Genomic DNA, 57,247 nt, shown 5'->3' on the forward strand with positions numbered 1-57,247 from the left:
CCGGTATCGGTCCCGGTGATGACGAAGCGCTTGCTCATGCCGCCTCCTCCGCAATCACCTCGGCAAGCTCGTCCATCATCCCTGCGATGACAGGTCTATCGACATTCAGGGTGATCGTGATGCGCAGCCTGGCCGTGCCGACGGGGACGGTCGGATGCCGGATCGCCCTGATATCATAGCCCTTCGACTGCATGCGATCGGCAACGCGCACGGTCCGGCCATTGTCGCCGATGATGACCGGCAAGATCTGCGTGCCGCTTGCCGGCCTGCCCAGACGTTCGGCAAATCTCGTGTTGGCAAAACCAATGAGGTCGTGAAGCCTGGCCCGCCTTTCCGGCTCCCGTAACAGAATGGCCAGCGCATGGCGCACGCAAGCTGCCTGCAGAGGCGAAGGCGCTGTCGAATAGATGAAGGGGCGAGCCCTGTTGACGAGAAAATCGCAAAGCACACGACTGGCGCCGACAAGAGCACCGGCAGCCCCGAGCGCCTTGCCGCACGTATGCAGGACGATGACATTGTCGCGGCCTTCGATGGCCCCGGAATAACCGACACCGCCGGCGCCGTGCACACCTGTCGCATGTGCCTCGTCGACGAAGAGAAAGCCGTTGTGGCGATCGGCTATATCCACCAGATCCGACAAGGAGCTGCGGTCGCCATCCATCGAATAGAGGCTCTCCACGACAATCCACGGAAAACCCGTCCCGCCTGCCGCACGCCAAGTGCGGATTGCATCATCGATCGCATTCGCATCATTATGCGGTAGGGAAACGACGTCGGCCCGCCCCGCTCTCATCCCTTCATGTGCGCTTGCGTGTACCAAACAGTCATGGACAATGAGATCGCCGCGCTGCGGCAGGGTCGAAAGAACGGCGAGATTTGCGGCATAACCGCTGCCGAAATAAAGCATTCGCTCGCACCGAAAGAAGGCGGCGGCCTCCTCCTCAAGGGCCTCATGCTCCGCGTGATTGCCACGAAGCAACCGCGATCCGCCGGCACCGACCGGCAGCCCACGCTCGATTGCGGCGATCAGCGCAGCACTCATGGCAGGCGATGCGGCAAGCCCCAGATAGTCGTTCGACGTGAAGTCGGCGCCGGTATCGTGGCTGAGTGCGCGCAGCCGGTTCTTCTGCCGCAGTTGCTCAAGTTTCCCATCGTAGCGGGCGAGCCGATCAGAGATCACCCGACATCTCCATGGTGACGGGTGTGAGGCCTAGCCGGCCGAGGAGCCTTGAATCGCGGTCATTGCCTGGATTGCTTGCCGTCAGCAGCGTGTCGCCGATGAAGATCGAGTTGGCGCCGGCAAAGAAGCAAAGCGCCTGCATCTCATCGCTCATTGCCGTTCGGCCGGCGGTCAGACGGACGGAGGAACTCGGCATCATCAGGCGCGCAAGGGCGATAATGCGGATGAACTCGATCGGATCGACCGGTGCGGCATTTGCCAATCTGGTGCCGGCAACGGGGATCAGCATATTGATCGGCACGCTCTCGGGCGGCGTCGGCAGATTGGCGAGCGTAACGAGCATGTCGATCCGGTCATCCTCCGTCTCGCCCATTCCCAATATTCCGCCACTGCAGACCTTGATGCCTGCCTCTCGCACATGGGCCAGCGTCTCCAGGCGATCCTCGAAGCGACGCGACGTGACGACTGCGGGGTAAAAATTTTCCGAGGTATCGATGTTGTGATTGTAATAGTCGAGCCCGGCATCCGCGAAGGTCTCCGCCTGTTCCGGCGAAAGCATGCCGAGTGTCATGCAGGTTTCGAGGCCAAGCGATTTTACCGCCTGAACCATGGCGACGATCGCTGGCTCGTCACGGGATTTTGGACTGCGCCATGCAGCACCCATGCAATAGCGCGTGGCGCCGTTTTCCTTTGCCTTGCGGGCCTCCGAAACCACGTCCTCGAGTTTCATGAGCTTGGTTGCCGTCAGGCCGGAAGCGTGGTGGGCCGATTGGCTGCAGTAGCCGCAGTCCTCCGGACAGCCACCCGTCTTGATATTCAGCAGTTTGGCAAGCTCGACGCGGTTCGGGTCGAAGTTCATTCGATGGACGGTTTGTGAGCGGAAGAGCAGCTCGTTGAACGGCAGGTCGTAGAGCGCGCGTGCCGAGGTCAGCGTCCAGGGATCTCTGATGCAGCCGTGCTCCGTTGCCGTTACCGCCTCTGTTTTCAACATGACCATTCTCCTGCACGGGCACCGACAGCAGCACGTTGGAACTCGCTTGAATTATAGATAATCTATGATTATGCTGCTCATCTAACAGGCTATCGCCCGAATTTGGCGCAATCAATCTATTTTATCATAGATTATCTATGGAATATCATGGCAGAAACAGTCGCAGAACGCATCGCTCGTGTGATCGGGGAGAGAATTGTCGCCGGAGAACTGGCTGCGGGAACGCCGCTTCGGCAGGATCATATCGCTGAGGAATTCGACGCCAGCCATGTGCCCGCTCGGGAAGCCTTTCAGCTTCTGCGCGCCCAGGGGCTGGTTGTCAGCGAACCGCGTCGCGGCATGCGTGTTGCGCCGCTGGATCAGGCTTCAATTCAGGAAACCGTCGAAATTCGCGCCGCGCTCGAGACATTGGCGCTGAGGCTGGCGGCTCCCAAGATCAATGCCGCCGCATTCGAAAGAATAGAACTGGCGCTCGCGGCCGGAGACCAGGCAAAAACCATCGAGGAATGGGAACAGGCCAACCGCAACTTTCATAAGGAATTGCTCATTCCCTGTCGGATGCCGAGACTGCTCAGCATGCTCGACGATCTTCAGCTTGCAAACTCACGCATCATATTCTCGGCCACGCGTTCGGCCGGATGGCGACCCGGGTCGAGCCATGCGCACCGACAGATCGTCGACACCCTGAAGAAGCGTGACTTCCACAGTGCGGTATCCCTGCTCGACGCCCATATCCGCGGGCTCGAGCGAGCGACGAATGACGGCAGGTCGGCTGCCGCTCAAACCAAGCCATTGCCCCGCTGATTGCCGGTGCGAAAGCACTGCTTCCACTGGGTTGCGCGCTTGGCAGGTAAACCACTCCTGCCGAGCTGATGCGCGATATTCGTGAATGGAAGCGTGACGTCTCCTTCGCCTGCAACGCGTCACGTATCGGAATGGTCTGAGCCTACCAGAGAGACGCGTGCCGATTGACGTCCTTGTAGAGCAGATAGCGGAAGCGGCCCGGTCCACCTGCGTAGCAGGCCTGCGGGCAGAATGCGCGCAACCACATGAAATCGCCGGCCTGAACTTCCACCCAATCCTCGTTGAGGCGGTAGACGGCCCGTCCTTCGAGAACATAGAGACCATGTTCCATCACATGGGTCTCCATGAAGGGGATTACAGCACCCGGTTCGAACGTGACGATGGTGACGTGCATGTCGTAACGTATGTCCGCGGGATCGATGAAGCGCGTCGTTGCCCACCGGCCATCCGTGTCGGGCATCGCGCTCGGCTGATGCTCTTCCTCATGCGTGAAGATCGCAGGCGGCCGATCCAATCCCTCGACCTCCTGGAAGGCCTTTCTTATCCAGTGAAACGTCGCCACATCAGCGCCGTCGTTCTGGAGAGTCCATGCGCTGCCGGCAGGGAGGAAGGCAAAGGATCCTGGACGAAGAGTGTAAACGCGCCCTTCGTACCCGATCGCCAAAGTCCCCGCCACAACGAAGATTGCCGTTTCAGCGCGGGGCTCCGGTTCAGGCTTCGTGCTTCCGCCGCCAGGTGCGACCTCCATGATGTATTGCGAAAAGGTCTCCGAAAAACCCGTCAAAGGCCGCGCAAGGATCCAAGCCCGCGTATTCGTCCAGTGAGGAAGGTAGCTCGTGACGATATCCGTCATTACGCCTCGGGGGATCACCGCATAGGCAGTGGTGAAGACCGCTTTGCCGGACAGGAGATCGGTTTGCGGCGGAAGCCCACCGGGAGGGGCGTAGTAGGAACGGTTTTCCATGAAGATTCTCTCAGCAGTTTGAATGTTTCGAACGCTATTCTGAATGCTGCGGCGTCTCAAGATCGATCTGCACCGGCGGCATCGACAGCCAGCCCGTCAGGTCCGTCAACGCCGGAGAGATTCACCATTGGGTGACTGTCACGCCGACATGCTATCGCCTCTACCATTCGGCGAGACTTCCATCCTCATGCCGCCACACCGGATTACGCCAACGGTGGCTCTCCCTGGCGCGGTCCCTGACATATTCCTCGTTCACCTCAATGCCGAGACCCGGGCCTTGCGGTATCGATACGAAGCCATCATCGTAATGGAAGATCTCCGTGTTTGAGATGTAGTCGAGGATGTCGTTTCCGCTGTTGTAGTGAATGCCCAGACTTTGCTCCTGAATGAAGGCATTGTAGCTGACGGCATCAATCTGCAGGCAGGCGGCAAGGGCAATCGGGCCGAGCGGGCAATGTGGTGCAAGCGCAACGTCGTAAGCCTCGGCCATCGTCGCGATCTTGCGGCATTCGGTGATGCCTCCAGCATGCGAGAGATCCGGCTGCAAGATGTCTACATAACCATCCGAGAGAACCCGCTTGAAGTCCCAGCGTGAATACAGGCGCTCGCCGAGAGCAATCGGCGTCGAGCAATGGTTGGCAATTTCCTTCAATGCTTCGCGGTGTTCGGACAGCACCGGTTCTTCGATGAAAAGCAGCTTGTAGGGTTCGAGCTCCTTGGCGAGAACTTTGGCCATTGGTCGATGAACCCGGCCGTGGAAGTCGGCGCCAATGCCTACGTGGGGGCCGACAGCCTCGCGGACTGCTGCAATGTTCGCAATGATCGCATCTATCTTGTCGTTGGTATCTACGATCTGAAGTTCTTCAGCACCGTTCATCTTGATCGCTTTGAAGCCGCGGGAAACCACGTCCTTGGCATTGCGGGCGACGTCGGAAGGGCGGTCGCCGCCGATCCAGGAATAAACCTTTATCTTGTCGCGTACCTGCCCGCCGAGCAGCGAATGGATCGGCTGACCAAGCGCTTTGCCCTTGATGTCCCAGAGCGCCTGGTCGATGCCCGAGATTGCCGACATGTGGATGGCGCCGCCGCGGTAGAAGCCGCCGCGATACATGACGGTCCAGTGATCTTCTATGAGGAAAGGATCCTTGCCAACAAGGTAATCAGCAAGTTCATGGACGGCGGCTTCGACGGTCAGCGCGCGGCCTTCGACAACAGGCTCACCCCAGCCGACGATGCCTTCATCGGTTTCGATCTTCAGAAACAGCCAGCGCGGCGGGACGATATAGGTGGTCAGTTTGGTGATCTTCATGAAATATGCCTGTTCATGCGAGGATAAGGTCTGCAGCTTTTCCCGCTGCTGCCATGACAGCGGCGTTGGTGTTGCCGCTGACGATCGCCGGCATCATCGATGCATCAACCACTCGAAGGCCTCGCGTTCCCCTTACCCGCAGGCTTAGATCCAAGACGGCTTCGTGATCTGAATCCCGTCCCATCTTGCAGGTCCCAACAGGGTGGTATCCCGTCTTCACTGTCCGTTTGCAGTGAGCCGCGACGGCATCGTCGCTGGTTACGTCCGGTCCCGGAAAGATCTCCTTTTCGATCAGGTCCCTCATAGGCGACGCGTCCAACACCGTTCTCGCGAACCGGAAACCTGCCATGGTGAGACGCAGGTCGTCCGGATGGCCAAAAATCTGCGTGTCGACAATGGGATTGTCGAAAGGGTCCTTCGATGCCAGTGTCACCGAGCCTCTTGCCTTCGGTCGCAACAGAAGTGAGTTGATCGTCACGCCGTCCCTGGGTTCGGTACCCATGACGTCACGGTCGAGATAAACCGTAGGAACACAGAACATTTGGATAGTCGGTCGGTCATCATTGCCGTCTGGATCATAGAACGCGCATGTCTCGACCCCGGTGGTAGAGACCGGCCCCGACTTGAACATCAGATACTGCAATCCGGCCTTGATCATCGGCCAACCGCGGTCTTGCCCATAATAACCAAACGAGCCCTTTGTGGTTGCGACGACCGGGCATTCATAGTGGTCCTGCAGATTCTTCCCGACACCAGGCAAGGCGACGACTGTCTTCAGGCCGTGCCTTGTCAGTTCATCCTCCGGACCAATGCCCGACAGCATGAGGAGCTTCGGCGTCTGGTAAGCGCCAGCTGCAAGTATGACCTCCTTGCCGGCGTCCGCCTGCTTCGATGTGCCGTTCTGCACGTATCGGACGCCGGTCACCTGGTCGCCGTTCATCTCCAGCGACGTCACTGTTGCTTCAGTTTCGATCGTCAGCAGCGGGTTGTTCATAACCGGGGCGAGGAAGGCGTCGACGGCGCTGGAGCGCTTGCGAGTCCTCCAATCGATCGTGTGCTGCATGAAGCCGACCCCGAACTGGCGGGCACCATTGAAGTCAGGATTATAAGGGATTTCCATGCCCTGCAGCGTCTTCACGTAGGTGCGCGTCATCGGGCTGGTATGGCCGAGATGAGAGATCTTGAGCGGCCCGCCTACCCCATGAAATTCGCCGGCAAAATGGTCGTTATCTTCCTGCTCTTTGAAATATGGCAGCAGGTCTGCGTACGACCACGCTCCATCGTTGGAGCCTTCGGACGTGGCGAGTTCGTTCCAAAGATCGAAGTCGGCAGCCTGGCCCCGCATATAGACCATCGCGTTGACCGTGCTGCCGCCACCCAGCACTTTCCCCTGTGGGACGATCGGACCGCGCCCGTTCAGTTGCGGCTGCGGCTTCGTCTGGTGCATGGACAGATAGGTGTCCTTGGCGAGGAACTTCATGTAGCCCGCCGGAAAATGCATGATGGGGTTGGCCTTGGCGGGGCCACGCTCCAGAAGCAGAACCTTGGCCCTGCCCTCTCGCACCAGTTTGGCCGCAACCACACAGGCAGAGCTTCCGCCGCCAACTATGATGTAGTCATAACGGTCGATCGCAGACATTCATAAACTCCAAAACCGTCAATTCCAGTGGCTTGAGGGGCGCAGGCGCATGCTTCCGGAGAGGATTTCGCCGGGTTGCAACACCTTCAGCTCGCCGAGATCAGGCAGGTTATGTCCATTGGCCAGATGGGTCATAGGCTCGAAGCAAAAGTAGTCGCGCTTAAAGCCTGGATCGAAGGTCGTGTCCGACACGAATACAAAGGCGTGCTTGAAGATTGCGTCAGCGGTCAGATGCAGCGATGTGTGCCACTCCGGCCACGCTATAAATGCCTCGCCGCTCCAATCCTCGAAACCGTTGTTGACCCATCGATGCGGTAGCTTCGCTGGTGAACTGAAATCAAGATCTGGCGGAATTTCGGTTTGCTCACCCGGCAGCCAACCTTCCACTTCCGTCCAGAATTTTCGGGCAGGCGCGAGCAACGTGGTGTTGGGCGTCATCGGGAAATAGGGATGCCAGCCCAGCCCGAACGGCATAGCTCGTTCGCCACGGTTTTCGACCGTCAGCGTCATCGTCAGGCTCTCCCCACTTAGAGCAAAGTGCTGATGCGCCCGATATTCGTAAGGGGTTGCACCGCCCCGATGGGTAAAGCTCATCTCGACCGAGGTGGGCGTTTGTCTTCCCAGCGACCACTCCGCTTGCCATCCTTCACCATGCAGATAATGCTTGTCCCACTCGGTATTCGGCCTGAACTGGTAGTCGTTGCCATCGAAGGAAAACCGGTTGTCCTTCACCCGATTGCCGAATGGCAGGAGCGGATAGCAGGACGATCCCAATGCATTTGCGTCGTCCGACTGGCTGGGGCGTAACAGCGGTACTTTCCCGATACCAACGTCCCGCCAAAAGCCGAGCAAAAGCCCGCCCTTCGTCGAGACGCGAAGCGAAAGCGGACCAGCTGCGAGGTTGATTACCGACATGGGCTCAACCCTTGTTGCGCGACACGCTGCGCTTGATCGCCTGAATATTGGCAAGCACCGCGATAACAATGATCAGACCACGAACGACCTGCTGGAAGAAGGGATTGATCCCCAGCAAGACGAGGCCGTTTCCAATGAGGGTAATGACCAACACGCCCAAGAGCGTACCGAGCATTGATCCCCGCCCTCCCGACAGCGAGGTACCGCCGACAACGACTGCCGCGATGACGTCGAATTCGAGGCCGGTGGCTGCGGTCGCATTGCCTGACCCAAGGCGCGACACCAGCAGAATGCCCGAGATCGCTGCCATAGCACCGGCAATCGCGAAAAGCGTAACGCGGATCTTCGATACGCTGATACCGCTCAGGAACGCAGCATGCGCATTGCCGCCAATCGCGAAGACCGACCGTCCAAACGCAGTCTTTCGGCTGATGAATGCAAAGACTGCGAACAACACCAGCATAATGATCGCCGCAGGCGGGATGCCGAGGACCGAGCGATCCAACGCGTCCAAGGTGTCGTTTCGACCAATCGAAACCGGAAGCGCGTCCGTCACAAAGAGAGCCGTCCCGCGCAATGCGCTCCAAAGGCCCAACGTCCCGACAAAAGACGGAACATCGAAATACGCCCGCAATGCTCCTGCGATAGATCCAAGCAGTGCGCCAACGACAATCGCAAGCGCAAACGCAATCGGAGTGGGAACGCCCCACTGAAGAAAAAACGCCAGGACCACGGAGATGAAAGCCACCATTGGTCCAACGCTGACATCAATCTCACCGGCAATGATGATCAGCGTTGCTGCCCATGCAGCAATACCGATTGTCGCCGCATCGCGGAGGATGTTGATCTGATTGTTGAAGGACAGAAAGCCATTCGCCGTCGATGTGAAGACGATGTAGAGTACGACAATTGCAACGAACAGGCTGAGTTCGTTCATGTGTTGAGAGAAGTTGAAGCCGGATTTGTTCGAGGTCCGGGCGGAAGTGGGCTTTGCAGCCTGGTCGAGTGACATCGCGTGTCTCCCTCAATGTCCTGCGATGCAGGCTGCCATCAAGGCGTCCTGATCGATGTTCGGTGATTTGAACTCTTCCTGCAGCGTCCCGTCACGAAGCACGAGAACCCGATCGCAGACGAGAGGCAGCTCCTCAATCTCGCTCGAGACGAAGATGATGCTGCGCCCTTCGGCGGCGAGCTGACGGATGATTGTGTAGATTTGGGCCTTGGCCTCGACGTCAACGCCACGAGTGGGCTCATCGAGAAGAAGGACGCGACTGTTGGCGTAAACCCAACGACCAATGACGACCTTCTGCTGATTGCCGCCTGATAGCGTGCCGATAGGAGTATCTGTCCGCGCCGTCTTGATATGCAGTCTCTCGATGACTTTGCGCGTGGCTTCTGCGATCAATCTGGAGGAGAGAATGCCATTCCTGCTGACACCCGAAAAATTCGTCGACAACGTGTTCTCATCGACCCCAAGGAGCGGGACGATCCCCTCTTCCTTGCGGCTTTCCGGCGTGTATCCGAAACCACGGGATATCATTTTCTTATAGTGACCGGGCGCCACCGAAACCCCGTCGACAAGCACGTTGCCGTGGTCCTGCATTTGGACACCCATAATCGCTTGCAGAAGCTCGGTACGGCCGGAACCAAGCAGACCCGCAATGCCCAGAACTTCCCCTGCCTTGAGCGAAAAGGAGATGGAGGCCAGTTTAGGGGACAGAGCAAGGTCCTTTACTTCGAGAACGGTCTGTCCCTGGCTTCTGTTTTCGAGTGCGGCCGTCTGAGACGCTTCAGACCCAAGCATAAGCCGGACAATCTCACGCGTGTCGGCACCCTTTACGTCCACCGTTTCGATAATGCGGCCATCACGCATAATCGTCGCTGAGTGCGCGATCTGGCGAATTTCGTTCATCCGATGACTGACATAGATGACCGCAATGCCGTCGGAAGCGATCCGCTTGACGGCCGCCATCACCTTCTCGGCCTCAGCTGCAGCGAGCGAGCTCGTTGGCTCGTCCAGGATAACAAGCTTGGGTTTGCCGAGCAGTACGCGGGCGATTTCCAGCAGCTGGCGTTCAGCCGGGCTTAGGCTCGCCACCAGGGAATTGGGCGGCCGGTCCAAACCAAGCCGGCCCATCGCCTCGGAAGCCTCGGCCTCCATATTGGCGTACTGGATGACACCTCCTTTTCGCGGCCAGCGCCCGAGGAAGAGGTTTTCGGCAAGCGACATTCCCGGCACCAGGCTAAACTCCTGGTAGACGACACGCACTCCCTTATCGAAAGCATCTTGAGCCCGATTTGAGCCTGAATAACGGAGTTCCTCGCCATCAACCGCGACGGTTCCGGCATCTGGCACTTCGGCTCCAGTCAGGAGCCGGATGAGGGTCGATTTGCCAGCGCCATTTTTGCCCAGAAGGGCTCTAACCTCGCCTGCCGCGACTTCAAAAGTTGCGTTGTCCAGGGCCAATACGCCCGGGTATTGGCGAGTGCATCCCTTGATTGACGCGATTGAGCGGCGAGCAGCCTCAACCGAGCGCGATATCTGTGTCATGACATTATCCACCGATGAGTAGACGCCGCCAGTTTCCTGGCGGCCTCGATTGCTTGTCTCGTCAGACGACATGCCTCACGGAATACCGTCGGCATGCGCCTTGAGCCAAGCCTTGCCGTCGTCGGACGACTTGTAGAGATCGATGTCGTAGGGAACCTTGATCCCCTCCGGCGGCTGGCCATCGATCGACTTGATCGCCTGTGCGAGCGCCAGTTTACCGAGGCCCTGGCCCGAAATGTCTACGACTGCCTTGATGACGGTGAAGTCTGCAAGTTCCTGAGCGATCTCCGTGGTCATATCGCCACCAAAGACGACAACCTTGCCAGTCTTGCCCTGACTCTTGACGGCACGAGCAGCACCAAGCGTAGCGCCGCCGGCTTCACCGAAGAACGCATCGATATCGGGGTTGGACGAAAGCATCGTGCTCGCGACGGAAACCGCCTTGTCGAGGATAGCGCCTTCCTGGTTCGCAACGATCTGAGCGCCCGGAATCTTGGCCTTCAGCGCTTCCTCGAAGCCCTTGCGGCGGGTAACGCAGACTTCGACGAATTCGCAGTTGAGAACAGCGATTTTCGGCGCGTCCTTCTTCTCGGCGATGAAGTAATCGGCAGCCGCATCACCGAGTTTATGCCCGAAATCATAGGGGTCGCCGACGGCATAGGCCGAGATGTATTCCTTCATGTCGGCGTCGTTCAAGCACGTGTTGTAGCAGACGACCGGGATACCAGCTTCATGAGCGCGGCGAATTGCTCGGTAGGAGCCGTCAGCGGAAACCGGCGAAACGATGATCGCCTGTACGCCGGACGAAATCAGCGAATCGATGAAAGAGGATTCTTTGCTCACATCCCCTTGCGCATTGGTCTCAACGATATCGAGCTTCCGACCGGCGTCGTTCGCGCCGGTTTGGATGCCTTTGCGGACACCAGCGTAGAAGCCTTGCGCATCCATGTAGATGGCACCAACTTTGAGATCTTTGTCCTGGGCATAGACCGGCGTGACAAACGCGGCGCTGAACGTGCTTAGCGCCAAGACGGCAGCTTGCTTGATGAGCTTCATCGCTCCCTCCCTATTGATTGCAGAAAATCATTGAACTCGGGCGTGCCGGGCTCATGCAGACGAGCAAACAATATTATGGGTACGATTAATGTCAATATAAATACGATTTATTTTTTTATAAGTGTGGTTTTTTCAGCTAGTTTCGTGCTAGTTGAGTATGATTAGGAACGAGCGGAAATGAACCGGCAGTCACCGTGAAAGAGTGGCGTAAAACGAGGAGTTCAGGGGAAAATGATGCGAACCGATAGAAAGTTGACTGAGAGTGGAGAGGAGATTGCCGGTCGTGGAAAACGCTCGGTCCGCGAAGCGTTGCTCACGCAACTCGTCGAGCAGATCGTCTCGGGAAAACTGCCGGAAGGTTCGACGCTTCCTAACGAAGCGGACCTGACTGAAAAGTTCGGGGTCAGTCGTACAAGCCTACGTGAGGCAATGCAGTATCTTGTGGCTCTGGGAATGACCCGCTCCCGCACGCGAGCGGGGACGACTGTCCTCCCACGCGAGAATTGGAACTATCTGGATCCGCTTGTCCTGGACGTGATGTTGTCCATGGGCGGCGATGAAGCCTTCTACACATCATTGATCGACGCACGACATCTGCTGGAGCCTGCAGCCGCGGCGCAGGCGGCCACGAACGCCACGGCCAAGCAGCTGGCACGCATCGCACAGGCCTACGAAGACATGGTCGATGCCAATGCCCGCGACAACGAAGAATGGAGCCGGGCAGATTTGGATTTTCACACCGCGATTATCAATGCCAGCGGCAACTGGGTCTACCGGCAGTTCGCGACTGCTATTCGGGCTGCTTTGCTCGCCAGTTTCCGTCTCACAAATCGTGCCAGCCAGTCTCACGAACAAGCTCTCGATAAGCATCATATCGTCCTTGATGCTATCCGGATGAGAGATCCGGACGCTGCGCGCAAAGCGATGGAGGCGCTCATCGGCGTTGCACGAGCAGAGATCACTGACGCCTTGAGATCCAGCAAGCCCGGATAAGATTATTTTCAGCTTCTGGCGTCCCCCGAAATTTGCGCTCGCCTACAGTGCGCATCCGTTTGAGATTAAACGACTTCGCCGGCACTGGTTCCTCCACCAGCAGCCTGCTGAGACCGCTGGTCAGGTTTTACCAGCGGGCGTATACTCTTCACGCGTGCAGCTTTCGGTCCCATGGCCCCGTTGTTCGCGGGTGTCCATTCTGATCGTTGCTGTCCACAGCAAGATCGGGGGGAACTGTCATGACACGTTTTATGGCGCATTTTCATGTGATCGCGGGAGGTAACGCGAACGCGGCCTACCCGAACGTGCGTCGCATCGGCGCGGCCGATGTCGTTGCGGCTCTGCGTCAGGGGCTGGCTGATTTTTGGGACAAGCCGTCGCACTACGTCTTTCTTTGCCTGGTCTACCCCGTGGCGGGTCTCGTCATCGCGCGGTGGACATCGGGCGCCAACATGCTGCCGCTGCTTTTTCCCCTGATGTCGGGCTTTGCCCTCCTCGGTCCGTTCGCCGCACTCGGTCTCTATGAAATCAGCCGCCGGCGGGAACTCGGTCTCGATACCTCCTGGCAGCATGCGCTCTCGGTCAGGCATTCTCCTGCGATGCCGGCCATTCTCGTCATCGGCGTCATGCTGGTCGCGATCTTCGTGGGGTGGCTTTTCACGGCGCAGGAGCTCTATGTCGGCCTGTTCAGGCCCGAGCGGCCGGAATCGCTGTGGAGCTTCTTCAACGAGATCTTCACCACCGAGCGAGGCTGGCGGCTGATCCTTTACGGCAATGCCGTCGGTTTCGTCTTCGCTCTTGTCGTGCTGTGCACCACGGTCATCGCCTTTCCCCTTCTTCTCGATCGCGATACGGGCGTGGCGGCGGCGATATATACGTCGATCAAGGCCGTGGCCACCAACCCTATCGAAATGGTGCTCTGGGGCCTGATCGTCGCGGTGCTTCTCGCCGCCGGTTTTGCCTTGTTCTTCGCCGGTCTCGCCATCGTCATCCCCGTGCTCGGACACACCACCTGGCATCTCTATCGCAAGGTCGTGGAACCCGCAGCAGCCTACGGGGCCACAGGCGGGCGCTAAAGCATCCGAGAAGCGAGCGGTCTACGAATTGTCCGTGGAATGCTTCTTGCCTGCAAGGCTGGTCGTTGTGCGATCCAAAAAAATAAGCACGCGAGTGGTCAGTAGAGCGGTCGCATCCGCATCATAGGACGACAGCGAGCTGTCGGCGAAGTAGTGTTGATCGCCGGGGTACAGGAAAAGCTCCGCGTCCTCGACCTTCTCTACGATCTCGCGGGCGGCGTCGATGTCCCCCTCGCCGACAAAGACCGGATCGTTGTCCATACCGTGAATCTGGACCGGCACGCCGTCCGGCCAGGGTCCGAAGGCCCACTCGCCACTGATCGGCAGGCAGGAATAGAAGAGCAGAGCTCCGCGCGTTCCGGGCCGCGTCTGCGCCAGCTTCTGTGCCGGCAGCACGCCAAATGAGAACCCGGCATAGACAAGTCCGGGAGGCAGTTCATCGGCGACGCGGACGCCGCGCTCCCTCATGGCGTCGAATCCGACCTCACCAATATAGGCGAGCCCTTCTTCGATGCTTGGAAACGTGCGTCCCTCGAAGAGATCAGGCGTGTGCACGATATGGCCGTTTGCCCTGATGGCGTCGGCGAACGCGCGCACACCCGAGGTCAGCCCCTGTGCGTGATGGAACAACAAGACCTCGGCCATACAAAACTTTCTCCCGATGATCGCTATCTACGGCGCCGCACCAAAGAAGGCGAGCCGGGTGAAGATCGTATAGTCCGCTTCCGATACCATGAGTGCCACGAAAACCAACACCAATAGCGGCGGCAGCAGGATGGCATAGACCAGCGCCAGCCGTTCCCAGGCCATGTGCATGAAGACGGCGACGATCAGGCCGGCCTTCAGCATCATGAACAGCAGGATCAGCGTCCACCTGAGATAGCCCTGGATGCCGAGATAATCGACCATATAGGAAAAGGCGCTGAGCACGAAGAGCAGACCCCAGACCAGGAGATAGAGCCGGATCGGATGCTGCTGTCCGGTATGTGCTTGAACATGTGCCAGTTGGGTTTGCGCATGCGCCGTTGTCTCGCTCATAACGACCTCACCACAAATAAAAGAACGCGAAGATGAAGACCCAGACCAGGTCGACGAAGTGCCAGTAGAGGCCCATGATCTCGACGGCCTCGTAGCGGCCTTTCCGGCTGGTGAAGAAACCGCGCCGTTCCACGTCGAAATCGCCCCGCCAGACCTTGCGGGCGATGATCAGCAGGAAGATGACACCGATAGTGACATGGGTGCCGTGAAAGCCCGTTATCATGAAGAAGGTCGATCCGAACTGTGCCGCCCCCCATGGGTTTTCCCAGGGGCGCACGCCTTCGGTGATCAGCTTCGTCCATTCGAAGGCCTGCATGCCGACGAAGGTCGCCCCGAGAAGTGCTGTCAGCAGCATCAGTATTGCTGTGGTGCGGCGTTCGCGGCGATAGCCGAAATTGACCGCCATCGCCATGGTGCCGCTGCTCGAGATCAGCACGAAGGTCATGATCGCGATCAGGATCAGCGGCACATCCTGGCCGCCGATATGGAGCGCGAAGACTTCGCTCGGATTGGGCCAGGGGACCGGCGTCGACATGCGGGCGGTCATATAGGCGATCAGGAAACAGCCGAAGACGAAAGTGTCGCTGAGCAGAAATATCCACATCATCGCCTTGCCCCAGGAGGCGGTCTTGAAGGCGCGCTGATCCGAGCTGAAATCGGCCGCGACACCGCGAAGACCTGCCAGCCTGAGGCCGGGCTCGCCATGTGTCTGGACAGGATGTGCCATCTGCAAATCTCCTAGTTCAGTAATGTGCGGCAGAGATCGACGAAATCATTCGCCCAACCGGCAAAGAGTGCAAAGAGCAGGAGCCAGACGGCGAGCATGAAATGCGAATAGATGGCCGAGAGATCGACGCTGAGCTGCAATCTCTCCAGTTGAACGTCGGCTGAAAATGCCCTTACCGTCGTGTGCGCGAGCACAGCAAGCCCGCCGAGAATATGCAGGCCGTGCAGGCCGGTCAGCATGTAGAAGAAGCTGTTGGCGGGATTGTCGGCAAGCACATAGCCTTCTGCCGTAAGCTCCCGCCATGCCTGGATCTGCCCGACGAGAAAGAAGACGGCAAGCGCAAGCCCTGTCACAAGCGCCGGCCTCAGGCTTTCCATGCGACCGTGCCGCGCTTCCCGTTTAGCCCATTGCAGCGCGGCGCTGCTCAAGGCGAGTGCCGCGGTGTTCACCCAGAGGAGGCGCGGAACCGGCATCCCCCACCAGTCGGCAGAGGCCATGCGCATGAAATAGGCGCTGACGGCGAGGCTGAAGATCGCTCCGACGACGCCGAGAAACACGAAAAGACCGATCTTCACTGCCGGCACCGGTAACCGCTGCCACTCGGCGTCGTCATGAGCCGGCAGCTGCACCGAGCCGGTTTCGAGCCAGGGCTTCGAGGTCAGCCGCTGCCCGGCCAGCCACCAGATGATGATGGCGCCGATTGCGGCCAGGAAGATCAGCATGACATTCATGCCGGAACCTCCCGTGTGACGCCGCCGCTTGCCGGTACATTCTGCGGGATGAAATCCTCGGCGGCGCCCGGCACGCTGTAGTCATAGGCCCAGCGGTAGACGACAGGCAGGTCCTTGCCCCAGTTGCCGTGTGCCGGCGGCGTCTCCGGCGTCTGCCATTCGAGCGTCGTTGCCCGCCATGGATTGCCGCCTGCCTCCCTGCCCCGGAAAAGGCTCCAGACCAAATTGAACAGAAAGACCATCTGAGCCGCCCCGACGATCAGCGCCATGACGGTGATGAAGATGTTCAGCGTATGGGCCGAAGGCGGAATGAAGGCCGTCTCTCCCATCTCGAAATAGCGGCGCGGCACACCAAGCAGGCCGAGATAATGCATCGGAAAGAAGATCGCATAGGTGCCGAGGAAGGTGATCCAGAAGTGGATATGGCCGAGCACGTCGTTCAGCATGCGTCCCGTCACCTTCGGATACCAGTGATAGATCGCCCCGAAGATGACGAGGATCGGCGCGACGCCCATGACCATGTGGAAATGCGCGACGACGAACATCGTATCCGATAGCGGCACATCGACGACGACATTGCCGAGGAACAGGCCCGTCAGGCCGCCATTGACGAAGGTGACGATGAAAGCGAGCGCAAAGAGCATCGGCAGCGTCAGGTGGATGTCGCCGCGCCAGAGCGTCAGCACCCAGTTGTAGACCTTGATCGCCGTCGGGACGGCGATGATCAGCGTCGTGGTGGCGAAGAAGAAGCCGAAAGCCGGGTTCATGCCGCTGACATACATGTGGTGCGCCCAGACGACGAAGCTGAGTGCGCCGATGATCACGATCGCCCAGACCATCATGCGATAGCCGAAGATGTTCTTGCGCGCATGCGTGCTGATCAGGTCCGAAACGATACCGAAGGCAGGCAGTGCCACGATATAGACCTCGGGATGGCCGAAGAACCAGAACAGGTGCTGGAACAGGATCGGGCTGCCGCCACCATGTTGCAGCTGCTCGCCCATCTCGATGATGGCGGGCATGAAGAAGCTGGTGCCGAGCAGGCGGTCGAACATCATCATGACGCAGGCGACGAAAAGCGCGGGAAAGGCAAGCAGCGCCATCACGGTCGCGGTGAAGATCCCCCAGACCGTGAGCGGCATGCGCATCAGCGTCATGCCGCGCGTGCGCCCCTGCAGCACGGTCACCACATAGTTCAGGCCGCCCATGGTGAAGCCGACGATGAAGACGATCAGGGAGGTGAGCATCAATAAGATGCCCCAGTCCTTGCCGCCGGGTGTGCCTGACAAAACGGCTTGCGGCGGATAAAGCGTCCAGCCGGCCCCGGTCGGGCCGCCGGGGGCAAAGAAGCCCGCGACCAGGATCAGCACCGCGACGAGATAGATCCAGTAGCTCAGCATATTCGCATAAGGGAAGACCATGTCGCGCGCGCCGACCATCAGCGGAATGAGGTAATTGCCGAAGCCGCCGAGGAACAGCGCAGTCAGGAGATAGATCACCATGATCATGCCGTGCATGGTGATGAACTGGTAATAGTGGTCGGCGTCGATGAAGGCGAAATAACCGGGAAAGGCGAGCTGAATCCGCATCAGCCAGGAGAGCACCAGCGCCACCAGGCCGATCGAGATGGCTGTCACCGAATATTGCACGGCGATGATCTTGGCATCCTGGCTGAACACATATTTCGTCCACCAGCTTCTCGGATGATAAAGCTCGACATCCTCGACTTCGGCGGAGGGGATGCTGCCGGATGGAATCTCGACCATGATCTCTCGTCCCTTTTCTTCCCAGTCTGCGGCCGTCTTTCCCGCCGGTTCAGTTTGCCGGCGGCGGCTCTCCCGATGACGCCGTCAACTGGGTGAATGTCTGCTGCTGCCCGAGCCAGGTCTGGTAGTCCGCGTCGTTGTCGACGATGACGGTTCCGCGCATCTGCGGATGGCCGACGCCGCAAAGTTCGGCGCAGAGAATCTCGAAGGTTCCCGTCCTTGTCGGCGTGAGCCAGAAATAGGTGACCATGCCGGGGATCATGTCCATCTTGGCGCGGAATTCCGGTACGTAGAAATCGTGGAGCACATCGATGGAGCGCAGCAATATGTGCACCGGCTTGCCGATCGGCAGGTGCAGTTCGCCGCCCTCAATAATGATGTCGTCGAGGCCGCTTGCGTCGTTCTTGTCGAGGCCGAGCGGGTTCTCGGCGGTAACATCACGCGTCTCCGCGCGGCCAAGCTTTCCGTCAGCACCCGGCAGGCGGAAGCTCCACAGCCATTGCTGGCTGACGACCTCCACCGATGCAGCATCGGCAGGCACCGTGATGAACTGTTTCCACACGATGAGGCCGGGCGCCAGCATGGCGGCGACACCGACCGCCGTTCCCGAGGCGAGCAGCACCTCCAGCCTGCGGTTCTCGGGCTCGTAATGCGCCCGGTTGCCCGGCTTGTGCCGGAAGCGGAACACGCAATAGGCCATGAAGGAAATCACAGCCACGAAGACGACGCCGGTGATCCAGAAGGTGATGATGAGCGTGCTGTCGATATAGCTCCAGTTGGACGCGATCGGCGTCCACCACCACGGGCTCAGCACATGAAACAGCACGGAGCCGACGACAACAAGGACGAGAACCAGCACAACAGCCATTTCCGCCCCTCCCTGGGCCGACCGACCGTAAAACCGCATTCTGCAAATATCGTGTTTATTATCGCACAGATGGAAAATATGGCAATTACGACGACTCGGAGCACTTCCGGAACGTCAGAAGTGCCTTTCGTCATAACCTGAAAACTGGACTGCGCCTGGAAGAAGCGCTGGAACGGGCGCCGTCACGCGACGCGCGACCTCTTGTTTGAACGTCTTTACGCCAGGGATCCACGTCACGCGCGCCGTCCACTGACAAGTCAGCGCTCGCCGGGCGTTCCGTTGCTCATCTCCGAGGTTTCGCATCGTTGTCGTCGGCCGATTGTTGCCGATGATCGTCAGAACATGTATCCGGTCCGCCGAAAGCCCAATCTGCAACACGCACCGCGGCCATCATTTGCCTCGTTGCCAACCAGCTGATCCGAATGACTGAGAATGCCATCATATGGAGTATTGCCGGGCTCACCGCGGCAGGCGTCGTTACCAGGCCATTCCGGTGGCCGGAGGCGATCTGGGCTGCTCTTGGGGCTCTTGTCCTGCTTGCCTTCCAGCTCATCGGGCCGGTCGATGCCTGGGCTGGGATCGCCAAGGGCATCGATGTGTATCTCTTCCTGATCGGCATGATGCTTTTGTCCGAGCTTGCCCGACGGGAAGGCCTGTTCGATTGGATAGCCGCCATTGCGACTTCGCATGCCAAGGGTTCTCCCAGGCGTCTGTTCGCGCTCGTTTATCTCGTCGGTCTCATCGTGACTGTTTTTCTCTCGAATGATGCGACGGCGGTCGTGCTCACACCTGCTGTCTATGCGGCTTGCCGAGCGGCTCGGGTCCGGGACCCAATGCCCTATCTGCTGGTATGCGCCTTCATCGCCAATGCGGCGAGCTTTCTGTTGCCGATCTCCAATCCGGCCAATCTCGTGATCTTCGCCGGCGGCGAGATGCCGCCTTTGTCACGCTGGCTGTCGACATTCCTCCTGCCGTCGATTGTTTCCATCGTCGTCACTTTCGTCTGTCTTTACTGGACGCAGCGGCGCACTCTTTCGAAAGACAGGCTTGCCGCCAGTGCGGAGCGACCGGCCCTTACCCGCAGCGCCAGCCTTGCAGGTTGGGGAATCCTGGTGACGGCGATCATCCTCGTGACGGCGTCCGCCATGCATGCCGATCTTGGTGTGCCAACCTTTCTCGCAGGAACCATCACCACGGCACTTGTCCTGATGCTGACGCGGCAGAGCCCCGTCGAGACGATAAAAGGCATAAGCTGGAGCGTCTTGCCGCTGGTGGCGGGTCTGTTCGTGATCGTAGAAGCTCTCGATCGCACGGGCGTCACAGGGCTTCTCTCCGGCCAATTGGCCTCCCTCGCCTCGGCTTCGCAAGCACAGGCAGTCGGCGTGGCCGGAGTGTTCGTCGCCATCGTCTGCAATCTCGTCAACAATCTGCCGGCCGGATTGGTCGCCGGCAGCGCAGTCCAGGCGGCGCATGTCTCAGATAAGGTGGCGGGCGCTGTCCTGATCGGCGTCGATCTCGGACCCAATCTGTCGGTCACGGGATCGCTCGCAACGATCCTATGGTTGTCGGCACTCCGCCGCGAAGGCCTCCATATCAGCAGCTGGAGATTTTTGAAGCTTGGGACTGTCGTGATGTTCCCGGCGCTCATTCTGTCGCTGGCGTCCCTTATCCTGCTCTAACGGGCCGCCCGCACCAGGTCTGCCAAGCCATCTGTCTTTACGACATCAGGGGTCGGGCCTTATCGGCTCGACCCCTGAGAAGATTCGTCAGTTGCAGGCAGGACCGGACGAAGCTCCCGATACTCAATCAGAACTCCTCCTAGCTGTCTGCCGGACGGGCACCAGCGCCTGCCGCGACCTTCAGCTTGGGAGCCGCGTTGATGGATGAGGTGTGCAAGGACGGAGGCGCCATTGCTTGCTGTCGGCAACCATGACATTTGCCTTCAGGCTTGCCAGTGCTGCCAGTTGAGCCTTGGTATTGCCGCCGATCATTCCAATCATTTCGCTCCTTTCGAAGCCGTGGCTTCGAGTTGAAATTTCGAGCGATCGACGATTCAGCTGAACTCCATTTCTCGCATGTGCAAATATTTGCACATGCCGGTTGATGGTCGCTTAACGTTAATTTTGCGTATATCCACGCACGGGAAAGGCTTCAGCCAGCCTCGTGAAGTATTGCCGTCATTTGGAATACTGTTTGAGATAGGCGATGAGGTCCGTGATTTCCTTATCGTCCTTCAGACCGACGAAGGCCATCTTCGTGCCTTTCACCTTCACTCTCGGATTGCGCAGATAGTCGCGCAACGTCGCCTCGTCCCACACGAGCCCGCCGTCGCCGGCTGCCTTCATCGAAGCCGAATAAGCGAAATCGGGATGCGTTCCGGCCTTTCTGCCGAGCACCCCGTTCAGCGACGGACCGACCTTGTTCGTATCGGAATCGACGATATGACAGGTCGCGCATTTCTTGAAAACAACGGCACCCGCCGTGGCATCGCCCTCCTGCGCCCCAGCGTTACCAGGGGAAAGGGCAATCACGGAAGTGGCGATCAGCAGTACAACACGATAGTCCACGGCAAACCTCATCCTCCTCAAGGTCGCCCAGCCACTCGCACCCTCCGCTGCCATTGCCGTGCGGAGTATGTTAGTAATGTTTGAACTTAGTCCTTCGCGGGTGCAAGTCAATCGGCTCCGCAATCCTGACGTCCGCGTGATCAAAGAACGGACCGACGTGCGTTCGCACCTGGCGGGTGCGCGCCCCGCTCCCCGATGCGCCCGGCGTACCCGGGAAGGCGGCGAGCGATCCCTTTCAATGAACTCCGTTCGCGCCAACTGCCTGCGATTTCGACAAGGATTTGCCAGTCCAGACCTCTATGATCTCAATAGGAGAGTGTTCGAGGACGCAAAACTAAACGTCAAGAATTTCGACGCCAATTCAACATATGTTGGTTTTCCCGAATTTTGCTGCATCGCACGTTTTGATGTGTTGAAGGAGGCGATGGCTTATCGGCGCATTTTAGTCTGATCAAAGCGGATAAAATCTTTTATAATCAATGTATTATAATTTTCGCTGACGCGATTTGGCAGTGCTGATTGACAATCGGATGGTAGAAGTGCTGCCTTGAATCGGCATAAGTGATTAAATTTTACAAATGCTGATTGCTGGGAGGGCAATCTTTCAAATCCGAAGTCGGCGGTCGCGGCGGCGTGCTCGGCACCTTCTTCGCGGTCATGCTGCTCCAGGTCCTGCGCAACATCTTCAACCTGCTCGGGCTCGGCTCGTTCTACCAGATGACCGTAACCGGCCTGATCATCGTCGCCGCCATCCTGCTCAATCGCTTCATCGACATTCGCCGAGGCCAGGCGTAAACCTGCCGGAAAAAATTGGACATCACAATGACAGAGCATTTTCCCCGTCCCGAAGGCACGCCCCTGACACCGGATTGGTTCGACAGATATGTCGTCAACCTCAGTGCAACCGAACGCCGGGCCGCGACGCTGCCGGCCCGTCGCACCGTCAAGAAGGAATGGCAAGCCGCCTGGCTGTTGCGCGCAATCACCTGCATCGACCTGACGACGCTCGCCGGCGACGACACCGAAGGCCGCGTCAAGCGCCTTTGCGCCAAGGCCAAGGCGCCGCTCCGCGCCGATCTCTTGGAGGGTCTCGGCATCGACAAGCTGACTGTCGGTGCGGTCTGCGTCTATCCAACCATGGTGCCTCATGCCGTCAAAGCTCTTGACGGTTCCGGCATCCCGGTCGCTTCGGTGGCCACCGGCTTCCCCGCAGGATTGATGCCGCTGCCGCTCCGCCTCGCCGAAATCCGCTATGCCGTCGAACAGGGCGCAAGCGAGATCGACATCGTCATCACCCGAGAACATGTGCTGAAAGGCGAATGGGCCGCGCTCTACGACGAGATCAAGGCAATGCGTGAAGCTTGCGGCCCAGCGCATATGAAATCGATCCTCGCGACGGGCGACCTCAAAACGCTGACCAATGTCTACCGTGCCTCGATGGTCGCCATGCAGGCGGGCTCCGACTTCATCAAGACCTCAACCGGCAAGGAAGACGTCAACGCCACGCTGCCGGTATCGCTGACGATGATCCGCGCGCTGCGCGACTATCACGATCGGACCGGCCAGATGATCGGCTTCAAGCCGGCTGGCGGGCTTAGAACCGCCAAGGACGCGATGAACTGGCTGATCCTGATGAAGGAGGAACTCGGCACGCGCTTCATGATGCCGGACCTTTTCCGCATCGGCGCCTCCTCCATGCTGGGCGATATCGAACGCCAGCTCGAACACCATCTGACCGGCCGCTACTCGGCCGCCAATCGCCACGCGCTAGCCTGAGGACTGACCATGCCTTCCATCAAGGACATTATGCAAACTATGGAATACGGCCCAGCTCCCGAAAGCAATTCCGAAGTCAAGGCCTGGCTCGAGGCCCGTGCGGCTGGCCTCGGCCATTACATCAAAGGCAGCTTCACTGCCGCCGAAGGCGAACTGATCGAGGTCGTCAACCCGGCGACCGAAGAAGTCATCGCACGCGTCGCCAAGGGCGGCGCGGCGGACGTTGACGCGGCCGTGCGCGCTGCCCGCGCTGCCTTTCCTGCCTGGTCCGGTCTCCCGGGACACGAGCGCGCCAAATATCTCTATGCGATCGCCCGCCACATCCAGAAGCGTGAGCGCTTCTTCTCCGTACTGGAGACGATGGACAACGGCAAAACGATCCGCGAAACGCGCGACATCGACATCCCGCTCGTCGCGCGCCACTTCTACCACCATGCCGGCTGGGCCGAAATCGCCGACGACGCATTCCCGAACTACGTGGCCGTCGGGGTCTGCGGACAGATCATCCCGTGGAACTTCCCGCTGCTGATGCTTGCATGGAAGATCGCTCCGGCGCTGGCAGCCGGCAATACGGTCGTCATCAAGCCCGCCGACCTCACGCCGCTGACCGCTTATGCTTTCGGCGAACTGCTGGACGAAATCGGACTCCCGCCCGGCGTGGTCAACATCGTCCACGGTGACGGCGAGACGGGCGCTGCGATCGCCGGCCATCCTGACGTCGACAAAGTGGCGTTCACCGGCTCGACCAATGTCGGCCGTATCATCCGCCGGCAGATTGCCGGCTCGGGCAAAAAGCTCAGCCTCGAACTTGGCGGGAAGTCGCCCTTCGTCGTTCTTGAAGACGCCGACCTCGATGCTGCCGTAGAAGGTGTCGTCGACGCGATCTGGTTCAACCAGGGCGAAGTTTGCTGCGCAGGATCCCGCATTCTCGTGCAGGAAGGTGTCGCGCCGACCTTCTTCGGCAAGCTGAAGAACCGCATGCAGACGCTGCGCGTCGGCGATCCGCTGGACAAGACAATGGATGTCGGCGCGATCGTCTCGGCAAAGCAGTTCGCCCGCGTTAAGGGCCTTATTGCAAAGGGCGAGGAAGAGGGCGCGACCCTCAATTTGGCGCCGGTAAACCTGCCGTCGACGGGTTTTTTCTGCGCTCCAGGCTTCTTCACCGGAACGGCGCCCGCCCACACCGTCTCGCAGGTGGAAATCTTCGGGCCGGTCGCAACGAGTTCCACCTTCAGGACACTGGACGAGGCGGTCGCACTGGCCAATGACACCCGGTACGGCCTTGCCGCATCCGTCTGGTCTGAAAATATCAACCGCGCGATCGAAGTGGCCGCACGGGTCAAGGCCGGCGTAATCTGGATCAACGCCACCAATATGTTCGACGCGGCAGCCCCCTTCGGAGGCTATCGGGAAAGCGGCTTCGGCCGCGAGGGCGGCCGCTCGGGCATGTACGAATATCTGAAGCCCGCAGGCGGAAAGGAGGGCAAGATGCGTCCGACGCCGGCGCTTCGCCCGCATGTCGCACCGCTTGGCGGCAAGGTTGAGCGCCCCGAGATCGACGTCACCGCGAAGCTCTACATCGGCGGCAAGCAGGTGCGCCCGGATGGCGGCCAGAGTTACACGGTTGTCGGCAAGGCCGGTCAGGCGATCGGCCAGGCTGGGCTCGCCAACCGCAAGGACGTCCGGAACGCAGTCGAGGCGGCGAACAAAGCGACCTCCTGGAGCGGTGTGACAGCGCACAACCGTGCCCAGGTTCTTTACTTCCTGGCCGAAAACCTCACGCAACGACGCGCCGAATTCGTCGCCGCGCTACAAGCGACCGGGGCAAGTGCCAAGCCCGAGGACGAAGTGGAGCAGACGATCTGCCGGGCCTTCTGGTATGCGGCTCAGGCCGACAAGTTCGACGGCGCCGTGACGGCAACCAAGTCCCGCCATGTGACAATGACCGTCAACGAGCCGTATGGAACGATGGGTATTGTCGCGTCCGACGAGGCGCCCCTTCTGTCGCTTCTGTCCCTCATTCTGCCGGCGATCACGCTCGGCAACCGGGTCGTCGCCATTGCGGCCCAAAGCCATCCGCTGGTGGTGGCGCGCCTCTACCAGGTATTCGAGACTTCTGACATTCCGGACGGCGTCATCAATCTCCTGACCGGCGAACGTGATGTGCTTGCCAAGACCCTTGCCGAACACGACGATGTCGCTGCTCTTTGGTATTGCGGCAGCGAAGAAGGTTCCGCCATGGTCGAGACGGCCTCAGCAGGCAACCTGAAGTACACTTGGGTCGATCGCGGCCGGCTTCGCGACTGGCGCGATCCAAAGCAGGGCCAGGGGGCGGAGTTTCTGCGCCGCGCCTGCCAGGTCAAGACGATCTGGTTACCTTACGGAGAATGAGCCAATGGGAAGGGGGGCGGCCCGCCCCCTCAACTGGTCGATTTCGACGGTGTCATTGCCAATGGTGAGGCAATCAATCAGATCTTTCTTGCCTCATCGGCCGTCAGCGCGTTCTCCCGCGTGCCGGAAACGATAATCTCCAGCACTTCATGCTCGTCGGTATTCCTGATGTAGCGATCCCCGACATATTCGCCGCGCTTGAGGACCATGACGCGATCGCCCACGGCAAAGATATCGACCAGGCGGTGTGAGATGATGATCTGGGCGACGCCCTGCCTCTTCAGTTCCAGCATGGTTTCGAGCAGCCGTTCCGTCGCCATCACGGAAAGGTTGGCGGTCGGCTCGTCGAGGATCACGACGCGCGGCTCGAACGAGATTGCGCGGGCGATCGCGACGGACTGCTGGCGGCCGCCCGACAGGCTTTCGACCTTCTGATAGACGGAATTCACGTCGACCTTGAGCCGTTTCAGCACGCTGTCGGCATCCGCATACATCTTCCGCCTGTTGACGAAAGGACCCTTGAGCGGCCAGCGGCCAAGAAAGATATTCTGGCCGACATCCATGTTGCCGCAGAGCGCGAAATCCTGGTAGATCATCTCGATACCAACGTCGCGGCTCTCGTGCGGGCTCTTGAAGCGCACCGGCTGCCCGGCAACGATGATATCGCCCGCATCGCGCTGATAAGCACCGGTCAGGATCTTCATGAGCGTCGATTTGCCGGCGGAATTGTCGCCGACAAGGCCGAGAATCTCGCCGGGATAAAGCGTGAGATCCACCTTGCGAAGCGCCTGCACGGCCCCGAAGGCTTTTTCGATGCCCCGCATTTCCACGATCGGCGCGAATGGTGTCGCCTCAGCCATGACTGCTGTCCCCTGTTGGCGCCTCTCTTCTCAGCCGGGTTAGCAGGCGCCCGAAAATATTGGCCTGGCGCACCCATATGTCGATCAGCACTGCGACGATCAGGATGACTCCGATGAAGACGTTGATCCAGTGCTGCGGCATGCTGAAGCCCTGGACGTTGAGTTGAAGCAATGCCCGCACCAGCGTGATGACGGCGGCACCCGCGAGCGAGCCGATCATCGTGCCGTAACCGCCGAAGATCGATCCGCCGCCGATGATCACCGACGCGATCGCATCGAGCTCGCGAAACTGGCCGGCGACTGGGTTGAAGCTGCGAAAATAGGCGACGTTGATGATCCCGGCCATGGTTGCGCAGAGCGCCGACAGCATGAGCGCGATGAAGCGCACACGGTTGGTATTGATGCCGGCATAGGCGGCCGCCCGCACATTACCGCCGGCCGCACAGACCTTCAGCCCGAACGGCGTATAGGCGAGCATGATGCCGGCGATCACGGCAACGAAGAACATCCAGATCGTCTGGATGCTGACGACCTCGGCCACCGCGCGGATGATGCCCGGCGGCAGAGCAAGGCCGAAATGAAGGAGAACGTCGTTCACCTTGCGCCCGAGCAGGTTATAGCCCTCGGGCCAACCGGTCAGCTGCTGTCCCGCGACGAACCAGGCGGCGAGCCCCCGGGCAATGTAGAACATGCCGAGCGTGGCGATGAAGGCTGGCAGTTTGAAGCCGACGACGACCATGGCGTTGACGGCACCGGCAGCCACACCCGCGAGCAGGCCCATCGTCACGGCTGTAAGCGGGTCGGCGCCGAGCACTTTCAGGAAATAGGCCGCTGTGCTGCCGGCAAGGGCAAGCACTGCACCGACCGAGAGATCAATATCGCCGGCTGCGATGACATAGGTGAGCCCGACCGTGATGAGGGCCAGTTCCGTGTAGTTGAGCAGGATGGCAAAGGTGTTGGGCAGGTTCCACCAATAGTCCGGCCTGAGCGCGAGGCCCGTCAGCCACAACACGACGGTCAGGATGATGGCGAGAGCATCGCGGCGGGCGAGGAACTTGCCGAGCCCGGTGGCAGACAGCGCCATGTCGGCCGCCATTGCCCCCTTGGTCTGGACGCCCTCGATCGCCACGCCGCCCGTCTCGTAGGCCGGCGGCCGCGGCCGGCCAGTGAGCCATGCCCATAGCCGGGCCGCAACCTGCCGCCTGATAAGGATGGGCTCGATCAGCACCGCGATGACAAGAAGCAGACCCAGGAAAACCAGCACGGCGCCTGCAGGCAGGGTGAATTTGGCGCCGACCGAGACGTTTTCGCCGTCGATCACGACGATGCGCGTAATCGGCCATCCCTCGCGCAGCACCTTGTCGATCAAGACGACGACCGCGGCACCCAGGCAAGACCCGATGACGCGCCCGCGCCCGCCAAGGATCGATGCTCCGCCGATGACGACGGCTGCGATGACGGTGAGTTCCCAGCTGACACCATAGAGAGGGGTGACACCCTTGTCCTGTGCGGCCGACAGGAGAGCCGCAAGGGTCGCGCAAAGCGAGGAGAGCAGATAGGCACGGATGCGTACCCAGCGCGTACGAATGCCGGCATAGACCGCCGCCTGCTCGTTGCCGCCGGTCGCGAAAGTCTCGTAGCCCCAGCGGGTCTTGGCAAGCACATAGGCCCCAACCATGGCGATGAGGAAGAAGATCGCGATCTGGTTGTTGAAGCCGAGGATATTCGTCTCTCCCAGGTGGAAGAACAGCGGATGGTCTTTCGCCTTGTCGGAATAATAGATTGCCTGACCATGCGTCAGCGCCAGCACGAAGCCGCGGCCGATGAAGAGGATCGTCAGCGTCGCGATGAAGGCCGGCACTTTCAGGACGGTGACAAGCACGCCGTTGATCAGGCCGATCACCGTGCCCAAGAGCACGCAGAGGATCACCGACTGGATCACGCCGAAATCGAGAAAACTCGGGGCAAAAAGCCTGGCGAAGACGACGGCGACCAGACCGTAGGTCGAACCGACCGACAGATCGAGATCTCTGTTGACGATGACGAAAGTCATTCCGACCGCGATGATCCCCACACGGGACGTATCGCGCAGAAGCGCGTGAAGGGCCTCCGTCGATCCGAAAAAGGCCGGATTGACGAGGGCTCCGCCGAAATAGAGCAGCGCAAGAAACATGAGGAGCCCCGCCTCCCAGCCGCCGACGAGCTGGGGCGGCGCACGGCCGAGCGATGTCGTCGTGGCGGGCTCCATGAGTTTTTACCGACCGAATGCGTTTTTACTGATCCTTGCTGCCGCGTGGCGGGAGGGTCCGCGCCCTCCCGCCACGATTTCAGGCGTCCCAAACGAAATCAGTTCTCGAAGCGCTTGCCGACCTTGGCGACGTTATCCTTCGTCACCAGCTGGGCGCGCGTGTCGAGATTGGCAGCCGAGATACCGCGATCGATCTGCAGATAGAGCTGCATGACGGGCCAGAAGCCCTGCAGGAAGGGCTGCTGGCCGAGCGAGCCGGTCAGGTTCCCCGCCGCGATGCCTTCCTGCTGTGCCGGGCCGAGATCGAAACCAAAAGCGCACAATTTGCCGGTCTTCCCCATCTGGGCAACCGCCTTGACGAGCGGCGGCGTAAAGACGTTGTTGGCTGTGAAGGCGCCGACCACGTCACCGCGGGACTCGAAGAGCGAAACAAGTGCGTTGACGGGGTCGTTCGGGTTCGTGTCGATGCCGACATTCTCCGGACCGGCGTCAACCTTGAAGGCATCGAGCTTGCCGGCATCCTTCAACGTCTTGACGATGGCATTGAAGGCGGCGGTGACACGGTTGTTCACCTCGATGTTGCCCATCGCGGTCGAGGACGGCAGCACGATCGAACCGCCGGCAGCACCACTGGCAAGCACGCAATTGGCGAGCGCCTCTCCGCCGATTGCCGCCGCCGACGCATCCTGGCCGGTGTGGCTGATCGCGCTCCGGTGCAGAATGGTGTCGTCGAACGAGTTGGTCGTGGCGATCGGGATGCCCGCCGCCTCGGCAGCCTTGACGATGTCGTTATAGGCGCCGACCTGCGGCGTCGTCATGATGATACCGTCGATCGTCGGGTCCTGAATGATCTGGTTCAGGATCTCGAGCTCGCGGGCGGGGTCGTCCACGGGCGATTCCGAACCGAGCAGCAATATTTTGGCGCCGATCATATTGCCGGCGGCGATCGCGCCGACATAGACAGGGTCAAAGAAGCCGTTGCCTGCCGTGTGCGTCACGATCGCGAAGGTCAAATGACCGTCAGCCGAATGGAAATCCTTCGTGCCGGGGGCCTCTTTTGCGGCTTCCTCGAAATTGTAGCCGCCAACCGCTTTCTCGACGCTGCCCGACTGTGCAAATGCATGCGAGACACCAAGCGACAGTATTGCGGCCGATGCCGCGTAGATCAATATCCGCCTCATGATTGGTCCTCCCTTGAAACCAAGGGAGGAAAGCCGTTCGAGCGCAATTATCGAGAGTGGGGCCGAAGGCTTATCCTCCCATTTGCTAATATTCTGCGCAATTCCGATCCAAGTAAACGGGGAAGTTGATCATGTTGACGAATTTGTTCGCCTTGGAGGCTCCGACCGGATCATCATCATGCGCAAAGGCGAGATCGTCGAACTGGACGAGGCGCAAGGTCCTCTACAATCCTCAGCACCCCTGCTCCCCGGCTCTGAAGGACGCCGTACTGACCGCCGATTTCGCTCCGACGTCTTAACGACTTGAGCGAATGCGGCGTGCCATAAGACTGGAAAATGCGAACCTACGCGTGTGTCTTACCACAATCGGCAAAACGCGGATCGCTTGTCCCGTATCGTCATTCGTCCTGGTCACGGCGACCGTGAGAAACACCTCGGCTCCGCCAGAATGCCTCTTCTTCCTGCGCCGTAATATAACCTCCGATCCCCGGGGGGCGCGGCTCCTCTTCATTGGGGTAGCCCGCGACCAGGAAGTCTTCAGCCTCGAGATAGGCCTCTGCTTCAGGGCGAAGTTCGACCTCGAGGACGTGCACGGCAACCTCTTCCGAGTACTCCCTGACCGGCTCTGCATAGGAGTAGGTCGCCCAAGGGAAGAGCTTGGTCATAACATCATGCAGATTGTCTGCCCGAAGGTGATAGTCAATCCGAATATCCGGCTCATCCCTCTCTCCTTCGCCGATATAGATCTGCAGATTGGAAAAGATCGCCGGCGTATCGCCCCACTCGTCCCACACGAAGAACGTCGTCTGATCCTGAACTTCCTCCATAAGTTCTCGATCGAGGGCAAAGGCAGAACGCATCAGCGACTCCTGATCGGAGGCAATGACCTCCTCGAAACAGAGCTTGGCGTTGGCGTCCAGTACGTTGGCGGCCGGAACAACCATCGTCCATCCCAACTCCGTTTCCGTGCAGTTTCCCTCGCCGGCTCTTTGCCATCGTATCATCCCGGTGCTGGCGTCGACGATAACGATACAGACGGGCAACAAGTGCTTCGTCCAGTAATCGAGGTGACTGTGCTCGCCATGATGGATGTACTCGCCACCGTCTTCCGCCCACGATGGTACAGATCTGATTTGAAGTGGCAGGAACTTTCCGGTTGGCCGGCCCCTATCAAGAATTTCGGCGCGGGCATCGATGCCGACCTTCGAATCCGGCAGCCGGCGAAAAGACCACTTGAAATACCGGACAAACACCTTCTCGACAGCATCAATTGCCATGCGGGTCGCGGGGTCAGCCCGACGGCCGTCCAACGCAGTATTATGCTGTCGGCGCGACGGTGGTATCGGTGGCACGATCTGGTGCCAGATGGCCGCGAGCAGCCTTGGCGTCGCCGCGATTAATGTAATGATTGCAATGACTACAGCCTGCAGAAGTCGAACCATCGAAACTGCCCGTCACGAAACGCGGCCCTCCCCGTTCACACCGTCAAGCAGCCCAAGCAGACCCTTGAGGATATCCATCGGCGAAGGGGGACATCCTGGAATATGCAGATCGACGGGCACCACCTTCGAAACTCCGCCGAGCACGGCATAGCTGCCCGCGAAACACCCTCCATCACGGCCGCAGTCGCCGAGGGCAACGACCCATTTGGGATCGGGCGTGGCAATGTAGGTCCGTTCGAGCGCCTGCGCCATGTTCCTGGTCACCGGGCCGGTAACCAGCAGCACGTCGGCATGCCGCGGCGAGGCGACGAAACGAAGACCGAAGCGCTCGATATCGTAGAAAACATTGCTCAGGGCATGCATTTCCAGCTCGCAGCCGTTGCAGGACCCGGCATCGACGGCGCGGATCGACAGGCTGCGTCCAAGCCTGCGGCGCGCGCTCCTTTCAACGGCTTCGGCGAGCTCTGCCATCGCGGCATCGGAAACCGGCGGTCTTGGCTCCGTCAGCGGCCGCCGGATGAGACTTTCGAAGAGGAGTTTTCGCATGCCACCCTGCCTTTAGAGATCATGACCGGAGTAGGAACAATTGAACGACTTGTTGCAGAGCGGGAAGTCGGCAACGATATTGCCTTCGATCGCCGCCTCCAGCAGCGGCCACTGAAACCAGGATGGATCGCGCAGATGGCAGCGTTCGACCCTGCCCTCGGGCGCAAGCCGCAGCCAGACCAATATATCTCCACGAAAGCCCTCGATGAGCGCCATACCTTCCCGACGTTCCCCGACGGAAGGGATCGCGTCGAGGATCGGTCCCACCGGAAGGCGGTTGAGGATCTGCTCGATGAGCGACAGGCTTCGTTCGACCTCGCGAATACGGATCCAGACTCGAGCGTTGACATCACCGTCGTTCAGCACCGGAACATCGAAAACCAGACTATCATAAGGCGGGTAGCGCGTGGCCTGCCGGGCGTCGAACCCGCGTCCGGAGGCTCGCCCGACATAGCCACCCGCACCGTACTCGCGCGCCAGTTCGGCGCGCAGCCTGCCTGTGCCGACCGTCCTGTCCTGCAGCGAGGTGGTGTTGTCGTAGAGTTCGACCAAGCCCGGAAATCGACGGCGGATTTCTGCAAGCAGATCTCGCAAGCCGGCCGCTCCGTCGCCATTCAGATCGCTGGTGATACCGCCGGGCACGATGCGGTCGCGCATGAGGCGATGACCGAAGGCGGCATCGGCTGCGCGCAACACACGCTCGCGCAGCATCCCGCAATGCGCCAGCATCAATGGAAACGCTGCGTCGTTGCAGATGGCGCCGATATCGCCAAGGTGGTTGGCGAGCCGTTCCAATTCCGCCATCAGCGCGCGCAGCCAGCTCGCCCGGGGTGGAACAACGAACCCTAATGCGGCCTCGACAGCCTGCGAAAAGGCATAGGCGTAGGCGACCGTGCTGTCGCCTGACACTCTCCCTGCGAGTTGCGCTCCGCGGATCAGATCCGCGCCTGCCATCAACGCCTCTGTCCCCTTATGGACATAGCCGAGCCGTTCCTCGAGGCGGACGACCGTCTCGCCGTTGGCCGTAAATCGGAAATGTCCCGGCTCGATGATGCCGGCATGCACCGGGCCGACCGGAATCTGGTGCAGGCCCTCACCTTCGGCACGCAAAAAGGCGTAAGGACTGACCTCCGGCAACGCGACCTCGCGCTCTCCAAGCGGGTAGCGCCGATCCCAACGGCCGTGATCGAGCCATGGCCGGCTGTCCGGCAGACCCTGCGGTTCGAGGCCGGTCAGGTCACGGATTGCCCGCTCCAGCCGCAACGCCGGCCGATGCAATTGCGCGACGGAAGGATAGCCGGTGGCCTCCAGCCCTTCCAGGCTGAGAACGCCGATCGCGCCGACCGCTTCATCGAGCAAGGCCATATGAACCGAGCTTTCTTCCCCCCAGAGACCGAGCAGGATCAGACGTCCTTCGGACAGCGCCCGCGTCGCCGATGTCCACAGATCCGTATCGGCGACAGCACGCGGCCACGGAACATGGTGCGGAACGGAACGGCCTTTCTCGAGGATATCACTGAGCATCGACATCTCCCCCGCATCATCGAAGAAGGTTGGCGATATGCTGGAACCAGGCCACCAGCTCTGACGGCAGATAAACGCCAGCGATAAGCACCAGCACGAGATGAGCATACATCGGCAGATAGGATGCCTGGACAGGAGCCATGCTGCCCCGCGGCTTCCCGAACACCGCACCCGTCAGACGCAACAGCAATGCGCCGAAAGCGACCAGCAGTCCGAAGACGAGCGGAATGGCAAGCAGCGGCTGCCTGGCAAAAGCCGAACTGACGATCAGGAACTCGCTCATGAAGATTCCCGCCGGAGGCAGGCCGGCGATGGCGATGACACCGGTCAGTAGGCCCCAGCCGAGCCGCGGATGTGTTTCCGTCAGGCCGCGGATCGCAGAGAGCCTTTGCGTTCCCTTAACTTGAGCAATATGGCCGACGGCGAAGAAGATTGCCGATTTGGTCAGCGAATGCATAACCATATGCAAGAGACCGGCGAAATTGGCGATCGGGCCGCCGAGGCCGAAGGCAAAGACGATGATGCCCATGTGCTCGATCGAAGAATAGGCGAACAGGCGTTTGATATCGCGGCGGCGGTAGAGCATGAAGGCCGCGAAAATCAGCGAGGCGAGCCCCATCGTCATCATCAGCGGACCAGGCGCAAGGGCTGCGGGATTGGCCGACAGCAGCATCTTGAAGCGCAAGACCGCATAGAGCGCGACATTCAGGAGCAAGCCGGACAGAACCGCCGAGATCGGCGTCGGCCCCTCGGCATGTGCGTCCGGCAGCCAGGCATGCAGCGGCGCGAGACCGACCTTGGTGCCATAGCCAAGCAGCAGAAAGACGAAAGCGACATTGAGAAGCGCCGGATCGAAGGCGGAGGCGTGATCGATCAAAATCGTCCAGACCATGGCATCATAGCCTTCACCCACGACCGGCTGCGCCGCAAGGTAGATGAGGATGGTGCCAAAGAGCGCAAAGGCGATGCCGACGCTTCCCAGAATGAAATATTTCCAGGCTGCTTCCAGCGCTTCATGCGTACGGTAGATGCCAACCATCAATACGGTGGTGAGCGTCGCAAGCTCGACGGCAACCCACATCAGCCCGATATTGTTCGACACGAATGCGAGGTTCATGCCGAACATCATGATCTGATACATGGCATGATAGAAACGAAGGTTGGCAGGCGTCAGCCGACCGATCTCCAATTCATGCGCGATGTAGCTGGCACTGAATATGCTGGTGGTAAAGCCCACGAAGCTGTTGAGGACGATGAAGACGATATTGAGATCGTCGACAAGCAGATATTGTCCCGGCGCCGGCCGCGCGGTCACGAACAGGGAGAGAGCAGCAAGCAGGGTCAGAAGGCTTGCGAGCACGTTCAGCCGCGCCGTCATTCGATAGCCGGGCAAAAGCGCCAGAAGCACGGCTGCAGCGATCGGTATCACGAGGACAGCAGTCAGCGTGTCGAAGGCCGGGACGGAGGACAACGCGTTCATTTCCGCCGCCTCCCCTTGAAATCGTCAAGCGCGCGGACATCGACCGTGTCGAAGCGCTCACGGATGCGAAACAGAAAAACGCCGATCACGATAAAGGCGATCAGGATCGAGAAGGCGACACTGATCTCGACGACCAGCGGCATGCCCTTGGCGCCGGTCGCGGCAAGCACCAGGCCATTCTCGAGCGACATGAAGCCCACGACCTGGCTCACCGCGTTGCGGCGGGTGACCATGATCAAGAGCCCCAGCAGCAGGACCGACAATGCAAAGGCGAGGTCCTCCCGTGCCAGAGGATCGGCCTCCGGCGTCACCCGAAGCATCACCACCGTCGCCAAGGCGACCAGGCCGATGCCGGCGAGCATGGTGGGGCCGATGCCGACGACGGTCTCGATCTCGCGGTGGATGCCGAGCTGGCGGATCATGCGATGGAGCACCACAGGGATGACGATGGCCTTGAAGACGAGGGCGATCGCCGCCGTGACATAGAGATGCGGGGCATCCTGGACGAAAGCCTGCCAGGCCACCGACAGGGTCAATATCAACGAGTGCAGCGCAAAGACATTGAGCAGTGCATAGAGACGATCCTGATAGAGCATCATCATGCTGACCAGGACCAGACCGCCGGCGAGCATATGGGCGATGTCGAAGACCGGGCCGTTCATCACAGGCTCCTTGAGACAAACCGCAGCAGGGTCGCGAGCAGACCGAGCATGAGTGCTGCGCCCAGGAATTCGGGCACCCGGAAGACCCGCATCTTGGCGGTCGCGGTCTCGAACAGGGCAAGGAGAGCACCGCCGACCGCAAGCTTTGCGAGATAGGCAACTATGCCCACCAGATAGGCAATCGGCCCCTCTCCCACCACGGCGAGTTGCCAAGGCACGAACATGCAGGCGATCAGGGTCATGTAGAGCAGGAGTTTCAGGCACGCAGCCAGCTCGATCATCGCGAGGTGCCGTCCGGAATATTCAAGCACCATGGCTTCGTGCACCATGGTCAACTCCAAATGGGTAGCGGGGTTATCGACCGGGATACGGGCGTTTTCGGCAATCGCGACCATCACGAGGGCGATCAGGGCGATCGCCAGTGAGACGCGCAGGCCCACCTGCGGGGAGGTCATGAAGGCGGCTATGGTCGAAAGCTGGGTCGAGCCCGCGATCAGGGCGAGCGTGAAGATGATCAGCAGCATCGATGGCTCTGCGAGCGTTGCGATCATCGCTTCCCGGCTCGATCCGATACCGCCGAAGCTGGTGCCGACGTCCATCCCGGCAAGCGCGAGAAAGAAACGCGCACTGCCAAGCAGCGCGATGATGGCGATCAGATCCGCCGTCCAACTGAAGATGAGGCCGGTCGCGAAAGTCGGGATGATGGCGGCCGCGACCCATGTGACGGCGAAAATCAGATAGGGCGTTACCCTAAACAGCCATGATGCGTTCTCGGCCAACACCACATCCTTGCGTAGGAGCCGCAGGATGTCGCGGTACGGCTGGATGACGGATGGCCCGCGCCGGCGCAGCAACCGCGCCTTGATCAGACGGATGAAACCGGTCAGCAGCGGCGCAAGCGCCACGACGAGCGCCATCTGAAAGGTCTGAATGAGAAGAGCGGAGATCACGACCATAGCGCCAGCATCAGCAACAGGAAAACAAGCGCCAGGAAAACCAGGCTCAGATAGCGACGGATCGTCAGGAATTGCAGATGGTTGAGCTTTTCGGCAGCAAAGCCAACGGCACCGATGATCGGAAGGTAAAGCCCCTCCCAGATGAGATCATGGGTCTCGACGACAAAACGCGCCGGGCGGAGATCCCCGGGCGCCGGCATATCTACCTTCTCGCGGGCGCGAAAAACCAGCGTTCCGAAAACACGCCGTACGGGCTGGGCGAAGCTGCTCGCGGTATATTGCGTTGCCGGGCTGATCTCCGGAAAGCCGCAGTCCCACGCGGGTGCCCGGCGCAAGCCTCGCGACGCGAAGCGGTGGATGAGATAGGCCGTCAGCGACGCCGAGAACAGGGTGAACAGGAATACCAGAAGACCGTTATAGGAGCTGCGGCTTTCCACGATCGGCACGATCGATAACCACGGAATATCGGTCTGTACGGGCATCCGGTCTCCGATCAGCGACAATGTCACAGGTGCAAGCCCGTCGATGACGATCCCCGGCAGGATGCCTGCCAGAAGACACAACGCGGCCAGTACAGACATCGCCGTAAGCGAAAAGCGATCGACCTCCACCGCCTGCTCGGCCGCGCTGGTACGAGGACGGCCGAGAAAGGTCACGCCGAATGTCTTGACGAAACAGGCAGCCGCGAGCGCTGCCGATAAGGCAAGTATGCCGCCTACCGCCGGCACCAGAATCTTCAAGCCCCATTGTGGTACGGCGGGGCTTTGCAGGATGGCCTGGAACGCCAGCCACTCGGAAACGAAGCCGTTGAATGGCGGCAGGGCCGAGATCGCGACGCAGCCGACGAGGAAGACGACGCTGGTGACCGGCATGCGATGGATGAGGCCACCGAGCTTGTCCACGTTCCGTTCGCCCGTCGCCGTCAGTACTGCGCCGGCGCCGAAAAAGAGCAGGCTCTTGAAGAAGGAATGATTGAGGACATGAAACAGTGCGGCAGTCAGCGCCAAGGCCGCCGCCAGTTCCATACCGTTCGCCTTGAAAGCAAGCGCCAGCCCGAGGCTGACGAAGATCACCCCGATATTTTCGATGGTGCTGTAGGCGAGCAGCCGTTTCATATCGCTCTCCATCAGCGCCTGCAGGATGCCGAGCACAGCGCTCCCGCTGCCGATGATCAGCACGACGATACCCGACCACCAGGTCGGCATGCCGAGCAGATCGAAGACCACCCGGATGAAACCATAGACCGCGACCTTGGTCATGACGCCGCTCATCAAGGCAGAGACATGGCTTGGGGCTGCGGGATGGGCCAACGGCAACCAGGCATGCAACGGCGCGAGACCAGCCTTGGAACCGGCGCCGAACAGCAGCAGGATAAGCGCGAGTCCGACCACGAACGGCGTATGGGCGGATCCCCGCATGGCCGCGAAACCATAATCGCCGGCAGATCCTGCAAGCAGGCCGAAAGCGAGCAGCAGGGCAAGCGTGCCGAAGCTTGCCATGACGATATAGACGTAGCCGGCCTTCCGATTATCGGCATCGCGATGATGGGCCATCACCAGCGCCCAGGAAGCAAGCGACATGAACTCCCAGGAAATGAGGAAGGTGAAGGCATCATCAGCCAGAACCACCAGGTTCATGCCGGCAAGGAAGGCTGGAAAGAACGGCAGCACGCGACGGGGTGCATGCTCATGCCGGCCGTATCCAAGGGCGTAGAGAGCCGAAAGCACACCGCCGAGATTGACGACCATCAGGAAGAAGGCTGCAAGCGCATCGATCCGGAAATGGCTCCCAAGCCATGGCAGACCTAAAGGGAGGACTATTGTCGGCGCCTCGGCCACGGAGAGAGCCGACGCGAGATAGGCGAGCGCAAAAACGAAAGCGACAGCGCAGAAAACCAGGCTTGCGACATAGACGACAGGCGTGGACGCGGCCGAACGACCGATCGGCACGGCAAGTACTGCCGTCCCAAGCAGCGCGGCCACACATGACAACAGGACGGAAACCGATGTCATGGGTCATCCCTCGCTGCTGGAAAGGGCTTTGACGGCTCCCCCGCTCCGCTCTCGGATGACTTGAGTTTCGCCCTGAGCCTTACGCCCCGCCCACCATTCGCGCTGACAGCCCCCTCGTTGATCACCTCGACACCGGCGCTTTCCAACGCAGCCAGCAGACGCATCAGGGAGTCGACATTGCCCCGCACCACATCGAGGCTCGCCTCCATGCGCTGAATTGTCGGAACAGAAATTCCCGCCAGTTCGGCCAGTTGGCGCTGGTCGATACCAAGAAGAGCCCGGGCGGCCCGCATCTGAGCTGCAGTGATCACGATTGAAACATCGCTTATCTTGCACAGACTCTGATAATTGATACTTATGATGTGCCTATTGATGTCCAAAATCAATATTCTGATGCATCAGCCTCGTTTTCAGATTGCCGGTTATTTGTTACTCCCGGCTGAGCTAGCCGGCTTGAGACGAAAAACGGGCGAACGCGCTGCGGCGGCGGCGCGCCTACCGCCGTCACGTCTACCGATATCGACGCAGCGCTAGAAGAAATCGAGCCCGTGCGATCCGGCGACGGCGCCGAATGCCGTGATGGCTGCAAGCAGCAGAAGCACTTCGTGCAGCCGGCTTACGCGGCGGAAGGCCGTTTGCGAATCTCGGCGCGCAGTCTCCTGGAACTTTGCATGGAGACGCGGTTCGATCACGAACAGCATGATCATGAAGATGAGCCACAGGCCGAACATCGCCGACAGCCACCAGAAATGCAGGTCGGCGAAACGATCCCAGAGCTCCATTCTGTAGGTCATCCAGAGACCGGTTATGCCTGCGAGCGGAATCGAGATGCGCACCTGCGCCGAAAAATGGCGCTCGGTGACATCGAACAGCAAATGCGCTTCTTCATTGATCCGTTGCGATCTCGCGATCGGCAATACGACCAGCGTCACGAAACTCAATCCGCCGATCCAATGAATGACGGCAAGGACGTGCAATGCGCGAGCGATCACGATGTCGTCCATCATTTACCCTCACGCGCCGACCGCCATCGCTTCGTCCGATGGCCAGGATGCCGGGCACAGACGCTCTGCAGCCGCCACCCGATCGGACGCAAAATCCGATAGCTTGATCTCTCTGGCAAATCCGGCCGCGAATTGCCGAAACGGTATCAGGTTGATTTCCGGAATTCCGATCAGAACCGGAATTGAAAGTTCCAGTGCCCTGGTCATCAGCGACCTGAAGCCCCCGCCCTCCACTTCGGTTTTTCCGAACTTGCAGAGGACAAGCAGATCGGTCCCGTCAGACAGGCCAGCTTCCACGACCTCGCAGGCATTCAGCAGCCGGTCGGTATTCAGCACGCATCCGCGAGCATGAGGACCACGATCATCGGAGATCGCGCTGATGTCACCGGCCGAAAGATCCCGCAGATAGATGTCGCATTTCGCCCGGCCGGGCCGTAGCTGGCTGTGCTGGACAAGGCCGGCCAGGCGCAGGCCTCGAGCGGCCATCACATCGGTGACCTCCTGTAGAAAAGCCTCGAAGTCCGAGCCCTTGGGATAGACGATCGCTGTGATCGGGAAGAGTGGCTGAACGGTTTGCATGGATATCTCCTCAAACAGAAGACAGGCGGAGGGGCAGGCATCGTCACAGCGTCCCCTGCTCCAGGACGGTCTTGCGCAGGATGGAGCGAACGGCAGCAAGCCCCGGATCTTCAGCGCGATTCATGACGCCGACCAGTTGGACGAAATCGTCATCCGACGCCATCTCCAGGAATGATCGGACGACCGTCGCAAGATAGTCGGGCGGGTTCATGGCTTCGGCGGCGGCCGCCTTTTCGAGCCGCTCGTCCAGGCCTTCCATGCCGAGCATGCCGATCAGCGCGGTCATGACCTCCGGATTGTCGAGTGAGGCAATGAGAGCTCCGAACATGACATCTCCTTACTGCACCAGAGGGGTTGCGGCACCATCGAGGGCGATACCGCTGATATCGGCGCGACCGATCAACAGCGAAATATACTGGGCTGTCGCCTGCCGGCGGACATGCTCCTCAAGATATTCGCCGATGCGGCCTTTGACCGCCTCGAACGGCAGGAGCGAACCGTCAATTTTCCGCACCAGCCGGATGAGGTGAACGCCGTAGCGGGTTTCAACCGGGGCCGATATTTCTCCGGGGGTGAGGCCAACCAGCGCAGCCTCGAATTCCGGTGTCGTGTCTCCGGGGCTGATCTGGCCAAGGCTGCCGCCGACCTCGCGCGAGGGGCAATCCGAACAATCCCTGGCGAGGCCTTCAAAACGCTCTGGCTCCCGCACCAGGACGGCAGCAAGAGAAGCCGCCCGGGCTTGAGCCTCGGCGAAGGCGGCGGCATCCCCCCTTCTTGCTGCAATCAGGATATGGTCCGCTTCGAAAAGCGGCGGCGTGACGAAACGCTTGCGGTTGTTCTCGTAGAAGCGACGCAGCATCTCCTCATCCGCCCTCGGGATTTTTACCTCGCATTCCAGGAGCGCGCGCAGCAACGCATCTTCGTCGGTTTCCAGCCGTCCATCCGCATCAGCCTGCGGTTCGGCGGCAATAGCGAGACGTCGTGCTTCCTCCAGCAACAGCTGGCGAATGACGAGCGCCCGTGTTGCGGCATGCCAGGCCGCACCCGGATTGGCGGCCGGAAAATTCTGTGTCTCGGCAGCGATCGCCTTGCGGGAAATCGCAACGCCATTGACGCTCACCGGCGGCATGATCACGGGCGCTGCGGATTGGATGGACGCATGCTCGTGCCGGTGATTGTGGCCCTCTTGGGTATGCGTAGTACGGTCGATGACGATGGAAACCATGGCCGTTACTCCGCCGGATGCCTGTAGGAACGGGCTGGATGCCGTTCACGCGTGAACCGGCTGCGCACGACCTGATAACCGGGACGGCCGAGATACCAGACCGGCGCGCTCCAGATATGGACCAGCCGGGTGAAGGGAAACAGCAGGAAGATCGTCATGCCGAGCAGCAGATGCATCTTGAAGATCGGATGCACGTCCGCGACATAGGCCGCCGCAGCCGGCTGCAGGGTCAGGATGCCCTGTGCCCAATTCATGAACTTCACCATCTCATGGCCGTCCATGTGGTTGAGGGACACGAAGATGGTCGAGAGGCCGAGCGTGAGCTGCAGCCAGAGAATGAGCAGGATCGCCATGTCGCCGAAGCTCGAGGTGGCGCGGATGCGCGGATCGAAGAAACGGCGATGCGCAAGAAGCGATATGCCGATGAAGCAGGCGATGCCGGCCAGACCGCCGATGACGATTGCAAGCCCCTGCTTGAAGCTGTGCGGAATGCCGAGCGCATCGAAAATGACGATCGGCGTCAGCAGGCCGCCGGCATGGCCGATGAAGATCACCAATATGCCGATGTGAAAGAGGTTCGACCCCCAGCGCAACTGGCTGCGGCGAAGCAACTGCGAGGAGCCGGTCTTCCAGGTATATTGCTCGCGATCGAAGCGGATCAGGCTGCCGAGCAGGAAAACGGTGAGGCAGAAATAGGGATACCAGCCGAAGAATACGGAATTGATCGTCTCGGACATCATCATTCCTCCTTCAAGGGGCATTGGCGCGCACGTCGCGGCGGGCGGCCCGCATACGGGTCTGAAGTCGTTCGCTGGAACAGCCGTCCATGCCGCTGTTTCCGGGACCGAAGGTGACGGCTGTTTCTTCCCATTCCGCATCGAGTGCCGCGAGATCACTGTCCGGTACCCTGGAGAGATCTTCGTCGTCGGAAACATTAAGCGAGACGCCGGCCACACCGCGAATGGCAGTCAGGACGGCAGCATAGGGAGAGCCCCGGGATGCAAGCCGCTCTTCCAGCGCCCCCAGGATATGGATGGTTTCGGAAAGAAGGTTCAGGGCTTCCTCCAACGGCTGCGTCGATAGATATTCCAGGAAAAGCGGCAGATAGTCCGGCAGTTCGTTGGCGGCGAGCACCAGCCCACCTTTCTCGTAGAGCGCGGCGAGATCGACCATGGCCTGGCCCCGATCGCGGCTTTCGCCGTGCACATGCTCGAAGAGATGCAGCGAGAGGCGCCGCGTCCTGTCGAAGAGCTCGACATAGCGCTCCTGCAGGTCGAAGAGATCGAGCGAACCGAGATCATCGAGAAGCGGCTGTAGTGCGGCTGCGGCGGCTGTCGGCAACAACCTCTCGGAGGCGATTGCGGCTTCGATCTCCGGCACTGCGGCGCAGAGCTCTTCGGACGGATAGGTCAGCAGCGCGGAAAGCGCCCGAAAGGTGAGACTCCCCTGTCTATCGGCCATCATGCGATCTCCATCGGGTTAGAGGCTTTCTTCGTCTGTTTTCCACCGAAGAGATTGGTCTCGCTCGTGCCGTCGGAGCAGCCATTACCGAAGGAGAAGCCGCAGGAGCCGCGCAGATCATAGGCATCCTCGCTCCATTCGCGGTGCGCCGTCGGGATGACGAAGCGATCCTCGTAATTGGCGATCGCCATGATCCGGTACATGTCTTCGATGTCGTCGCCGGTCAGCCCGACCTTTTCCGCGATACGCTCGTCGATGCGCCCGTCGATGGACTTGACGCGCATATAGCCACGCATGGCGAGCATGCGTTCGAGCGCCAGGGCCACCGGTTCCTCGTTGCCGGCCGTCAGCAGATTGGCGAGATATTGCAGCGGAATGCGCAGCGAGCGGACATCCGGCATGTCGCCGTCGAGACCCATCTTGCCGGCAGCAGCGGCCGACTGGATCGGCGAAAGCGGCGGCACGTACCAGACCATCGGCAGGGTGCGGTATTCCGGATGCAGCGGGAAGGCCACCTTCCAGTCCATCGCCATCTTCCAGATCGGCGATGTCTTTGCCGCCTCGATCCAGGCTTCCGGCACGCCATCGGCGCGGGCCTGGGCGATCACCTCCGGATCCTTCGGGTCGAGGAAGAGGTCGAGTTGCGCCTGATAGAGATCCTTCTCGTTCGGCACGCTCGCCGCCGCCTCGATGCGGTCGGCATCGTAAAGCAGCACGCCGAGATAGCGGATGCGCCCGACACAGGTTTCCGAGCAGACTGTCGGCTGGCCAGCCTCGATGCGCGGATAGCAGAAGATGCACTTCTCCGATTTGCCGGAAGACCAGTTGTAATAGATCTTCTTGTAGGGGCAGCCGGAAACGCACATGCGCCAGCCGCGGCACTTGTCCTGGTCGATGAGAACGATGCCGTCCTCCTCCCGCTTGTAGATGGCACCCGACGGACAGACGGCGGCGCAAGCCGGATTGAGGCAATGCTCGCAAAGCCTCGGCAGGTACATCATGAAGGTGTTTTCGAACTGGCCGTAGATTTCCTTTTCGACGCCTTCGAAATTGACATCCTTCGAGCGCTTCTCGAATTCGCCGCCGAGAATCTCCTCCCAATTCGGACCCCATTCGATCTTCTCGATGCGTTCGCCCGAGATGGCCGAGCGTGGACGCGCGGTCGGGAAGGCTTTCGACTCCTTGGCCGTGTGCAAATGCTCATAGTCGAAGGTGAAGGGCTCGTAATAGTCGTCGATTTCAGGCAGGTCCGGATTGGCGAAGATGTTAGCGAGGATGCGCCATTTCGCGCCCATTTTCGGTTCGATGCGGCCATTGCGCTTGCGCCGCCAGCCGCCGTTCCATTTCTCCTGGTTTTCCCATTCGCGGGGATAACCGACGCCGGGCTTGGTCTCGACATTGTTGAACCAGGCATATTCGACGCCTTCGCGGCTGGTCCAGACGTTCTTGCAGGTGACGGAACAGGTGTGACAGCCGATGCATTTGTCGAGGTTCAGCACCATCGCGATCTGGGCACGGATCTTCATTCTGCAGCCTCCTTGGATGCATCCGTTGAGAGCGGCTCTTCGAGCCAATCGATCCTGGACATTTTGCGAACGACGATGAATTCGTCGCGATTGGAACCCACGGTTCCGTAATAGTTGAAACCGTAGGCGAGCTGGGCGTAACCACCGATCATGTGGGTCGGCTTCAGGACCGTACGCGTCACCGAATTGTGGATGCCACCGCGATTGCCTGTTAGCTCGGAGCCCGGCGTGTTTATGATTTTCTCCTGGGCATGATACATCAGCATCATGCCCTGCTTGATGCGCTGAGAAACGACAGCACGGGCTGTCAGCGCGCCATTGGCGTTGAAGACCTCGACCCAGTCATTGTCGACGATGCCGGCAGATTTGGCGTCCACCTCCGAGATCCAGACGACCGGACCGCCGCGATTGAGGGTCAGCATCAAAAGATTATCGCTATAGGTGGAGTGGATGCCCCATTTCTGATGCGGCGTCAGGAAATTAAGGACGATTTCCTTGTTGCCGTTCGGCCGGCGATCCTTGACGACGCCGATCGTCTTCAGGTCGACAGGCGGCTTCCAGGTGACGAAGCCCTCGCCGAAGGCCCGCATCCAGAGATGATCCTGATAGAGCTGCTGGCGGCCGGTAAGAGTGCGCCATGGGATCAGCTCGTGTACGTTCGTATAACCAGCATTGTAGCAGACCTTCTCGCTCTCGATGCCCGACCAGGTGGGCGAGGAGATGATCTTGCGAGGTTGCGCCTGGATGTCGCGATAGCGGATCTTCTCGTCTTCCTTGGGAATGGCGAGATGGGCATGGTCGCGGCCGGTCGCCTTCGACAGGGCCTCCCAGGCCTTCACCGCCACTTCGCCATTGGTCTCCGGCGCGAGCATCAGGATGACTTCGGCGGCATCGATATCGCTATCGATCTTCGGCAGACCCTTTGCTGCGCCTTCCGAATGCACGCCGTTGAGGGCGCCAAGGGCCGCGACCTCATGTTCGGTCTTCCAGTTGATGCCTTTGCCGCCATTGCCGATCGAGGTCATCAGCGGCCCCAGCGCCGTATAGCGGGCATGGATGTTCGGGTAGTCGCGCTCGATGACGGCAACCGATGGCATGGTGCGGCCCGGAATCGGCTCGATCTCGCCGCGTTTCCAGTCCCTGACGTCGAAAGCCTGGGCCATCTCACCGGGACTGTCGTGCTGGATCGGTGTCAGGACCACGTCCTGCTCGACGCCGAGCACCTCCGGAGCAACACGCGAAAAGGCCTTGGCGATCCCCTTGTAGATCTCCCAGTCGGAGCGTGCCTCCCAGGCCGGATCGACCGCCGCCGACAGCGGGTGGATGAAGGGGTGCATGTCGGACGTATTGAGGTCGTTCTTTTCGTACCATGTGGCGGTCGGCAGAACGATGTCGGAATAGACGCAGGTGGTCGACATGCGGAAGTCCAGCGTCACCAGAAGATCGAGTTTGCCGCGCGGTGCCTCGTCGTGCCAGGCGACCTCCTTGTTGCGGACGGCGCCTTCAGGCCCGAGGTCTTTGCCCATGACGCCGTTTTCGGTGCCGAGCAGATGCTTGAGGAAATATTCATGGCCCTTGCCCGACGAACCGAGCAGGTTCGAACGCCAGACGAACATGTTGCGCGGCCAGTTGGCCGGATCGTCAGGATCGTCACAGGAGAGTTCGAGCTCGCCGGATTTCAGCGCTTTCGCCACATAATCCTTCGGCTCGAGACCGGCCGCCTTCGCCCTGCCGGCGATCGAGAGCGGATTGGCTTTCAATTGCGGTGCCGATGGCAGCCAGCCCATGCGCTCAGCACGGACGTTGTAGTCGATGAAGCTGTTTTCCCAATCGCCTTCCGGCGCGGTCGGCGAAAGGATCTCGGCCGCCGTCAGTGTCTCGTAGCGCCACTGATCCGTATGGGCATAGAAGAAGGAGGTCGAATTCATGTGACGCGGCGGGCGAGCCCAATCGAGGGCGAAGGCGAGCGGCGTCCAGCCGGTCTGCGGCCTGAGTTTCTCCTGGCCGACATAGTGGGACCAGCCGCCGCCCGACTGACCGATCGCTCCACAGAAGACCAGGAGATTGATCACGCCGCGGTAGTTCATGTCCATGTTGTACCAATGGTTCATGCCGGCGCCGATGATGATCATCGAGCGTCCCTGGGTCTTTTCGGCATTGGTGGCGAACTCGCGGGCAACAGTGATGATCGCGTCGCGCTTGACGCCGGTGATGCGCTCGGCCCAGGCCGGCGTGAACGGCAGGTCGTCATTATAGTCACGGGCGACGTTTTCACCGCCGAAGCCGCGATCGAGGCCGTAATTCGCCATCATCAGATCGTAGACGGTCGCAACCTTGACCAGCTTGCCGTCGGCATCGGCAATCGTGCGGACAGGGACGCGGCGGGTGAGGACTTCGCCATGGTCCGTCGCGACGAAATGCTCGGTGGCGCGACCGCCGAAATAGGGGAAGTCCACGTCTTCGACGGCTGCGTCCTGGTTTGCAAGCGTGAGCTTGAGACGGACGTCTCGGCCCTGCCCATCCTTTTGGTCGAGGTTCCACTTCGCCTGTTCGCCCCAGCGATAGCCGACCGAGCCCAGGGGAGCGACGAGCTCGTTCGTCTTTTCATCGATGGCAACGGCCTTCCATTCCGGATTGTTGGTCTCGCCGAGCGCACCGTCCAGCTCGGAAGCACGCAGCAGGCGCTCGGGGACCAATCTGCCCTCCCGCTCGACGAGCCGGACGAGGAACGGCATGTCGGTATAACGTCGGGTATAATCGTCGAAATAAGGAACGGACCGGTCGAGATAATATTCCCGCAGGATGACGTGACCCATGGCAAGCGCGAGTGCCGCGTCGGTTCCCTGCTTCGGATTGAGCCAGATATCGGCAAATTTCGTCGCCTCGGCATAGTCGGGGCTGACGACGGCGCTCTTGGTGCCCTTGTAGCGGACCTCGGTGTAGAAATGCGCATCCGGCGTGCGGGTCTGCGGCACGTTGGAACCCCAGACGATGATGAAGCCGGCATTGTACCAGTCGGCACTTTCGGGCACGTCGGTCTGTTCGCCCCAGGTCTGCGGGCTTGCAGGCGGCAGGTCGCAATACCAGTCGTAGAAGGACATGCAGACGCCGCCGAGCAGCGACAGATAGCGCGAGCCCGCAGCATAGGAGACCATGGACATGGCCGGGATCGGCGAGAAGCCGATGATGCGGTCCGGACCATGCGCCTTGACCGTATAGGCATTCGCAGCCGCGACGATCTCGGTGACTTCATCCCAGCTGGCGCGGACAAAGCCGCCGTGACCGCGGATGGACATGTAGGACTTGCGCTTTTCGGCATCCTCGACGATCGACGCCCAGGCCGCAACCGGCGACATGGTCCCCCGCGCCTTACGCCACAGTTTCAGGAGCCGCCCGCGGATCATCGGATATTTCACACGCGCGCCGGAATAAAGATACCAGCTGTAGGAAGCGCCACGCGCGCAGCCGCGCGGCTCATGGTTCGGCAGGTCCGGCCGCGTGCGCGGATAATCCGTCTGCTGGGTCTCCCAGGTCACGATGCCGCCCTTGACGTAGATCTTCCACGAACAGGAGCCCGTGCAGTTCACTCCATGCGTGGAGCGAACGATCTTGTCGTGCTGCCAGCGCTTGCGGTAGCCGTCCTCCCAGGAGCGATCCTCGCTGGTGACGATGCCGTGGCCGTTGGAGAACTGGCCGACATTCTTCCGGAAGAAGGCGAGCCGGTCGAGGAAATGAGACATGTTTTTCTCCTGGTCTTATTCAGCCGCAGCCGCTTTGCCGGCAGCGCTGCGCTTGCCGCGCTCGATATCGTGGAGGAGGCCGCCCTTGCGGGTATAGGCGGCCCAGGTGAGGACGAGGCAGCTCACATAGAAGATGAGGAAGGCCCAGATCGCGGATTGGGCTCCGCCAGTAAACGTGATCGACAGGCCGTAGCCCATCGGGATGAAGAAGGCGCCGAAGGCAGCGATCGCGGAGGTGAAGCCGGTGATGGCGGCCGATTCCTTCTCCGCCTGCAGGCGGCGGGTCTCCGGCCTGGCATTCGGCATCAGCCGGGCCATTTCCTTGCCCATGATCGTGGGGATCATCTGAAAGGTCGAGGCGTTGCCGACGCCGGTCGCGAAGAACAGCACGAGGAAGGAGATGAAGAAGCCCCAGAAAGCTCCCGGCTGATCCTTGGTCGCGATGAACCACAGCACGCCGCCCGCGCCGATCATCATCAGGACGAAGACCCAGAAGGTTACCCGCGCGCCGCCGAAACGATCGGCAAGCCAGCCGGTTCCCGAGCGGGAGAGTGCCCCGACGAGCGGCCCCAGGAAGGCGAACTGAAGCGCGTTGACATCGGGAAACAGGGTTTTGGCAAGCAGCGGGAAGCCGGCCGAATAACCGATGAAGGAGCCGAAGGTGCCAGTATAGAGCCAGCACATGATCCAGTTATGCCGGCGCTGGAAAATGACTGCCTGCTCGGCAAAGGAAGCCTTGGCCGAGGCGATGTCGTTCATGCCGAACCAGCAGGCGAAGGCCGAAAGCGCGATGAAGGGCACGAAGAAGAAGCCGGCATTCTGCAGCCACAGCGGCGCTTCATCGACCGGCCCCTTTGTCATTGCCGGATCCCCGCCGAACCAGCCGAAGATTCCCGCGGTGATGACGAGCGGCACGACGAACTGAACGACGCTGACACCGAGATTGCCGAGACCGGCATTGAGTGCCAGTGCGTTGCCCTTCTCCGACTTCGGGAAGAAGAAGGAGATGTTCGACATCGAGGAGGCGAAGTTGCCGCCGCCGAAACCGCAGAGCAGTGCCAGCAGAAGCAGCACGATATAGGGTGTCTCGGGATTCTGCACGGCAAAGCCGATGCCGAGCGCCGGAATGATCAGCGACCAGGTGGTCAGCGTGGTCCATAACCGCCCGCCGAAGATCGGCACCATGAAGGAATAGAAGATCCGGAAGGTGGCGCCCGAAATGCCGGGAAGGGCGGCCAGCCAGAAGAGCTGGTCGGTGGTGAAGGTGAATCCGACGAGCGGGAGCTTTGCCACCACCACGGACCAGACCTGCCAGATCGCGAAGGAGAGCAAAAGCGCCGGAATGGAGAGCCACAGGTTTCGGCGGGCAATGGGTCTTCCCGTCTCAGCCCAGAAGGTCGGATCTTCCGGCCGCCAGTCGGTGAGCACCGAGCCTTTGCGTCGCGTCTCGATCTGCGGGGCTGGCATGCCCTGCATTTCCGGGAAGGGCGGCAGAGCATCGAGCGCCTGTCCGGCAGCTTTGCGCTCCATCTGCCGGACGGCCACGTGCATCCACACAAGTGCGACGGTGACCAGCAGGAAGAGCGCCATGAAGCAGCTGGTCCAGAGGCCCGTCAGATCTAGGAGTATCCCGAAGAGGATCGGCAGCACGAAGCCACCGAGGCCGCCGATCATGCCGACCAGCCCGCCGACGGCACCGACATGTTCCGGATAATAGACCGGAATATGTTTGTAGACCGCCGCCTTGCCGAGCGCCATGAAGAAGCCAAGGATGAAGACAACGACCGTGAAGCCCACCAGCCCCATCTCGATATGAAAGGTGGCGGGGCCGTTGAGGGTGCGAACGGTATAGTCAGCCGGTGGATAGGCAAGGATGAAGGTCGCCACGACCGAGACCAGGAACGTCCAGTAGAGGACGCGGCGCGCGCCATAAACATCGGACAGGCGGCCGCCATAGGCGCGCAACAGACTTGCCGGCACGGAGAAGAAGGCTGCGATCACGCCGGCAGTGCGGATGTCGAGGCCATAGACGCCGATGAGATATTGCGGCAGCCATAAGGACAGCGCGACAAAGGCGCCGAAGACGAAGAAATAATAGAGCGCGAAACGCCAGACCTGTACGTTTTTCAGCGGTTCAAGCTCGAGCCAGGCGCTCTTTGCCTTCTGGCCGGTGCGGCGGCGTTCGGCATGGACCGGATCGTCCTTTGTCATGAACCAGAAGATCAGCGCCATGATCACCAGCGCTGCCGCCCAGATCTCGGCGACGGCATGCCAGCCCCAGGCGACCAGGACCAGGGGGGCAAGCAACTTGGTCACGGCCGATCCGACATTGCCGGCTCCGAAAATGCCGAGAGCCGCGCCTTGCTTGCCCGGCGGATACCACCGCGATACATAGGCGACACCGACCGCGAACGAACCGCCGGCGATGCCGACGCCGAGTGCGGCGAGCAGCATCTGGGGGTAGGTTTGCGCATAGGTCATCAGGAAGGTCGCGAGTGCGGCCGCCAGCATGGTCGTCACGAAGACGAGGCGCCCGCCATAGATATCGCTCCAGATACCGAGTACCACGCGGATGAGAGATCCGGTCAGTATGGGCGTTCCGACCAGAAGCCCGAATTCGGTTTCCGTCAGCCCCAGCTCCTGGCGGATTCGGATGCCGATGATGGCGAAGATTGTCCAGGCCGCAAAACAGACCGTGAAGGCGATCGTGCTTGCGGCAAGTGCGTTGCGTTGTTCTCTGCTATCGACTTCCTGGGGAGCCGGCATGGCCATGTTCCGTTCGTGACAAGATGATCCTTCTTCGGTCTCGACATCGGTAACTGGGAATGCGTGCTGCGACTTTGATTTCAGTCAAACAGAGAGGTTCAAGTGTAATAAAGTCAAAAGCATAGAAAGAATTGCTTGCGAAATGATAAATATAACCTCATCGATTGATCTATCTATTCTTTCTGCTTGATAATAATCAATCGCATGCAAAAATACCGTTATGCGGCTCGGAGAAACATACGATGCGACCGGAAAATACCGCTCAGATTCGACAGTTGGAACTGTTCGCGAAGGTGAGCGAGGAAACGTTCCGGGCGCTGACCGAAACGAGTTTTCTTCAGCGGTTCCCACGCGGCGTTGTGCTCATTCGTGAAAATGAACCGGCCGATTTTCTCCATGTCGTGCTCGGCGGGGCGGTGGAGATGTTTGCGGGGACGGAGACGCGGGAAACCACGCTGGACATTATCAGACCGATCGGCGTCTTCATTCTTGCAGCCGTCCTCAACGACGAAGTCTATCTGCAATCCGCCCGTACGCTGGAACCATCGGACATCTTTATGATTCCAGCGCAAAAAGTGCGTTTTGCAATGGAGACCGATGCCGCCTTTGCGCGCGCGATTGTGATGGAACTTGCCAGAAGCTACCGGCGCACCATCAAGGATCTGAAAGGTATGAAGCTGCGAACCGGTACCGAGCGGTTGGCAAACTGGCTCCTACGTGCCGACAAGGAGCAGGGAGGCTCAGGCCAGGTCGAGATCCGCATGGAGAAACGCACGCTGGCCTCGCGTCTCGGCATGACGCCCGAGAATCTGTCGCGCGCCTTCTCGACCTTGAAATCGCATGGCATCGAGATCGACGGATCCAAAGTGGAAATCGTTGAGCCCGCCATCCTCATCGAATTCGCAAGACCGGATCCACTTGTCGATGACCCGGAGGATCCTTTTCCGGCAGCAGATGGCGGAACAAACCGAAAGGACGCTCAGATCGCCGATCGGGGACAGCGCGGACAATGACATCCGCTGCCAGTGTGCGGTACTGCATAATTCCTCAAATCGGAATCGATTTGAGGATGAAATTATGCAGCAATTCAAAGTGCTACAGCGTCCTTTGCGCGTCTGAAAAGACGCGCGGCGCTGTAGGCTTTCCACCTCCTGTCGATCCGCCTTGACCTTCCGCAACAGCGCGCAGGCTGCTTCCGTCGATCTAGGCGTCGCCCGTTTCCGGCAACATTCGTCCGATCCGACGAAGATTGTCGTGCCACGCTAACGCTTCCTCGATCAGATGTGGCGTATGGCCGCCGCGGAGGACGGCGCGCCTGTAGTAATCCGCCAGAACGTCCCTGTATTTGGGATGAACGCAGTTGTCGATGATGACGCGCGCCCTCTCCCGTGGGGCAAGGCCACGCAGGTCGGCAAGCCCGATCTCGGTGACGAGAATATCGACGTCGTGCTCGGTGTGGTCGACATGGCTCACCATCGGAACGACGCGTGAGATTGCGCCCTCTTTCGCAAGCGACTTCGTGACGAAGATCGACATGTAGGCGTTGCGTGCAAAATCGCCGGATCCGCCTATGCCGTTCATCATGTGTGTGCCACCGACATGGGTAGAGTTCACGTTGCCGTAGATGTCGAGTTCCAATGCCGTGTTGATGGCGATGATGCCGAGACGCCGGATGACCTCAGGATGATTGCTGATCTCCTGCGGCCGAAGCACCAGCCGGGCCTTGTATCGCTCGATATCGGCAAGAACCCGCCGATGCTTCTCCGTCGACAGTGTCAGGGACGATCCGGAGGCGAAGTTCAGTTTTCCGGCATCCATGAGATCGAATGTCGAGTCCTGCAGCACCTCGGAATACATGGTGAGGTCGTGGAAGGGTGTATCCGCGAATCCTTGCAGGACCGCGTTCGCGATCGTCCCTATGCCAGCCTGCAGGGGCAGCAGCTTCTCCGTGAGACGTCCACGCCGTACCTCGTTCATGAGAAACTCGGCAAGGTGTCCGGTTATCGCGTTCGTCTCCGCGTCAGCCGGTTCAACGGCAGAAGGACTGTCGCTGCTTTGCGTTACGACGATCGCCGCGATCTTCTCCGGAGGGATGGGGATAAACGGCGAGCCGATCCGGCTTTCGGGAGCGACGACCGGAATCGCTTCGCGGGTTGGCCTTTTCGTCGGGATGTAGATGTCGTGCAAGCCTTCGAGCGCTTCCGGCTGTAACAGGTTGATCTCGACGATCACCTTCGGCGCCAGGATGGCGAAACTGGCCGAATTGCCGACCGAGGTCGTCGGCACGATACCACCTTCCTCGGTAATGGCAGTCGCCTCGACGACAGCAATATCGACGGGTGGAAGCTGACGACTGCGCAGAAACTCGACAGTCTCCGACAGATGCTGATCGATGAACATGACCTCGCCGGAATTGATCGCCTTGCGCATGACGGCGTCCGACTGAAACGGCATCCTGCGCGCGACTGCATGGGCCTCGGCAAGCGTCTTGTCGAGATTGTTGCCGAGCGAGGCACCGGTCATCAGCGTGATCTTTAACGGGTCGCGACGCGCGCGCTCGGCCAGTGCCAGAGGAACGGCCTTCGCCTCTCCTGCCCGCGTGAAACCACTCATCCCCACCGTCATGCCGTCGCGTATCAGCGCGGCGGCGTCTTCGGCGTCTACGATACGGTCCCGGAGCTTGGCGCTCCGGAGGCGATCCTTGAACATGCTTATACCCTTAGTGAGATAGCAGGACGGGCAGGAGGACGTTGGTCAGCACCGATTTCGTGGCGCCGCCAAGGACGAATTCGCGCAGCCGAGAATGGCCGAACCCGCCCATGACGAGAAGATCCGCCCGCAGTTCGAAGGCCTGCGTCTGCAACACATCGCCGATCGGTCTATCGGCGGCGTGGACGCGGACCATCTCTGCCGCGACACCGCTCCTGCGGAAGTTTTCAATCAGATGGTCGCCGGCCTCGTCGTTGACGATCTTTTCGTCGGTGACGCAAACCAGGTGGACTTTGGAGGCATGCTCGATAAACGGCGCAGCGTTGTGCACCGCGCTCGCAGCAGCCGCGCTGCCGTCCCAGGCGATAGCCACATGGTCTATTCTGCCGCCAAAGCTCTGACGAGGATAGAGCACCAGCGGCCGGCCTGATTCAAACAGCACCGCCTCGACGACGGGGCGATACAGGCCAGCCGCCTCGAGCAGAACGAGGTCATAGGCGCGTGCGGCTTCCGAAAGCATGTCTGCGACGAATGGTTCTCCGGCCGTCATGTTTCGCATCCGGATTTCGACGGACGCAGCCTTCGCTTCTTCGAGCGTCTTCCTGGCTAAAAATGAGCCGCGCTGCCGGCTCAACGCCTCGGCCTCCTGGGTGAGCTTGGCCGTATCCACGATCAGCGAGCCGAGCGCAGGAGAAACATGCGGGATTGCGATCTCGACGGTACACGCGGTCAGGCTGGCCTTCATGTGCCTGGCGAGCGCCACACCATTGGCGATCATGAATTCCGAGGTATCGTCGGGATATGTGAGAAGCGGCAGGAAGAAATGCTGTTGCACCGGAGGCTACCTTGTCTGGCCGATTTCGATTGCGAACGATGATGTCGCCTCGACTGCGCCGCGCATTGACCTGGCGCAAACCGGCATAAGAGCGCTTGAAGCCGTCAAAGAGATGGCCGATAAGCGGACCTGTGTTTACCCGTGGCGCAGAGGATGAACCGACACCGATTGCATATGGATGGTCATGGCGTTTCATCCGGCCGGAGCCGCGCCGTTGACCTGGGACGACAATTGCAGTCTGCATGATCGCGAAGTGGAGGAAGCGGTGCGAATATTTTCTAAAATCAGCGAGTTGCGCTCAGCACTTGAGGCGTTGAGACGACATGACCGGACTGTCGGCTTTGTGCCCACCATGGGATACCTGCACGCCGGCCACATGGAACTGGTTTCGCGCGCGCGGGTCCACAACGACATTCTGGTGGCATCGATCTTCGTCAACCCGCTGCAGTTCGGGCCGTCGGAAGATCTCAGCAAATATCCGCGTGATCTCGAACGTGACGCGCAGATGCTGAAACAGGCGGGAGTCAATATGCTTTTCGCTCCTTCTGTCGACGATATGTATCCGCAACCGATGCTGACGACGGTTGATGTGTCTCAGATCGGTAACGAGCTGGAGGGCGCTGTGCGCCCGGGGCATTTTGCCGGCGTGGCGACCGTCGTCTGCAAGCTGTTCAACATCGTACAGCCGCATAGGGCCTATTTCGGCGAAAAGGACTATCAGCAGGTCGTTGTCATCAAGCGCATGGTCGCCGACCTGGCATTGCCGGTGGAGATCATCGCGGTTCCGACGATAAGGGACAAGGACGGCCTCGCCCTGTCGTCGCGCAATGTCTATCTCAGCGAGGCGGAGCGAAAGGCTGCAGTCATTGTCCCGAAAACGCTTGATGAGGCCGAGCGGCTGGTTGCTGATGGCATCAGAGACCCTGGGGAACTCGAAGATCGCCTGACGGCGTTCCTCGGTCAGGAACCCTTGGCCAATCCAGAGATTGTTGCTGTCAGGGATGCATCGAACTTGCAGCCGGTCGCCGACATCAAGGATCCAGTCGTCGTTGTCCTCTTCGTGCGGATCGGAACGACGCGGCTTCTGGACAACAGAGTGATCGGCGGGCATGGCTTGATAAGAATTGGAGCGGAGCGATGAGTACGCCCGGATTTCAGAAACGCCTTACGCCGTCGCGCATCACCGCGATGAAGGGAACGGCACCGATCGTCTGCCTCACGGCCTATACGACGCCGGTCGCCCGCCTCCTCGACGACCATTGCGATCTGCTGCTGGTCGGCGACTCGCTCGGGATGGTGCTCTATGGCATGGAGACCACGACCGGCGTCACGCTGGACATGATGATCGCTCACGGCAAGGCGGTCATGCGCGGCGTCAGCAAGGCCTGCGTCGTCGTCGACATGCCCTTCGGAACCTATCAGGAATCGAAGGAAGTCGCGTTTCGCAATGCGGTTCGTATCCTGCAGGAAACGGGCTGCGATGCCGTCAAGCTGGAGGGTGGCGAAGAAATGGTTGCGACGATCGGCTTTCTGACGGCGCGCGGCATTCCTGTCCTTGGCCATATCGGCCTGATGCCACAGCTGGTCCATACCGCAGGCGGCTATCGTTCGGTCGGCCACAGCGAACACGAAGCCGCGAAAATCCGGCGCGACGCGCATGCCATCGGCGGATCCGGGGCGTTTGCCTTTGTCGTCGAAGGAACGGTCGAACCCCTGGCACGCGAGGTGACTGCCGCCACCCCTGTGCCGACAATCGGCATCGGAGCCTCATCCGCGTGCGACGGCCAGATCCTGGTTTCCGACGATATGCTCGGGCTCTTCAACGATTTTACACCACGCTTCGTCAAACGTTACGACGAACTGGGAAAACGCGTTTCTGCCGCAGCGGCAGACTACGCCGCAGACGTGCGCGCCAGGCGGTTTCCGGCGCTGGAGCATACGTTCAAAAAACGATCCTGACGGCACCGCGCTGAAAGCGGCCGGCCTCCGTCTGGCGATTTCTGCAAAAAACATGGCATTTCGGAGCAATTGCAACTTGCTGCCGGGTCGGCAAAAGCCGCCGTTAACCAACTGATCGAGGGGGCGGGAACAAATTTCTCATCTGCGACGTTGTGGCGCCCGGGACAGGAGGAGAAAAAATGCCCAACGCACAATGGAGTGAACCAATCGAAATCAAGTTCGGTCACGCGGGATCGCAAATCGTCAGAGGTCCGTTCGACGCGCTCATTTGTCTTCAAGACATGTGGCCGCAGCGAACGGGAGCAAAATTCGTCAAGGCAAGTAATGCCTGCAAGGGCGCCGTCGAAGGACGCGTCAGCATGGAAACGGCAAGAGCACATTTTCTCGCCGCTGCGGAAGAGGCAAAGCTGACCAAGCACTGAACCTTTCAAGCGGACGCGCAGGCCGCATCCGCTCTTTCTTAACGGAGGAGGCCGCATGCGCGCCTTGATGATATCGCTCTTATCTCTGGCCATGATGGCGGCTGCCACCGTCCCGGCCATGTCTGCCGACATGATTCAAGGTTATGAGCGGTCGTCTGTCGTCAAGCATCGTTCGAGGCCCGTCATTCGCGCGCACTATGTCGAGCGCCGGCGTCTCGATTGCAGCGATATGATTGTCGAATATCGCTACATACCGCGTACCGAGGTCGTGACCGTATGCCACCGCCCGTGAGGCGGAACCCTTATATTATACCCTCCAAGCCGCTCCCCGAAAAATCCGATCCTCAGATCGGGTAATGTCCGGGCTGCGACGCCACCGTGATCCATCGCAAATCGGTGAATTCGTTGATACCGGCCTTGCCGCCGAAGCGGCCGTAGCCGGAGGCCTTCACTCCGCCGAAGGGCATCTGCGCCTCGTCATGCACGGTCGGGCCGTTGACATGGCAGATGCCGCTTTCGATCCGCCGGGCGACCTCCATCGCACGGGCAGCGTCCCGGCCAAAGACGGCAGCGGACAGGCCATACTCGGTATCGTTGGCGACACGGACCGCCTCATCAAGCCCGCGCACGCGCACCATGCAGGCAACCGGGCCAAAGCTTTCCTCGCTGTAGATCCGCATTGACGGCGTGACATGGTCGAGCACCGTCGCATCCATGAGCGTCCCGGCTCCGCGCCCGCCGGCAAGCAGGCGGGCGCCCTTGGAGACG

The 57,247-nt window shown here is 60.2% G+C and carries 53 protein-coding genes and 1 pseudogene (2 of these 54 cut by a window edge); 14 read left to right on the forward strand and 40 right to left on the reverse strand.

The features are described 5' to 3' along the window. The 3 genes in view from bioD to bioB are tightly spaced (each overlapping or abutting the next) and all read right to left on the reverse strand, a layout consistent with a single transcriptional unit that may run on beyond the window. Nucleotides 1-38, reverse strand: partial view of a dethiobiotin synthase gene (gene bioD / locus FHT87_RS04750; RefSeq protein ID WP_183799892.1) — the start only. The gene continues 604 nt to the left of window position 1, outside the view; the window shows 38 of its 642 coding nt (coding positions 1-38); its start codon is at nt 36-38; the stop codon falls past the left edge of the window. Next, the gene (locus tag FHT87_RS04755) at nt 35-1,180 is read right to left on the reverse strand and encodes an 8-amino-7-oxononanoate synthase (protein ID WP_183799895.1); all 1,146 of its coding nucleotides are present in this window, start codon (nt 1,178-1,180) and stop codon (nt 35-37) included. Before FHT87_RS04755 ends, bioD begins: the two co-directional genes overlap by 4 nt. Further along, nucleotides 1,170-2,171, reverse strand: coding sequence for a biotin synthase BioB (gene bioB / locus FHT87_RS04760; RefSeq protein ID WP_246699561.1), 1,002 nt, complete (start codon nt 2,169-2,171; stop codon nt 1,170-1,172). The genes FHT87_RS04755 and bioB overlap by 11 nt, the downstream gene beginning before the upstream one ends. Before the next feature lie 147 nt (nt 2,172-2,318). Between bioB and FHT87_RS04765 the strand changes: the two genes are divergently transcribed. Continuing rightward, nucleotides 2,319-2,975 (forward strand): GntR family transcriptional regulator, encoded by a 657-nt coding sequence (locus FHT87_RS04765; protein WP_183725892.1) that lies wholly within the window; start codon nt 2,319-2,321, stop codon nt 2,973-2,975. A 142-nt stretch (nt 2,976-3,117) separates the two neighbouring features. On the opposite strand, the gene FHT87_RS04770 is transcribed toward FHT87_RS04765, so the two are convergent. The 7 genes from FHT87_RS04770 to FHT87_RS04800 form a co-directional block, all read right to left on the reverse strand. Further along, nucleotides 3,118-3,939 carry a bifunctional allantoicase/(S)-ureidoglycine aminohydrolase gene (locus tag FHT87_RS04770; protein WP_183799901.1) on the reverse strand — a complete coding sequence of 274 codons (822 nt, stop codon included), beginning with the start codon at nt 3,937-3,939 and terminating at the stop codon, nt 3,118-3,120. A gap of 160 nt (nt 3,940-4,099) precedes the next feature. Next, nucleotides 4,100-5,248, reverse strand: coding sequence for a galactonate dehydratase (gene dgoD / locus FHT87_RS04775; protein WP_183799904.1), 1,149 nt, complete (start codon nt 5,246-5,248; stop codon nt 4,100-4,102). 13 nt (nt 5,249-5,261) lie between these two features. Then, nucleotides 5,262-6,887: an FAD-dependent oxidoreductase gene (locus FHT87_RS04780; RefSeq protein WP_183799907.1), complete on the reverse strand. Its 1,626-nt coding sequence runs from the start codon at nt 6,885-6,887 to the stop codon at nt 5,262-5,264. An 18-nt stretch (nt 6,888-6,905) separates the two neighbouring features. Next, the gene (locus tag FHT87_RS04785) at nt 6,906-7,802 is read right to left on the reverse strand and encodes an aldose 1-epimerase (protein WP_183799909.1); all 897 of its coding nucleotides are present in this window, start codon (nt 7,800-7,802) and stop codon (nt 6,906-6,908) included. A 4-nt stretch (nt 7,803-7,806) separates the two neighbouring features. Further along, entirely contained in the window at nt 7,807-8,814 is a 1,008-nt protein-coding gene (locus FHT87_RS04790) for an ABC transporter permease (protein WP_183725902.1), read from the reverse strand. A 12-nt stretch (nt 8,815-8,826) separates the two neighbouring features. Then, nucleotides 8,827-10,353 carry a sugar ABC transporter ATP-binding protein gene (locus tag FHT87_RS04795; RefSeq protein WP_183799913.1) on the reverse strand — a complete coding sequence of 509 codons (1,527 nt, stop codon included), beginning with the start codon at nt 10,351-10,353 and terminating at the stop codon, nt 8,827-8,829. Nucleotides 10,354-10,428: 75 nt separating this feature from the next. Then, a complete protein-coding gene (locus FHT87_RS04800) occupies nt 10,429-11,409 on the reverse strand; it encodes a substrate-binding domain-containing protein (RefSeq protein ID WP_183725904.1) in 981 nt (326 codons plus the stop codon). Between the two features lie 231 nt (nt 11,410-11,640). Here FHT87_RS04800 and FHT87_RS04805 point away from each other — a divergent pair, with 231 nt between their 5' ends. After that, nucleotides 11,641-12,402 carry a FadR/GntR family transcriptional regulator gene (locus FHT87_RS04805; RefSeq protein ID WP_246698030.1) on the forward strand — a complete coding sequence of 254 codons (762 nt, stop codon included), beginning with the start codon at nt 11,641-11,643 and terminating at the stop codon, nt 12,400-12,402. A gap of 251 nt (nt 12,403-12,653) precedes the next feature. After that, nucleotides 12,654-13,478 (forward strand): DUF2189 domain-containing protein, encoded by an 825-nt coding sequence (locus FHT87_RS04810; protein ID WP_183801023.1) that lies wholly within the window; start codon nt 12,654-12,656, stop codon nt 13,476-13,478. Between the two features lie 21 nt (nt 13,479-13,499). On the opposite strand, the gene FHT87_RS04815 is transcribed toward FHT87_RS04810, so the two are convergent. Genes FHT87_RS04815 through FHT87_RS04840 form a run of 6 tightly spaced genes read right to left on the reverse strand, consistent with a single transcriptional unit; the run spans nt 13,500 to nt 18,608 of the window. After that, a complete protein-coding gene (locus FHT87_RS04815) occupies nt 13,500-14,123 on the reverse strand; it encodes a dienelactone hydrolase family protein (RefSeq protein WP_183799915.1) in 624 nt (207 codons plus the stop codon). 27 nt (nt 14,124-14,150) lie between these two features. Continuing rightward, entirely contained in the window at nt 14,151-14,516 is a 366-nt protein-coding gene (locus tag FHT87_RS04820; RefSeq protein ID WP_183725908.1) for a cytochrome C oxidase subunit IV family protein, read from the reverse strand. A gap of 7 nt (nt 14,517-14,523) precedes the next feature. Further along, complete coding sequence (locus FHT87_RS04825) at nt 14,524-15,243, reverse strand: heme-copper oxidase subunit III family protein (protein ID WP_183725910.1); 720 nt, start codon at nt 15,241-15,243, stop codon at nt 14,524-14,526. Between the two features lie 11 nt (nt 15,244-15,254). Next, a complete protein-coding gene (locus tag FHT87_RS04830) occupies nt 15,255-15,974 on the reverse strand; it encodes a cytochrome c oxidase subunit 3 (protein ID WP_183799918.1) in 720 nt (239 codons plus the stop codon). After that, a complete protein-coding gene (locus tag FHT87_RS04835) occupies nt 15,971-17,740 on the reverse strand; it encodes a cytochrome c oxidase subunit I (protein WP_183799921.1) in 1,770 nt (589 codons plus the stop codon). Before FHT87_RS04835 ends, FHT87_RS04830 begins: the two co-directional genes overlap by 4 nt. Before the next feature lie 49 nt (nt 17,741-17,789). After that, the gene (locus FHT87_RS04840; protein ID WP_183799924.1) at nt 17,790-18,608 is read right to left on the reverse strand and encodes a cytochrome c oxidase subunit II; all 819 of its coding nucleotides are present in this window, start codon (nt 18,606-18,608) and stop codon (nt 17,790-17,792) included. 422 nt (nt 18,609-19,030) lie between these two features. On the opposite strand from FHT87_RS04840, the gene FHT87_RS04845 reads away from it, so the two are divergent. Beyond that, nucleotides 19,031-20,287 carry an arsenic transporter gene (locus tag FHT87_RS04845; protein WP_183799927.1) on the forward strand — a complete coding sequence of 419 codons (1,257 nt, stop codon included), beginning with the start codon at nt 19,031-19,033 and terminating at the stop codon, nt 20,285-20,287. 498 nt (nt 20,288-20,785) lie between these two features. Here the strand turns inward: FHT87_RS04845 and FHT87_RS04850 are convergent, their stop codons facing one another. Further along, a complete protein-coding gene (locus tag FHT87_RS04850) occupies nt 20,786-21,175 on the reverse strand; it encodes a cytochrome c family protein (RefSeq protein WP_348647572.1) in 390 nt (129 codons plus the stop codon). 76 nt (nt 21,176-21,251) lie between these two features. Between FHT87_RS04850 and FHT87_RS04855 the strand changes: the two genes are divergently transcribed. From FHT87_RS04855 to FHT87_RS04870, 4 genes are all read left to right on the forward strand, one after another. Further along, complete coding sequence (locus FHT87_RS04855) at nt 21,252-21,626, forward strand: hypothetical protein (RefSeq protein WP_183799930.1); 375 nt, start codon at nt 21,252-21,254, stop codon at nt 21,624-21,626. A 134-nt stretch (nt 21,627-21,760) separates the two neighbouring features. Then, nucleotides 21,761-21,970: a hypothetical protein gene (locus FHT87_RS04860; RefSeq protein WP_246699562.1), complete on the forward strand. Its 210-nt coding sequence runs from the start codon at nt 21,761-21,763 to the stop codon at nt 21,968-21,970. A 27-nt stretch (nt 21,971-21,997) separates the two neighbouring features. Beyond that, the gene (gene deoC, locus FHT87_RS04865) at nt 21,998-22,951 is read left to right on the forward strand and encodes a deoxyribose-phosphate aldolase (RefSeq protein WP_183725922.1); all 954 of its coding nucleotides are present in this window, start codon (nt 21,998-22,000) and stop codon (nt 22,949-22,951) included. Nucleotides 22,952-22,960: 9 nt separating this feature from the next. After that, nucleotides 22,961-25,342 (forward strand): aldehyde dehydrogenase family protein, encoded by a 2,382-nt coding sequence (locus tag FHT87_RS04870; protein WP_183799932.1) that lies wholly within the window; start codon nt 22,961-22,963, stop codon nt 25,340-25,342. A 77-nt stretch (nt 25,343-25,419) separates the two neighbouring features. Here FHT87_RS04870 and FHT87_RS04875 read toward each other — a convergent pair whose 3' ends face one another. From FHT87_RS04875 to FHT87_RS04885, 3 genes are all read right to left on the reverse strand, one after another. Next, nucleotides 25,420-26,202, reverse strand: coding sequence for an ATP-binding cassette domain-containing protein (locus tag FHT87_RS04875; protein WP_183799935.1), 783 nt, complete (start codon nt 26,200-26,202; stop codon nt 25,420-25,422). Next, the gene (locus tag FHT87_RS04880) at nt 26,195-28,450 is read right to left on the reverse strand and encodes an ABC transporter permease (protein WP_183799937.1); all 2,256 of its coding nucleotides are present in this window, start codon (nt 28,448-28,450) and stop codon (nt 26,195-26,197) included. The genes FHT87_RS04875 and FHT87_RS04880 overlap by 8 nt, the downstream gene beginning before the upstream one ends. Before the next feature lie 98 nt (nt 28,451-28,548). After that, nucleotides 28,549-29,631, reverse strand: a complete 1,083-nt coding sequence (locus tag FHT87_RS04885) for a substrate-binding domain-containing protein (protein WP_183799940.1) — start codon at nt 29,629-29,631, stop codon at nt 28,549-28,551. A gap of 160 nt (nt 29,632-29,791) precedes the next feature. Between FHT87_RS04885 and FHT87_RS31100 the strand changes: the two are divergent. Continuing rightward, a pseudogene (locus tag FHT87_RS31100) lies at nt 29,792-29,930 on the forward strand (ABC transporter ATP-binding protein); the annotation flags it as partial. Nucleotides 29,931-30,029: 99 nt separating this feature from the next. Here FHT87_RS31100 and FHT87_RS04890 read toward each other — a convergent pair. The 17 genes from FHT87_RS04890 to FHT87_RS04970 all read right to left on the reverse strand — a co-directional run bounded on the left by FHT87_RS04890 (nt 30,030) and on the right by FHT87_RS04970 (nt 50,554). After that, the gene (locus FHT87_RS04890) at nt 30,030-31,073 is read right to left on the reverse strand and encodes a DUF4365 domain-containing protein (protein ID WP_183725932.1); all 1,044 of its coding nucleotides are present in this window, start codon (nt 31,071-31,073) and stop codon (nt 30,030-30,032) included. A gap of 12 nt (nt 31,074-31,085) precedes the next feature. Further along, nucleotides 31,086-31,619, reverse strand: coding sequence for an NADH-quinone oxidoreductase subunit NuoB (nuoB, locus tag FHT87_RS04895; RefSeq protein ID WP_183799942.1), 534 nt, complete (start codon nt 31,617-31,619; stop codon nt 31,086-31,088). 12 nt (nt 31,620-31,631) lie between these two features. Then, complete coding sequence (locus tag FHT87_RS04900) at nt 31,632-33,149, reverse strand: NADH-quinone oxidoreductase subunit C (RefSeq protein WP_183799945.1); 1,518 nt, start codon at nt 33,147-33,149, stop codon at nt 31,632-31,634. A 10-nt stretch (nt 33,150-33,159) separates the two neighbouring features. Then, the gene (locus tag FHT87_RS04905) at nt 33,160-34,623 is read right to left on the reverse strand and encodes a hydrogenase 4 subunit F (RefSeq protein WP_183799949.1); all 1,464 of its coding nucleotides are present in this window, start codon (nt 34,621-34,623) and stop codon (nt 33,160-33,162) included. Further along, on the reverse strand, nt 34,620-35,285 hold the full coding sequence (locus FHT87_RS04910) for a hydrogenase-4 component E (RefSeq protein ID WP_183799952.1): 666 nt from the start codon (nt 35,283-35,285) through the stop codon (nt 34,620-34,622). The genes FHT87_RS04905 and FHT87_RS04910 overlap by 4 nt, the downstream gene beginning before the upstream one ends. Beyond that, nucleotides 35,285-36,241 carry an NADH-quinone oxidoreductase subunit H gene (locus FHT87_RS04915; RefSeq protein ID WP_183799957.1) on the reverse strand — a complete coding sequence of 319 codons (957 nt, stop codon included), beginning with the start codon at nt 36,239-36,241 and terminating at the stop codon, nt 35,285-35,287. The genes FHT87_RS04910 and FHT87_RS04915 overlap by 1 nt, the downstream gene beginning before the upstream one ends. After that, entirely contained in the window at nt 36,232-38,253 is a 2,022-nt protein-coding gene (hyfB, locus tag FHT87_RS04920) for a hydrogenase 4 subunit B (RefSeq protein WP_183799960.1), read from the reverse strand. The genes FHT87_RS04915 and hyfB overlap by 10 nt, the downstream gene beginning before the upstream one ends. Continuing rightward, entirely contained in the window at nt 38,250-38,639 is a 390-nt protein-coding gene (locus tag FHT87_RS04925) for a helix-turn-helix transcriptional regulator (protein ID WP_348649350.1), read from the reverse strand. The genes hyfB and FHT87_RS04925 overlap by 4 nt, the downstream gene beginning before the upstream one ends. 144 nt (nt 38,640-38,783) lie before the next feature. Continuing rightward, nucleotides 38,784-39,260 (reverse strand): DUF4149 domain-containing protein, encoded by a 477-nt coding sequence (locus tag FHT87_RS04930; protein WP_210277783.1) that lies wholly within the window; start codon nt 39,258-39,260, stop codon nt 38,784-38,786. A 6-nt stretch (nt 39,261-39,266) separates the two neighbouring features. Continuing rightward, a complete protein-coding gene (locus FHT87_RS04935) occupies nt 39,267-39,836 on the reverse strand; it encodes a DUF2478 domain-containing protein (protein ID WP_183799963.1) in 570 nt (189 codons plus the stop codon). Between the two features lie 43 nt (nt 39,837-39,879). Further along, entirely contained in the window at nt 39,880-40,164 is a 285-nt protein-coding gene (locus tag FHT87_RS04940; RefSeq protein ID WP_183799966.1) for a hypothetical protein, read from the reverse strand. A 9-nt stretch (nt 40,165-40,173) separates the two neighbouring features. Further along, entirely contained in the window at nt 40,174-41,061 is an 888-nt protein-coding gene (locus tag FHT87_RS04945; protein ID WP_183799969.1) for a peptidylprolyl isomerase, read from the reverse strand. 5 nt (nt 41,062-41,066) lie between these two features. Further along, nucleotides 41,067-41,798: a respiratory nitrate reductase subunit gamma gene (gene narI, locus FHT87_RS04950; protein WP_183799972.1), complete on the reverse strand. Its 732-nt coding sequence runs from the start codon at nt 41,796-41,798 to the stop codon at nt 41,067-41,069. A 13-nt stretch (nt 41,799-41,811) separates the two neighbouring features. After that, entirely contained in the window at nt 41,812-42,525 is a 714-nt protein-coding gene (gene narJ / locus FHT87_RS04955) for a nitrate reductase molybdenum cofactor assembly chaperone (RefSeq protein WP_246698032.1), read from the reverse strand. Then, the gene (gene narH, locus FHT87_RS04960) at nt 42,522-44,048 is read right to left on the reverse strand and encodes a nitrate reductase subunit beta (protein ID WP_183725952.1); all 1,527 of its coding nucleotides are present in this window, start codon (nt 44,046-44,048) and stop codon (nt 42,522-42,524) included. Before narH ends, narJ begins: the two co-directional genes overlap by 4 nt. Beyond that, nucleotides 44,045-47,788: a nitrate reductase subunit alpha gene (locus FHT87_RS04965; protein WP_183725954.1), complete on the reverse strand. Its 3,744-nt coding sequence runs from the start codon at nt 47,786-47,788 to the stop codon at nt 44,045-44,047. The genes narH and FHT87_RS04965 overlap by 4 nt, the downstream gene beginning before the upstream one ends. A gap of 15 nt (nt 47,789-47,803) precedes the next feature. Continuing rightward, nucleotides 47,804-50,554, reverse strand: coding sequence for an MFS transporter (locus FHT87_RS04970; protein ID WP_183725956.1), 2,751 nt, complete (start codon nt 50,552-50,554; stop codon nt 47,804-47,806). Nucleotides 50,555-50,796: 242 nt separating this feature from the next. Between FHT87_RS04970 and FHT87_RS04975 the strand changes: the two genes are divergently transcribed. Further along, the gene (locus tag FHT87_RS04975; RefSeq protein WP_183725958.1) at nt 50,797-51,567 is read left to right on the forward strand and encodes a cyclic nucleotide-binding domain-containing protein; all 771 of its coding nucleotides are present in this window, start codon (nt 50,797-50,799) and stop codon (nt 51,565-51,567) included. 190 nt (nt 51,568-51,757) lie between these two features. Here FHT87_RS04975 and FHT87_RS04980 read toward each other — a convergent pair whose 3' ends face one another. Both FHT87_RS04980 and FHT87_RS04985 read right to left on the reverse strand, forming a co-directional pair. Next, nucleotides 51,758-53,263: an acetyl-CoA hydrolase/transferase family protein gene (locus FHT87_RS04980; protein WP_183799975.1), complete on the reverse strand. Its 1,506-nt coding sequence runs from the start codon at nt 53,261-53,263 to the stop codon at nt 51,758-51,760. A 10-nt stretch (nt 53,264-53,273) separates the two neighbouring features. Next, nucleotides 53,274-54,041: a universal stress protein gene (locus tag FHT87_RS04985; protein WP_210277784.1), complete on the reverse strand. Its 768-nt coding sequence runs from the start codon at nt 54,039-54,041 to the stop codon at nt 53,274-53,276. A 322-nt stretch (nt 54,042-54,363) separates the two neighbouring features. Here FHT87_RS04985 and panC point away from each other — a divergent pair, with 322 nt between their 5' ends. From panC to FHT87_RS05005, 4 genes are all read left to right on the forward strand, one after another. Then, the gene (gene panC, locus FHT87_RS04990) at nt 54,364-55,239 is read left to right on the forward strand and encodes a pantoate--beta-alanine ligase (RefSeq protein ID WP_183725963.1); all 876 of its coding nucleotides are present in this window, start codon (nt 54,364-54,366) and stop codon (nt 55,237-55,239) included. Continuing rightward, a complete protein-coding gene (gene panB / locus FHT87_RS04995; RefSeq protein WP_183725965.1) occupies nt 55,236-56,057 on the forward strand; it encodes a 3-methyl-2-oxobutanoate hydroxymethyltransferase in 822 nt (273 codons plus the stop codon). The genes panC and panB overlap by 4 nt, the downstream gene beginning before the upstream one ends. 179 nt (nt 56,058-56,236) lie before the next feature. Next, nucleotides 56,237-56,479 carry a DUF982 domain-containing protein gene (locus tag FHT87_RS05000; RefSeq protein ID WP_183725967.1) on the forward strand — a complete coding sequence of 81 codons (243 nt, stop codon included), beginning with the start codon at nt 56,237-56,239 and terminating at the stop codon, nt 56,477-56,479. Between the two features lie 55 nt (nt 56,480-56,534). After that, on the forward strand, nt 56,535-56,771 hold the full coding sequence (locus tag FHT87_RS05005) for a hypothetical protein (protein ID WP_183799981.1): 237 nt from the start codon (nt 56,535-56,537) through the stop codon (nt 56,769-56,771). A gap of 52 nt (nt 56,772-56,823) precedes the next feature. Here FHT87_RS05005 and FHT87_RS05010 read toward each other — a convergent pair whose 3' ends face one another. After that, nucleotides 56,824-57,247, reverse strand: the 3' portion of a protein-coding gene (locus tag FHT87_RS05010; RefSeq protein WP_183799984.1) for an aldehyde dehydrogenase. 1,028 nt of this gene lie beyond the right edge of the window; only the last 424 of its 1,452 coding nucleotides appear in the window; the start codon falls outside the window, past its right edge — the gene reads right to left on this strand; it ends in the stop codon at nt 56,824-56,826.

The organism is Rhizobium sp. BK316 (genome assembly GCF_014193695.1).
GTDB lineage: Bacteria > Pseudomonadota > Alphaproteobacteria > Rhizobiales > Rhizobiaceae > Rhizobium.

Excerpts from the sequence above, each read along its gene's own strand:
- bioB (WP_246699561.1), bottom strand. The coding sequence starts at position 2,171 with ATGTTGAAAACAGAGGCGGTAACGGCAACGGAGCACGGCTGCATCAGA.
- FHT87_RS04765 (WP_183725892.1), top strand. The coding sequence starts at position 2,319 with ATGGCAGAAACAGTCGCAGAACGCATCGCTCGTGTGATCGGGGAGAGA.
- FHT87_RS04770 (WP_183799901.1), bottom strand. The coding sequence starts at position 3,939 with ATGGAAAACCGTTCCTACTACGCCCCTCCCGGTGGGCTTCCGCCGCAA.
- dgoD (WP_183799904.1), bottom strand. The coding sequence starts at position 5,248 with ATGAAGATCACCAAACTGACCACCTATATCGTCCCGCCGCGCTGGCTG.
- FHT87_RS04780 (WP_183799907.1), bottom strand. The coding sequence starts at position 6,887 with ATGTCTGCGATCGACCGTTATGACTACATCATAGTTGGCGGCGGAAGC.
- FHT87_RS04785 (WP_183799909.1), bottom strand. The coding sequence starts at position 7,802 with ATGTCGGTAATCAACCTCGCAGCTGGTCCGCTTTCGCTTCGCGTCTCG.
- FHT87_RS04790 (WP_183725902.1), bottom strand. The coding sequence starts at position 8,814 with ATGTCACTCGACCAGGCTGCAAAGCCCACTTCCGCCCGGACCTCGAAC.
- FHT87_RS04795 (WP_183799913.1), bottom strand. The coding sequence starts at position 10,353 with ATGACACAGATATCGCGCTCGGTTGAGGCTGCTCGCCGCTCAATCGCG.
- FHT87_RS04800 (WP_183725904.1), bottom strand. The coding sequence starts at position 11,409 with ATGAAGCTCATCAAGCAAGCTGCCGTCTTGGCGCTAAGCACGTTCAGC.
- FHT87_RS04805 (WP_246698030.1), top strand. The coding sequence starts at position 11,641 with ATGATGCGAACCGATAGAAAGTTGACTGAGAGTGGAGAGGAGATTGCC.
- FHT87_RS04810 (WP_183801023.1), top strand. The coding sequence starts at position 12,654 with ATGGCGCATTTTCATGTGATCGCGGGAGGTAACGCGAACGCGGCCTAC.
- FHT87_RS04815 (WP_183799915.1), bottom strand. The coding sequence starts at position 14,123 with ATGGCCGAGGTCTTGTTGTTCCATCACGCACAGGGGCTGACCTCGGGT.
- FHT87_RS04820 (WP_183725908.1), bottom strand. The coding sequence starts at position 14,516 with ATGAGCGAGACAACGGCGCATGCGCAAACCCAACTGGCACATGTTCAA.
- FHT87_RS04825 (WP_183725910.1), bottom strand. The coding sequence starts at position 15,243 with ATGGCACATCCTGTCCAGACACATGGCGAGCCCGGCCTCAGGCTGGCA.
- FHT87_RS04830 (WP_183799918.1), bottom strand. The coding sequence starts at position 15,974 with ATGAATGTCATGCTGATCTTCCTGGCCGCAATCGGCGCCATCATCATC.
- FHT87_RS04835 (WP_183799921.1), bottom strand. The coding sequence starts at position 17,740 with ATGGTCGAGATTCCATCCGGCAGCATCCCCTCCGCCGAAGTCGAGGAT.
- FHT87_RS04840 (WP_183799924.1), bottom strand. The coding sequence starts at position 18,608 with ATGGCTGTTGTGCTGGTTCTCGTCCTTGTTGTCGTCGGCTCCGTGCTG.
- FHT87_RS04845 (WP_183799927.1), top strand. The coding sequence starts at position 19,031 with ATGACTGAGAATGCCATCATATGGAGTATTGCCGGGCTCACCGCGGCA.
- FHT87_RS04855 (WP_183799930.1), top strand. The coding sequence starts at position 21,252 with ATGTTTGAACTTAGTCCTTCGCGGGTGCAAGTCAATCGGCTCCGCAAT.
- deoC (WP_183725922.1), top strand. The coding sequence starts at position 21,998 with ATGACAGAGCATTTTCCCCGTCCCGAAGGCACGCCCCTGACACCGGAT.
- FHT87_RS04870 (WP_183799932.1), top strand. The coding sequence starts at position 22,961 with ATGCCTTCCATCAAGGACATTATGCAAACTATGGAATACGGCCCAGCT.
- FHT87_RS04875 (WP_183799935.1), bottom strand. The coding sequence starts at position 26,202 with ATGGCTGAGGCGACACCATTCGCGCCGATCGTGGAAATGCGGGGCATC.
- FHT87_RS04880 (WP_183799937.1), bottom strand. The coding sequence starts at position 28,450 with ATGGAGCCCGCCACGACGACATCGCTCGGCCGTGCGCCGCCCCAGCTC.
- FHT87_RS04885 (WP_183799940.1), bottom strand. The coding sequence starts at position 29,631 with ATGAGGCGGATATTGATCTACGCGGCATCGGCCGCAATACTGTCGCTT.
- FHT87_RS04890 (WP_183725932.1), bottom strand. The coding sequence starts at position 31,073 with ATGGTTCGACTTCTGCAGGCTGTAGTCATTGCAATCATTACATTAATC.
- nuoB (WP_183799942.1), bottom strand. The coding sequence starts at position 31,619 with ATGCGAAAACTCCTCTTCGAAAGTCTCATCCGGCGGCCGCTGACGGAG.
- FHT87_RS04900 (WP_183799945.1), bottom strand. The coding sequence starts at position 33,149 with ATGTCGATGCTCAGTGATATCCTCGAGAAAGGCCGTTCCGTTCCGCAC.
- FHT87_RS04905 (WP_183799949.1), bottom strand. The coding sequence starts at position 34,623 with ATGAACGCGTTGTCCTCCGTCCCGGCCTTCGACACGCTGACTGCTGTC.
- FHT87_RS04910 (WP_183799952.1), bottom strand. The coding sequence starts at position 35,285 with ATGAACGGCCCGGTCTTCGACATCGCCCATATGCTCGCCGGCGGTCTG.
- FHT87_RS04915 (WP_183799957.1), bottom strand. The coding sequence starts at position 36,241 with ATGGTCGTGATCTCCGCTCTTCTCATTCAGACCTTTCAGATGGCGCTC.
- hyfB (WP_183799960.1), bottom strand. The coding sequence starts at position 38,253 with ATGACATCGGTTTCCGTCCTGTTGTCATGTGTGGCCGCGCTGCTTGGG.
- FHT87_RS04930 (WP_210277783.1), bottom strand. The coding sequence starts at position 39,260 with ATGATGGACGACATCGTGATCGCTCGCGCATTGCACGTCCTTGCCGTC.
- FHT87_RS04935 (WP_183799963.1), bottom strand. The coding sequence starts at position 39,836 with ATGCAAACCGTTCAGCCACTCTTCCCGATCACAGCGATCGTCTATCCC.
- FHT87_RS04940 (WP_183799966.1), bottom strand. The coding sequence starts at position 40,164 with ATGTTCGGAGCTCTCATTGCCTCACTCGACAATCCGGAGGTCATGACC.
- FHT87_RS04945 (WP_183799969.1), bottom strand. The coding sequence starts at position 41,061 with ATGGTTTCCATCGTCATCGACCGTACTACGCATACCCAAGAGGGCCAC.
- narI (WP_183799972.1), bottom strand. The coding sequence starts at position 41,798 with ATGTCCGAGACGATCAATTCCGTATTCTTCGGCTGGTATCCCTATTTC.
- narJ (WP_246698032.1), bottom strand. The coding sequence starts at position 42,525 with ATGATGGCCGATAGACAGGGGAGTCTCACCTTTCGGGCGCTTTCCGCG.
- narH (WP_183725952.1), bottom strand. The coding sequence starts at position 44,048 with ATGAAGATCCGTGCCCAGATCGCGATGGTGCTGAACCTCGACAAATGC.
- FHT87_RS04965 (WP_183725954.1), bottom strand. The coding sequence starts at position 47,788 with ATGTCTCATTTCCTCGACCGGCTCGCCTTCTTCCGGAAGAATGTCGGC.
- FHT87_RS04970 (WP_183725956.1), bottom strand. The coding sequence starts at position 50,554 with ATGCCGGCTCCCCAGGAAGTCGATAGCAGAGAACAACGCAACGCACTT.
- FHT87_RS04975 (WP_183725958.1), top strand. The coding sequence starts at position 50,797 with ATGCGACCGGAAAATACCGCTCAGATTCGACAGTTGGAACTGTTCGCG.
- FHT87_RS04980 (WP_183799975.1), bottom strand. The coding sequence starts at position 53,263 with ATGTTCAAGGATCGCCTCCGGAGCGCCAAGCTCCGGGACCGTATCGTA.
- FHT87_RS04985 (WP_210277784.1), bottom strand. The coding sequence starts at position 54,041 with ATGATCGCCAATGGTGTGGCGCTCGCCAGGCACATGAAGGCCAGCCTG.
- panB (WP_183725965.1), top strand. The coding sequence starts at position 55,236 with ATGAGTACGCCCGGATTTCAGAAACGCCTTACGCCGTCGCGCATCACC.
- FHT87_RS05000 (WP_183725967.1), top strand. The coding sequence starts at position 56,237 with ATGCCCAACGCACAATGGAGTGAACCAATCGAAATCAAGTTCGGTCAC.
- FHT87_RS05005 (WP_183799981.1), top strand. The coding sequence starts at position 56,535 with ATGCGCGCCTTGATGATATCGCTCTTATCTCTGGCCATGATGGCGGCT.